Annotated in this window: 53 protein-coding genes and 3 tRNA genes (2 of these 56 running past the window's edge); 34 read left to right on the top strand and 22 right to left on the bottom strand. The window is 63.1% G+C overall.

What is annotated here, in order from left to right:
- Together PMI20_RS22860 and PMI20_RS22855 are read left to right on the top strand one after the other, a co-directional pair.
- A protein-coding gene (locus PMI20_RS22860; protein ID WP_007927231.1) for a shikimate 5-dehydrogenase crosses the window boundary here: on the top strand, window positions 1–508 show its 3' portion. Its footprint begins 311 nt before the window's first position; 508 of the gene's 819 nt are visible here — the last part of the coding sequence; the start codon falls outside the window, past its left edge; the stop codon is at window positions 506–508.
- 107 nt (window positions 509–615) lie between these two features.
- The gene (locus PMI20_RS22855) at window positions 616–1,134 is read left to right on the top strand and encodes a cupin domain-containing protein (protein WP_007927230.1); all 519 of its coding nucleotides are present in this window, start codon (window positions 616–618) and stop codon (window positions 1,132–1,134) included.
- A gap of 87 nt (window positions 1,135–1,221) precedes the next feature.
- Here the strand turns inward: PMI20_RS22855 and PMI20_RS22850 are convergent, their stop codons facing one another.
- Window positions 1,222–1,872 (bottom strand): YceH family protein, encoded by a 651-nt coding sequence (locus PMI20_RS22850; RefSeq protein WP_007927229.1) that lies wholly within the window; start codon window positions 1,870–1,872, stop codon window positions 1,222–1,224.
- A gap of 137 nt (window positions 1,873–2,009) precedes the next feature.
- On the opposite strand from PMI20_RS22850, the gene PMI20_RS22845 reads away from it, so the two are divergent.
- On the top strand, window positions 2,010–2,519 hold the full coding sequence (locus PMI20_RS22845; protein ID WP_007927228.1) for a DUF1993 domain-containing protein: 510 nt from the start codon (window positions 2,010–2,012) through the stop codon (window positions 2,517–2,519).
- 83 nt (window positions 2,520–2,602) lie between these two features.
- On the opposite strand, the gene sstT is transcribed toward PMI20_RS22845, so the two are convergent.
- On the bottom strand, window positions 2,603–3,835 hold the full coding sequence (gene sstT, locus PMI20_RS22840; RefSeq protein WP_007927227.1) for a serine/threonine transporter SstT: 1,233 nt from the start codon (window positions 3,833–3,835) through the stop codon (window positions 2,603–2,605).
- A 283-nt stretch (window positions 3,836–4,118) separates the two neighbouring features.
- Between sstT and PMI20_RS22835 the strand changes: the two genes are divergently transcribed.
- Entirely contained in the window at window positions 4,119–5,273 is a 1,155-nt protein-coding gene (locus tag PMI20_RS22835; protein ID WP_007927226.1) for an MFS transporter, read from the top strand.
- Window positions 5,274–5,279: 6 nt separating this feature from the next.
- On the opposite strand, the gene nhaR is transcribed toward PMI20_RS22835, so the two are convergent.
- Window positions 5,280–6,185 (bottom strand): transcriptional activator NhaR, encoded by a 906-nt coding sequence (gene nhaR / locus PMI20_RS22830; protein WP_007927225.1) that lies wholly within the window; start codon window positions 6,183–6,185, stop codon window positions 5,280–5,282.
- A gap of 135 nt (window positions 6,186–6,320) precedes the next feature.
- On the opposite strand from nhaR, the gene PMI20_RS22825 reads away from it, so the two are divergent.
- Both PMI20_RS22825 and PMI20_RS22820 read left to right on the top strand, forming a co-directional pair.
- Complete coding sequence (locus PMI20_RS22825; RefSeq protein WP_007927224.1) at window positions 6,321–6,569, top strand: hypothetical protein; 249 nt, start codon at window positions 6,321–6,323, stop codon at window positions 6,567–6,569.
- Window positions 6,570–6,599: 30 nt separating this feature from the next.
- Window positions 6,600–7,361, top strand: a complete 762-nt coding sequence (locus PMI20_RS22820) for a TerC family protein (RefSeq protein WP_007927218.1) — start codon at window positions 6,600–6,602, stop codon at window positions 7,359–7,361.
- Between the two features lie 80 nt (window positions 7,362–7,441).
- Here PMI20_RS22820 and PMI20_RS22815 read toward each other — a convergent pair whose 3' ends face one another.
- The gene (locus tag PMI20_RS22815; RefSeq protein ID WP_007927216.1) at window positions 7,442–7,609 is read right to left on the bottom strand and encodes a hypothetical protein; all 168 of its coding nucleotides are present in this window, start codon (window positions 7,607–7,609) and stop codon (window positions 7,442–7,444) included.
- Window positions 7,610–7,831: 222 nt separating this feature from the next.
- On the opposite strand from PMI20_RS22815, the gene PMI20_RS22810 reads away from it, so the two are divergent.
- A complete protein-coding gene (locus PMI20_RS22810; protein WP_007927215.1) occupies window positions 7,832–8,506 on the top strand; it encodes a PA2778 family cysteine peptidase in 675 nt (224 codons plus the stop codon).
- Window positions 8,507–8,597: 91 nt separating this feature from the next.
- Here PMI20_RS22810 and pbpG read toward each other — a convergent pair whose 3' ends face one another.
- Window positions 8,598–9,536, bottom strand: coding sequence for a D-alanyl-D-alanine endopeptidase (gene pbpG, locus PMI20_RS22805; RefSeq protein ID WP_007927214.1), 939 nt, complete (start codon window positions 9,534–9,536; stop codon window positions 8,598–8,600).
- Window positions 9,537–9,819: 283 nt separating this feature from the next.
- A complete protein-coding gene (gene folD / locus PMI20_RS22800) occupies window positions 9,820–10,674 on the bottom strand; it encodes a bifunctional methylenetetrahydrofolate dehydrogenase/methenyltetrahydrofolate cyclohydrolase FolD (RefSeq protein ID WP_007927213.1) in 855 nt (284 codons plus the stop codon).
- Window positions 10,675–10,954: 280 nt separating this feature from the next.
- Here folD and PMI20_RS22795 point away from each other — a divergent pair.
- The 9 genes from PMI20_RS22795 (at window position 10,955) to PMI20_RS22755 (ending at window position 20,235) form a co-directional block, all read left to right on the top strand.
- Window positions 10,955–11,031: transfer RNA gene (locus PMI20_RS22795), tRNA-Arg, on the top strand.
- A 40-nt stretch (window positions 11,032–11,071) separates the two neighbouring features.
- Window positions 11,072–11,147 (top strand) — tRNA-His (locus PMI20_RS22790).
- A 56-nt stretch (window positions 11,148–11,203) separates the two neighbouring features.
- A tRNA-Leu gene (locus PMI20_RS22785) sits at window positions 11,204–11,288 on the top strand.
- Window positions 11,289–11,711: 423 nt separating this feature from the next.
- Window positions 11,712–13,022, top strand: a complete 1,311-nt coding sequence (tig, locus tag PMI20_RS22780; protein WP_009049851.1) for a trigger factor — start codon at window positions 11,712–11,714, stop codon at window positions 13,020–13,022.
- Window positions 13,023–13,115: 93 nt separating this feature from the next.
- Window positions 13,116–13,757, top strand: a complete 642-nt coding sequence (gene clpP / locus PMI20_RS22775) for an ATP-dependent Clp endopeptidase proteolytic subunit ClpP (RefSeq protein ID WP_007927205.1) — start codon at window positions 13,116–13,118, stop codon at window positions 13,755–13,757.
- A gap of 106 nt (window positions 13,758–13,863) precedes the next feature.
- A complete protein-coding gene (gene clpX / locus PMI20_RS22770) occupies window positions 13,864–15,147 on the top strand; it encodes an ATP-dependent Clp protease ATP-binding subunit ClpX (protein ID WP_007927204.1) in 1,284 nt (427 codons plus the stop codon).
- Window positions 15,148–15,310: 163 nt separating this feature from the next.
- Window positions 15,311–17,707, top strand: coding sequence for an endopeptidase La (lon, locus tag PMI20_RS22765; protein WP_007927202.1), 2,397 nt, complete (start codon window positions 15,311–15,313; stop codon window positions 17,705–17,707).
- A gap of 93 nt (window positions 17,708–17,800) precedes the next feature.
- Complete coding sequence (locus tag PMI20_RS22760) at window positions 17,801–18,130, top strand: HU family DNA-binding protein (protein ID WP_020296819.1); 330 nt, start codon at window positions 17,801–17,803, stop codon at window positions 18,128–18,130.
- 233 nt (window positions 18,131–18,363) lie between these two features.
- Window positions 18,364–20,235 (top strand): SurA N-terminal domain-containing protein, encoded by a 1,872-nt coding sequence (locus PMI20_RS22755; RefSeq protein WP_007927200.1) that lies wholly within the window; start codon window positions 18,364–18,366, stop codon window positions 20,233–20,235.
- Window positions 20,236–20,290: 55 nt separating this feature from the next.
- On the opposite strand, the gene PMI20_RS22750 is transcribed toward PMI20_RS22755, so the two are convergent.
- A complete protein-coding gene (locus PMI20_RS22750; protein ID WP_007927199.1) occupies window positions 20,291–21,496 on the bottom strand; it encodes an MFS transporter in 1,206 nt (401 codons plus the stop codon).
- Between the two features lie 125 nt (window positions 21,497–21,621).
- On the opposite strand from PMI20_RS22750, the gene PMI20_RS22745 reads away from it, so the two are divergent.
- From PMI20_RS22745 to PMI20_RS22735, 3 genes are all read left to right on the top strand, one after another.
- Window positions 21,622–22,521: a LysR family transcriptional regulator gene (locus PMI20_RS22745; protein WP_007927198.1), complete on the top strand. Its 900-nt coding sequence runs from the start codon at window positions 21,622–21,624 to the stop codon at window positions 22,519–22,521.
- Window positions 22,522–22,613: 92 nt separating this feature from the next.
- Entirely contained in the window at window positions 22,614–23,471 is an 858-nt protein-coding gene (locus PMI20_RS22740; protein ID WP_007927197.1) for a DUF2242 domain-containing protein, read from the top strand.
- A gap of 129 nt (window positions 23,472–23,600) precedes the next feature.
- The gene (locus PMI20_RS22735; protein WP_157173162.1) at window positions 23,601–23,798 is read left to right on the top strand and encodes a hypothetical protein; all 198 of its coding nucleotides are present in this window, start codon (window positions 23,601–23,603) and stop codon (window positions 23,796–23,798) included.
- Window positions 23,799–23,815: 17 nt separating this feature from the next.
- Here PMI20_RS22735 and PMI20_RS22730 read toward each other — a convergent pair whose 3' ends face one another.
- Complete coding sequence (locus PMI20_RS22730) at window positions 23,816–24,853, bottom strand: AraC family transcriptional regulator (protein ID WP_007927193.1); 1,038 nt, start codon at window positions 24,851–24,853, stop codon at window positions 23,816–23,818.
- A 4-nt stretch (window positions 24,854–24,857) separates the two neighbouring features.
- A complete protein-coding gene (locus PMI20_RS22725) occupies window positions 24,858–25,988 on the bottom strand; it encodes a carbon-nitrogen hydrolase family protein (RefSeq protein WP_007927192.1) in 1,131 nt (376 codons plus the stop codon).
- Between the two features lie 211 nt (window positions 25,989–26,199).
- Here PMI20_RS22725 and PMI20_RS22720 point away from each other — a divergent pair, with 211 nt between their 5' ends.
- Both PMI20_RS22720 and PMI20_RS22715 read left to right on the top strand, forming a co-directional pair.
- Window positions 26,200–28,239 carry an NADPH-dependent 2,4-dienoyl-CoA reductase gene (locus PMI20_RS22720; RefSeq protein WP_007927190.1) on the top strand — a complete coding sequence of 680 codons (2,040 nt, stop codon included), beginning with the start codon at window positions 26,200–26,202 and terminating at the stop codon, window positions 28,237–28,239.
- A 207-nt stretch (window positions 28,240–28,446) separates the two neighbouring features.
- Entirely contained in the window at window positions 28,447–29,382 is a 936-nt protein-coding gene (locus tag PMI20_RS22715; RefSeq protein ID WP_007927187.1) for a 1-aminocyclopropane-1-carboxylate deaminase/D-cysteine desulfhydrase, read from the top strand.
- On the opposite strand, the gene PMI20_RS22710 is transcribed toward PMI20_RS22715, so the two are convergent.
- The 3 genes from PMI20_RS22710 to PMI20_RS22700 all read right to left on the bottom strand — a co-directional run bounded on the left by PMI20_RS22710 (window position 29,379) and on the right by PMI20_RS22700 (window position 32,149).
- Window positions 29,379–29,927: a cytochrome b gene (locus PMI20_RS22710; RefSeq protein ID WP_007927183.1), complete on the bottom strand. Its 549-nt coding sequence runs from the start codon at window positions 29,925–29,927 to the stop codon at window positions 29,379–29,381. The two genes, PMI20_RS22715 and PMI20_RS22710, sit on opposite strands and share 4 nt — an antisense overlap.
- 168 nt (window positions 29,928–30,095) lie before the next feature.
- Entirely contained in the window at window positions 30,096–30,923 is an 828-nt protein-coding gene (phnX, locus tag PMI20_RS22705; RefSeq protein WP_007927181.1) for a phosphonoacetaldehyde hydrolase, read from the bottom strand.
- A 116-nt stretch (window positions 30,924–31,039) separates the two neighbouring features.
- Complete coding sequence (locus PMI20_RS22700) at window positions 31,040–32,149, bottom strand: 2-aminoethylphosphonate--pyruvate transaminase (protein WP_007927179.1); 1,110 nt, start codon at window positions 32,147–32,149, stop codon at window positions 31,040–31,042.
- 128 nt (window positions 32,150–32,277) lie between these two features.
- Between PMI20_RS22700 and PMI20_RS22695 the strand changes: the two genes are divergently transcribed.
- Together PMI20_RS22695 and PMI20_RS22690 are read left to right on the top strand one after the other, a co-directional pair.
- Entirely contained in the window at window positions 32,278–33,141 is an 864-nt protein-coding gene (locus PMI20_RS22695) for a LysR substrate-binding domain-containing protein (RefSeq protein ID WP_007927177.1), read from the top strand.
- 206 nt (window positions 33,142–33,347) lie between these two features.
- The gene (locus tag PMI20_RS22690) at window positions 33,348–34,052 is read left to right on the top strand and encodes a YebC/PmpR family DNA-binding transcriptional regulator (RefSeq protein WP_007927175.1); all 705 of its coding nucleotides are present in this window, start codon (window positions 33,348–33,350) and stop codon (window positions 34,050–34,052) included.
- 85 nt (window positions 34,053–34,137) lie between these two features.
- Here PMI20_RS22690 and PMI20_RS22685 read toward each other — a convergent pair whose 3' ends face one another.
- Together PMI20_RS22685 and zapE are read right to left on the bottom strand one after the other, a co-directional pair.
- Entirely contained in the window at window positions 34,138–35,451 is a 1,314-nt protein-coding gene (locus PMI20_RS22685) for a leucine-rich repeat-containing protein kinase family protein (RefSeq protein WP_007927173.1), read from the bottom strand.
- Window positions 35,452–35,544: 93 nt separating this feature from the next.
- Window positions 35,545–36,690 carry a cell division protein ZapE gene (gene zapE / locus PMI20_RS22680; RefSeq protein WP_037034154.1) on the bottom strand — a complete coding sequence of 382 codons (1,146 nt, stop codon included), beginning with the start codon at window positions 36,688–36,690 and terminating at the stop codon, window positions 35,545–35,547.
- Between the two features lie 285 nt (window positions 36,691–36,975).
- On the opposite strand from zapE, the gene PMI20_RS22675 reads away from it, so the two are divergent.
- The 7 genes from PMI20_RS22675 (at window position 36,976) to PMI20_RS22645 (ending at window position 43,524) form a co-directional block, all read left to right on the top strand.
- Window positions 36,976–37,500: a Csu type fimbrial protein gene (locus PMI20_RS22675; RefSeq protein ID WP_007923574.1), complete on the top strand. Its 525-nt coding sequence runs from the start codon at window positions 36,976–36,978 to the stop codon at window positions 37,498–37,500.
- 99 nt (window positions 37,501–37,599) lie between these two features.
- On the top strand, window positions 37,600–38,139 hold the full coding sequence (locus tag PMI20_RS22670; RefSeq protein ID WP_007923587.1) for a Csu type fimbrial protein: 540 nt from the start codon (window positions 37,600–37,602) through the stop codon (window positions 38,137–38,139).
- Between the two features lie 20 nt (window positions 38,140–38,159).
- Entirely contained in the window at window positions 38,160–38,693 is a 534-nt protein-coding gene (locus tag PMI20_RS22665) for a Csu type fimbrial protein (protein ID WP_007923588.1), read from the top strand.
- A 4-nt stretch (window positions 38,694–38,697) separates the two neighbouring features.
- Window positions 38,698–39,198, top strand: coding sequence for a Csu type fimbrial protein (locus tag PMI20_RS22660; protein ID WP_007923589.1), 501 nt, complete (start codon window positions 38,698–38,700; stop codon window positions 39,196–39,198).
- A 27-nt stretch (window positions 39,199–39,225) separates the two neighbouring features.
- Window positions 39,226–40,017, top strand: coding sequence for a fimbrial biogenesis chaperone (locus PMI20_RS22655; protein WP_007923590.1), 792 nt, complete (start codon window positions 39,226–39,228; stop codon window positions 40,015–40,017).
- A gap of 127 nt (window positions 40,018–40,144) precedes the next feature.
- A complete protein-coding gene (locus PMI20_RS22650; RefSeq protein WP_007923591.1) occupies window positions 40,145–42,502 on the top strand; it encodes a fimbria/pilus outer membrane usher protein in 2,358 nt (785 codons plus the stop codon).
- Window positions 42,503–42,534: 32 nt separating this feature from the next.
- Complete coding sequence (locus PMI20_RS22645; RefSeq protein WP_007923592.1) at window positions 42,535–43,524, top strand: Csu type fimbrial protein; 990 nt, start codon at window positions 42,535–42,537, stop codon at window positions 43,522–43,524.
- Window positions 43,525–43,732: 208 nt separating this feature from the next.
- Here the strand turns inward: PMI20_RS22645 and PMI20_RS22640 are convergent, their stop codons facing one another.
- Window positions 43,733–44,485, bottom strand: coding sequence for an anti-sigma factor family protein (locus PMI20_RS22640; protein ID WP_007929689.1), 753 nt, complete (start codon window positions 44,483–44,485; stop codon window positions 43,733–43,735).
- Window positions 44,482–44,988, bottom strand: coding sequence for an RNA polymerase sigma factor (locus PMI20_RS22635; RefSeq protein ID WP_007929687.1), 507 nt, complete (start codon window positions 44,986–44,988; stop codon window positions 44,482–44,484). The genes PMI20_RS22640 and PMI20_RS22635 overlap by 4 nt, the downstream gene beginning before the upstream one ends.
- 177 nt (window positions 44,989–45,165) lie before the next feature.
- On the opposite strand from PMI20_RS22635, the gene PMI20_RS22630 reads away from it, so the two are divergent.
- Window positions 45,166–46,251 (top strand): catalase family peroxidase, encoded by a 1,086-nt coding sequence (locus tag PMI20_RS22630; RefSeq protein WP_007929681.1) that lies wholly within the window; start codon window positions 45,166–45,168, stop codon window positions 46,249–46,251.
- Window positions 46,248–46,787 carry a cytochrome b gene (locus PMI20_RS22625; RefSeq protein ID WP_007929673.1) on the top strand — a complete coding sequence of 180 codons (540 nt, stop codon included), beginning with the start codon at window positions 46,248–46,250 and terminating at the stop codon, window positions 46,785–46,787. Before PMI20_RS22630 ends, PMI20_RS22625 begins: the two co-directional genes overlap by 4 nt.
- Window positions 46,788–46,830: 43 nt before the next feature.
- Here the strand turns inward: PMI20_RS22625 and PMI20_RS22620 are convergent, their stop codons facing one another.
- Window positions 46,831–48,042 (bottom strand): MFS transporter, encoded by a 1,212-nt coding sequence (locus PMI20_RS22620; protein WP_007929672.1) that lies wholly within the window; start codon window positions 48,040–48,042, stop codon window positions 46,831–46,833.
- Window positions 48,043–48,139: 97 nt separating this feature from the next.
- Between PMI20_RS22620 and PMI20_RS22615 the strand changes: the two genes are divergently transcribed.
- On the top strand, window positions 48,140–48,586 hold the full coding sequence (locus tag PMI20_RS22615; protein ID WP_007929670.1) for a winged helix-turn-helix transcriptional regulator: 447 nt from the start codon (window positions 48,140–48,142) through the stop codon (window positions 48,584–48,586).
- A gap of 39 nt (window positions 48,587–48,625) precedes the next feature.
- Here the strand turns inward: PMI20_RS22615 and PMI20_RS22610 are convergent, their stop codons facing one another.
- Both PMI20_RS22610 and PMI20_RS22605 read right to left on the bottom strand, forming a co-directional pair.
- A complete protein-coding gene (locus PMI20_RS22610) occupies window positions 48,626–49,777 on the bottom strand; it encodes a M14 family metallopeptidase (protein ID WP_037035520.1) in 1,152 nt (383 codons plus the stop codon).
- A 507-nt stretch (window positions 49,778–50,284) separates the two neighbouring features.
- Window positions 50,285–50,626, bottom strand: coding sequence for a DUF6124 family protein (locus PMI20_RS22605; protein ID WP_007929666.1), 342 nt, complete (start codon window positions 50,624–50,626; stop codon window positions 50,285–50,287).
- A 131-nt stretch (window positions 50,627–50,757) separates the two neighbouring features.
- Between PMI20_RS22605 and PMI20_RS22600 the strand changes: the two genes are divergently transcribed.
- Window positions 50,758–51,423 (top strand): LexA family protein, encoded by a 666-nt coding sequence (locus tag PMI20_RS22600; RefSeq protein WP_007929663.1) that lies wholly within the window; start codon window positions 50,758–50,760, stop codon window positions 51,421–51,423.
- A 56-nt stretch (window positions 51,424–51,479) separates the two neighbouring features.
- On the opposite strand, the gene PMI20_RS22595 is transcribed toward PMI20_RS22600, so the two are convergent.
- The 3 genes in view from PMI20_RS22595 to PMI20_RS22585 are tightly spaced (at most 17 nt apart) and all read right to left on the bottom strand, a layout consistent with a single transcriptional unit that may run on beyond the window.
- On the bottom strand, window positions 51,480–53,426 hold the full coding sequence (locus tag PMI20_RS22595; RefSeq protein WP_007929661.1) for an acetyl/propionyl/methylcrotonyl-CoA carboxylase subunit alpha: 1,947 nt from the start codon (window positions 53,424–53,426) through the stop codon (window positions 51,480–51,482).
- Window positions 53,426–54,241: a gamma-carboxygeranoyl-CoA hydratase gene (locus PMI20_RS22590; RefSeq protein ID WP_007929659.1), complete on the bottom strand. Its 816-nt coding sequence runs from the start codon at window positions 54,239–54,241 to the stop codon at window positions 53,426–53,428. The genes PMI20_RS22595 and PMI20_RS22590 overlap by 1 nt, the downstream gene beginning before the upstream one ends.
- A 17-nt stretch (window positions 54,242–54,258) precedes the next feature.
- Window positions 54,259–54,389: the 3' end of a carboxyl transferase domain-containing protein gene (locus PMI20_RS22585; RefSeq protein WP_007929658.1), read on the bottom strand. 1,477 nt of this gene lie beyond the right edge of the window; the window shows 131 of its 1,608 coding nt (coding positions 1,478–1,608); its start codon lies beyond the right edge, outside the window — the gene reads right to left on this strand; the stop codon is at window positions 54,259–54,261.

Genomic DNA, 54,389 nt, shown 5'->3' with positions numbered 1-54,389 from the left:
CACCGACTACATTGCCGTCGCCCAGTTGCTCGAACACCATCGGATTCCCAAGGACACCCGCTTTGCCCTGCGCGGCAGCGGCGGCATGGCCAAGGCGGTGGCCAGTGCCTTGCGCGATGGTGGCTACCGCGATGGCCTGATAGTTGCCCGCAATGCCCAAGCCGGGCAGGCCCTCGCCGACTCCCTGGGGTATGCCTGGCAGGCGGAGCTGGGCGAATTGCGCCCGCAGATGCTGATCAACGTCACCCCGATCGGCATGAGCGGCGGTCCCGAGGCCGATCAGTTGGCATTCCCGGTCGAGGCGATCGAGGCCGCGCGCACGGTGTTCGACGTGGTGGCGGTGCCGGCGGAAACCCCGCTGATCCTGCGCGCCCGGATGGAGGGCAAGCAAGTGATCACCGGCCTGGAAGTGATCGCCATCCAGGCCCTGGAGCAGTTCGTGCTGTACACCGGTGTGCGCCCCAGTACCGAGCAATTCCAGCGGGCGGTGGCCTTCGCCAGGGCCTGATCGGTGGGTGGAGCGGGGCAGGTCGGTGGGACGCAAAGCCCTGCCTATACTGGTCGCCAGCAAGCTCAGACTTGCCCCTGTTCCCTGCCACCGTGATCGAGGTCTGTATGCCACCTGCCATTCTCAATCTGGATCAGGCGGACCTTCAGCCGCTGCCTGAAGCCCTGAGCCCCACCGGCGAGACCGCCGGCCGTTATGTCCAGCGCATCGCCCGCATCGGCCAGCAACTGGGCGCCCAGAAGCTCGGCTACCGGCTGATTGCCCTGGGCCCGGGGATGCGTGCCAGCCCCTTCCATAACCATCGCGTCAATGAAGAGATGTTCTACATAGTCGCCGGCGAGGGCGAGATCCGCCTCGGCGCCGAGCGTTTTGCCATCCGCGCCGGCGATGTGATCGCCTGCCCGCCGGGCGATATGGACAGCGCGCACCAGATCATCAACACCAGCCAGGGCGAGTTGCGCTACCTGGCGGTCAGCACCCAGGAAGCGCCGGACATCTGCGAATACCCGGACTCCGGCAAGTATGTGGTGATGAAGGACTTCAAGATCGACGATGAGGGCAACGCCTCGGGATTCGTCGCGGTGGCGCGGCATGCGGATGGGGTGGATTACTGGGACGGGGAGTAGCAGGAAGTCTTCTGAGGCGTTACCCCGACTGCGTCGGCGATCGCAGCCTGAGGCAGCGGCTATAAGGCGCTGCCGCAGGAGCGGGGATCAGCCTTCGAGTTTCGCCAGGCGTTCTTCGAGGGCGGCGATGCGCGCTTCCAGCTCTTCGATGCGCTCCACCGATACGCCGCTGGCCGAGCCGCGTTCCACCGGGTTCTGCCGGGCGGCGAGGATCGCTTCGATATCCGCCGGGTCGCCCAGGGCATGCATGTAGCGATCTTCGCGCTGGCCGGCCTGGCGCGGAATCAGCAGCGCCAGGCCACGGGCGATCAGGCGTTCCAGTTGGTGCACCACCTGTTCGCTGTCTTCGAAGTCGTGCATGCGGCCGCTGCGGGTCAGCAGTTCGTTGACGGTCTGCGGACCGCGTAAAAACAGCAGTCCGGCCAGGGCCACCTGTGCCGGTACCAGCTCCAGCGCCTTGTCCAGGCGATGCTCCCAACGATCGGCGCGGCTGCCCATCACCAAGCGGGCGAAGCCGCGGTTTTCCAGGGCGCGCAGGCTCTGGCCGACCTGGCCCTGGGTGAGGTTCATCACCGGTTCGCGGCTGGTTTTCTGGTTGCAGGCGATGACCAGGGCATTGAGGGTCAGCGGATAGGTTTCCGGGCTGGTGGCCTGCTTCTCGATCAGCGATCCGAGAATGCGTAGTTCGGTGCTGCTCAGTTGCAATTGCTCGCTCAAGGTTTCTTGCTCGATGCTCATCGCGCGTTCCCTATGCTGTCGAAGGCGACTAGCCTAATCCTTGCTGGATAAAAGACAAGCCGCCGGCGGCACCCAAGCAGGTCTATAATCGCGCCACCTTTGTTTGTGCTTTTTTCCGTCAGCCTGTCGAGATCACCATGACTATTTCCCTGTACGCCGCCTCCGTTCCTGTCTTCAAGCAAATGCTCAACGCCCTGAGCGATGTCCTGAACAAGGCCGAAGCCCACGCCACCGCCAAGAACATCGACCCGAATGCCTTCCTCCAGGCGCGCCTGTACCCGGACATGTTCCCGCTGATCCGCCAGGTGCAGATCGCCGTCGATTTCGCCAAGGGCGTTTCCGCTCGCCTGGCCGAAGTCGAGCTGCCGAAATACGACGACACCGAAACCACCTTTGCCGAGCTGCAGGCGCTGCTGGCCAAGGTCCTGGCCTTTATCGACGGCATCCAGCCAGCGCAGATCGATGGCAAGGAAGGCATCGAGATCGTCACACGTCCGGGCACCCCGAAAGAGAAGCGCTTCAGCGGCCAGTCGTACCTGCTGACCTACGGCCTGCCGCAGTTCTTCTTCCACGTCACCACCACCTACGCGATCCTGCGCCACAATGGCGTGGAAATCGGCAAGCGCGACTACATGGGCGCTTTCTGATGTAGTTGGGGGCCAAGCCCATAAAAAAGCCCGGCAAGGTGCGAGCCTTGCCGGGCTTTTTAGTGCGCGCTATTCGTGCAGGATCAGGCGGTCTGGCGGACCTTCTCTTCCTGGGCCATGCATGCGGCGGCGGTGAAGAGCACATCGGTGGAGGAGTTCAGCGCGGTTTCCGCCGAGTCCTGCAGCACGCCGATGATGAAGCCGACGGCGACCACCTGCATGGCGATTTCGCTGGGGATGCCGAACAGGCTGCAGGCCAGCGGAATCAACAGCAGCGAACCGCCGGCCACGCCGGAAGCGCCACAGGCACAGATGGCGGCGACCACGCTGAGCAGCACGGCGGTGGGCAGGTCGACGGCGATACCCAGGGTATGCACGGCCGCCAGGCTCAGCACGGTGATGGTGATGGCGGCACCGGCCATGTTGATGGTGGCGCCCAGCGGGATCGACACCGAATAGGTGTCTTCATGCAGGCCCAGGCGCTTGCTCAGCTCCAGGTTGACCGGAATGTTGGCCGCCGAACTGCGGGTGAAGAAGGCGGTGATGCCGCTTTCGCGCAGGCACATGAGCACCAGCGGGAACGGGTTGCGGCGGATTTTCCAGAACACGATCAGCGGGTTCATCACCAGCGCGACGAACAGCATGCAGCCGATCAGCACCGCCAGCAGGTGCATATAACCGAGCAGGGCGCCGAAGCCGGAGGTGGCCAGGGTCGAAGCCACCAGGCCGAAGATGCCCAGCGGGGCGAAGCGGATCACTACCCGCACGATCAGGGTCACGCCGTTGGACAGGTCGTCCAGCACGGTGCGGGTGGTGACGCCGGCATGGCGGATGGCCACGCCCATGCCGATGGCCCAGGCCAGGATGCCGATGAAGTTGGCGTTCATCAGCGCGCTGACCGGGTTGTCCACCACGCTCAGCAGCAGGCTTTGCAGGACTTCGCTGATGCCGCCGGGGGCGGAGATGGCGACATCATGGGTGCTCAGCACCAGGGAGGAGGGGAACAGGCTGCTGGCGATCACCGCCACCACCGCCGCGGCGAAAGTGCCCAGCAGGTAGAGCCAGAGGATCGGGCGGATATGGGTTTCCTGGCCGTGCTTGTGGTTGGCGATGGAGGCCATGACCAGCACGAATACCAGGATCGGCGCGACGGCTTTCAGCGCCGAGACAAAGACCTTGCCGATAAAGGCGGTGGATTTCGCCAGTTCGGGGGCCAGCAGCGCCAGGGCGATACCGGCGATCAGGCCAATGACGATCTGCGTGACCAGGCTGGTGCGTTTGAGTTTTTCCAGGAGCGACGGGGGCGAAGCAGTCATAGCGGTATCTCTGATTTTTTTAATATGCCGTGCGTCGACGTGGGACGCCGTGCTGATGAGTTGCTGAAGGTACGGGGTGTTGCGGCAGGGGGCGGACTTTATCACACGGGGTTCGCCCACGGATGTGACGATCTGCCACCTGAGCCTTCAGGGTAGCCTGCGGTTTTTTCGCCGCTGCCCCAGACATGGGCGGACACATTCTGTTAGGATTCGCCATCCTCTTCTCATCTCCAGTCAGCGGGCCACCAGGCCATCGCTGATGTCGTCGTTTCCGGAGTTTTCCATGCTGTTGCCCATTCTGCTGTTGTCAGCCGCCGGTTTTACCGTGCTGACGACGGAGTTCATCATTGTCGGCCTGCTGCCTTCGATTGCCCGGGACCTTGCGGTCAGCGTGCCCCAGGCCGGCCTGCTGGTGACCTTGTTCGCCTTCACCGTGGCGGCGTTCGGACCGTTCCTGACGGCCTACTTTGCCCGCTTCCAGCGCAAGCGCCTGTTCATTTCGGTGCTGGTGATGTTCGGCCTGGCCAATACCCTGGCGGCGCTGGCGCCGAATATCTGGGTAATGGCGGTGGCGCGGTTGATCCCGGCGCTGGGCTTGCCGGTGTTCTGGGCTTTGGCCAGCGAAACCGCGGTGGACATCGTCGGCCCCGACTACGCCGGGCGGGCCATCGCCAAGATCGGCTTCGGCATCGTCTGCGCCACGGTGTTCGGCATTCCGGTGGGTACGCTGATTTCCGATGCCTTCGGCTGGCGCGCCGCGTTCGGCATCCTGGCGCTGGTGGCCTTTGCCAAGGCGTTGCTGCTGTATGTCTACCTGCCGCAGACCCGCGTGCACAACGAGCAGGCCAGCCTGCGCTCGCAGTTCGGCATCCTGCGCAGCCCTTTGATGCAGGGGCATGTGCTGCTGTCGATCCTGGTGTTCAGCGGCATGTTCACCGCCTACACCTACCTGGCGGATATCCTCGAGCGCCTGGCCGGTTTCAACGGCACGCTGGTCGGTTGGTGCCTGATGGGCTTCGGCGCGGTGGGGCTGATCGGCAACTCGCTGGGCGGCCGTGCGGTGGACCGCCATCCGTTGCTGGCTTCCATGGGCTTCTGCGCCTTGATGATCGGCGGCATGGTGGCGCTGGTGCCGAGCATCCACTCGCCGCTGGGCCTGGCCGCGGCCATGGGCATCTGGGGCGTGACCCAGGCGGCGCTGTTTCTGGTCAGCCATGTCCGCCTGATCAAGGCTGCGCCCCAGGCACCGGCGTTTGCCGCTTCGCTGAACATCGCCGGAGCCAACCTGGGCATCGGCCTGGGCGCCATGGTCGGCGGCCGGGTGATCGACACCCTGGGGCTGGGCAGCCTGGGGTTCGCTGCCGCCGGTTTTATCCTGGTGTCGATCCTGCTGGCCCTGCTGTTGATGACCCTCAAGCCACAGGCCAGCTGCGCCTGACTCTCCTCAAGCGCCCATGGCGGTGAACAGCTCGCGGCGGGCGCCTTCGGTGATCGCCACGATGCCGGGGTGCTTGACCTTGCGTTCGACCGAAATGGCGTAGAACGACTCGCTGACCGCATCGGTCTGGCCGATCAGTTGCACGCCGTATTGGCGCCGCACTTCGTCGGCGATCACGCTGGGGCTGATAAAGATCCCGCTGCCTGATTGGCCGAATGCCTGCATCAAGGCACTGTCGTCGAACTCACCGATGATCCTGGGCTGTATCTGCTGCTCGGCCAGCCAGCGCAGCAGCCGGCTGCGCACCACAGTCTCCTGCCCGGGGATCAGCAGCGGAGCGCCATGCAGGCTATGGGGAAAGTTCGTTCCATAGCGCTCGGCCAGTTCTTCGGTGGCGAAAAAACTGATACCGCATTCGCCGAGTTTCTGGCTGTAGCCCTTGATGTCCAGGTGCGAAGGCATGGGGCTGTCGGAAATCACCAGGTCCAGGCGCTGGATGGCCAGGTCGGCCAGCAGGCGTTCGAGTTTGTCCTCGCGGCAGGTGATGCGGATCGGTTCGTTCAGTTCCATGGTCGGGGCGATCAGGCGGTAGACGATCGATTTGGGCACTACATCGGCCACGCCGACCCGAAACAGGATCTGCTGTTCGTTGGGCTGGGCCTGGAGCATGGCTTCCAGTTCGCCGCCGAGCTGGAACATCTGCTCGGCGTAGGGCAGGGTCTGGCGCCCGGCTTCGGTCAGCTCCAGTTGCCGGCCGACCCGGCGAAACAACTCGATGCCGTAGGTTTGTTCGAGCAGGGTGATCTGGCCGCTGATGGTTTGCGGGGTCAGGTTCAGTTGCTCGCAGGCCCGGACGATGCTGCCGGTCTTGGCGACGACCCAGAAGTAGTGCAGTTGGCGATAGTTGAGCATGGCTGGCTTTAATTCGTAAAAATCGAAGTATAGCTGTTAAAAATACGAATTTTCCTGAAGTGTCAGCCTCCATAGAATGCCTCGCTATTGACGGGTCATCATCTCGGCCCGGTCTGTTCTAACGAGGAAAGCGCAATGACCTATAAATCCATCGCCGCATCGTTGCTGGCGTTGTCGTTGATCACCCTTGTCGGTTGCGAGCAGGCGGAAAAAAGCGCGCAGCAGCTGTTGGGCAAGGCCGCGGAAAACGCCAAGCAGGCGATCGACGACACGCACAAGGCCGCCGAACAGGCGATCAGCGACGCGACCCAAGGCTTGATCAGCAAGCAGGAAAAGCCGGCTGACGAGGCCAAAGAAGCCACCTCGTCGTCCCAGGAAATCTGATTCCCCCATACCCCGACTCAGGACTGAGCCATGGAATACCTTTTACAACTCGCCGCCAGCCCCACCGCCTGGGTCGCCCTGGCAACCCTGGTGGTCATGGAAATCGTGCTCGGCATCGATAACCTGATCTTCATTTCGATCCTGACCAACAAGCTGCCCGAGCAGCACCGGGCCAAGGCCCGGCGGATCGGTATCGGCATGGCCCTGATCCTGCGTCTGGCACTGCTCAGCACCATCGCCTTCATCGTGCAACTGACCGAGCCGGTGATCGATGTCTTCGGCCAGGTCTTCTCCTGGAAGGACATGATCCTGATTGCCGGCGGCCTGTTCCTGCTGTGGAAGGCCACCACGGAAATCCATCACAGCATGGACCCGGAACCGCAGGACAGCAAAAGTGAGACCGCTGGCGTGTCCTTGGGGTTCGCCGCGGCGATCGGCCAGATCCTGATGCTGGACATGGTGTTCTCCATTGACAGCATCATCACCGCGGTCGGCATGACCGAGCACTTGCCGATCATGATCATTGCGGTGGTGGTGTCGGTACTGGTGATGTTGCTGGCGGCCGAGCCTCTGGCCAAGTTCATCAATGACAACCCGACGGTGGTCATGCTGGCCCTGGGCTTCCTGATCATGATCGGCATGACCCTGATCGCCGAAGGTTTCGGTGCCCATGTGCCAAAAGGTTATGTGTACGCGGCCATGGCCTTCTCGGCGGCCATCGAGGGGCTGAATATGCTGGCTCGTCGTGCCCGGCAGAAGCGGGTGGCGGCGGAGGCGGAAGTCGAAGCCTGATTCGCGGCAACAACCGACGGCGGCCTGTGTTCAAGGACACAGGCCGCCGTTTCTTTATTGGGCAGAAGAAAAAGTGCCAGTCAGTGCGCGGTGGCGTGATGCCGGGACGGTTTTGCGGTTTTCGCCGCGGGAGTCGGCAAACGCGGATGATGGTGCCGGCGAACGATCCGCAAGACACCCCAGAGCATGGCAGCGGCAACGGCCAGCCAGCCGCCGATCAGCATCAGGATTGTCGTTGTCAGGCTCATGTATGCCTCCTTGTTGCCCTGTCCAGGGCAAACACTCTTCGCAATGGACAGTCTAGTCGCGGATGTGTTTCAAGCCATTGACCAATAGTCGAGTGTCATCGACCGCTTTGCTCTATGGGGCGCAAATTACCGCAGCTTAACGCTATACCCCTGCATCGCGGCGCCCTATGATCAGCGTTTCGGCCGGGGCTCCTGGCTTGGCGTCTGCACAAGAGAGTCATGATGGAACGGATGTTTCTGCGATTTCGAACACTGTTGTTGGCGGGCGCTTGCGCCCTGACGCTGGCCGGTTGCGCCAGCAGCGTGCAGCCGGAGATTCAGCGCCTGCCTGAGCGGGTGGAACTCAACGGCGTGCCGTTTTTCCGCGGCGAAACCTATCAGAGCGGCCCTGGCACCTTGGCCAGCATGCTGTCCCAGCAAGGCATCGCGATCACCCCAGGTCTGCTGGACAAGCCGCTGCATCTGCCAGGCGCCGAGGCGAAGTTGCAGCAGAACATGCTGACCCTGGCGCGTGAGTACGGGATGGTGGTCTATCCGCTGGACGGCAATTTATCGGCGCTGCTGACTCAGGTTGCTGTCGGATACCCGGTGATGGTGCGTTACACCGAAGGTTCGGCGTTCTGGGCCGAACCTCGCTATGCCGTGCTAGCGGGCTATAACCGGCACAAACAGACGGTGCTGCTGCGAGCGGGAATGAATCGTCGTCTGTTGATGGACTTTGCCGAGTTCGAGTCGGCCTGGAGCAGTGCGGGGCGCTGGGCGGTGTTGATTCAGGGGCCGACCCAGGTGCCAGCCCAGGTCGATCGCCAGCGTTGGTTGAAGGCAGCCGATGAGTTGGCCCGGGCCGGGCAGGAGAACGCGGCGGCACGGGCGACCAAGGCGTTGAGCGCCAACTGAGGTTGCAGAAACGCTGACGGCGCCCTTGGGCGCCGTCCTTTGAACTGGCTGCGATCGACGGATCTGCAGCCTTTTTTGTATCTGCCGGGTTCTATTCGGCAGTCTGGGCGACGCCGCTCTGACGGCTTTTCAGGTTTTTGCCGGCCTTGTAGCTCAAGGCGGCATTCGGTACCGAGCCGCTTTTACCGGTTTCCAGCCACTGGCGGATGCGGCTGGCATCGGCGAAGTGCGTGTATTTGCCAAAGGCGTCGAGAATGACCAGGGCGACCGGGCGGTTGCTCATGCTGGTCACCAGTACCAGGCAGTGGCCTGCTTCATCGGTAAAGCCGGTCTTGGTCAGCTTGATGTCCCAGTTGGCCTTGTTGACCAGGTGATCGGTATTACGAAAACCCAGGGTGTAGTTGGGTTTGCGGAACGCCACGGTCTTTTCCTTGGTAGTGCTCAGCTCGCTTAGCAGCGGGTATTTGCGTGCCGCCAGCAACAGTTTGCTCAGGTCGCGGGCGGTGGACACGTTATGGACCGACAGGCCGGTCGGCTCGACATAGTGCGTGCTGGTCATACCCAGTGCCTTGGCCTTGGCATTCATGGCGGCAATAAAGGCTGCGTACCCGCCCGGGTAGTGGTGGGCGAGGCTAGCGGCGGCACGGTTTTCCGACGACATCAGGGCGATCAGCAGCATCTCTTTGCGCGGGAGTTCACTCTTGAGCTTGACCCGGGAAAACACGCCTTTCATTTCCGGGGTGTTGCTGATGTCCACGGAAATGTACTCATCCAGTGGTTGTTTGGCGTCGAGTACGATCAGACCGGTCATCAGCTTGGTCACCGAAGCGATGGGTACGACCACGTCGGGATTGCTGGAGTAGATGACCTTGTTGGTCTGCAGATCCAGCAGCATGGCGCTGCCGGAGGCGATGTGCAGTTGGGAGGGGTCGCGTGGCGCTTCGGTGGTTTCGCGAGCGACGGCGCTCTGCGTGATAAAGGTGCCTGTAAATGCAAAAAATAGGCTCAGGATAGAAAGACGGATTTTCACGCGGGCGGACTCATGAAGTGGATATGCCGTTCTGCAACGGGCTGCTTTCAGAAAAACGTTACATTTTATGAGTATGTGCCAGGAAAGAGCTACACGCCCGTAGGTAAAGGGCTTCAGGTAAATTAAATTTCATCCTGTATCAGTTTTGTATCAGTTCGGCTCCCTCCTTTCTGATGAGTTGATCGTCACTGCAAGCGGGGGCTACTCGCTTCAGGCTTTCGGCGAGCAGAAACAAAGAACCCCGCCAGTGGCGGGGTTCTTTTATCCGGGCTATTTCCCAGCGTCAGTCGTGTAGCGTTTCTGCCGCATACAAGGTGTTTTCCAGCAGGCAGGCGCGAGTCATCGGGCCAACACCGCCCGGTACCGGGGTGATCCAGCCGGCGCGGGGCAGGGCGGTCTCGTAGACCACATCGCCCACCAGCTTGCCGTCTTCCTGGCGGTTGATGCCGACGTCGATGACGATGGCGCCTTCCTTGATCCACTCACCCTTGACCAGGCCCGGCTTGCCGGCGGCCACGACCACCAGGTCGGCACGCCCGACGTGGCCGGCCAGATCCTTGGTGAAACGGTGGGTAACGGTAACGGTGCAGCCGGCGAGCAGCAGCTCCATCGCCATCGGGCGCCCGACGATGTTGGACGCACCGACCACTACCGCATCCATGCCGTACAGATCGGCACCGGTGCTTTCCAGCAGGGTCATGATGCCTTTCGGCGTGCATGGGCGTAGCAGAGGGATGCGTTGGGCCAGGCGACCGACGTTATAAGGATGGAAACCATCCACGTCTTTATCCGGGCGGATGCGCTCCAGCAGCTTGGAGGCATCGAGGTGTTCGGGCAGTGGCAGTTGCAGCAGGACGCCATCGATGTTCGGGTCATCGTTGAGGCGGTCGATCAGGCCGGCCAGTGCTTCTTGAGTGGTGTCAGAAGGTAAGTCATAGGCTTGTGAAAGAAAGCCGACCTCTTCGCAGTCTTTACGCTTGTGCGAGACATAAACCTGAGAGGCCGGGTCGCTGCCGACCAGGATCACCGCGAGGCCTGGAGTACGCAGACCTTGCTGGCGACGCTCGGCGACACGTTTGGCGATCTGCTGGCGCAGGCTAGCGGCGATCGCTTTGCCGTCGATTAGTTGTGCAGTCATGACGCGTGATTAACCATCGAGAGGGAGAGAAAAAGAGAACGCATTCTCGCATGCCAGGACGTGAGGGCAAAGGCGCTTGGTCTGCAAATTCCCCTAACTCCTTTAATTAAATGAATTTTTTTCAAAAAAGAGTTGACGACCTAACGGCTCGTCTATAACATTCGTCGCACTTGTCGGGCACAGCCTAGCACTGGTTAAGAAGGTCGGGCAGAGTTGATGTTTAACTCGTAACGACTGAAAGCACTTAGTTTGTAGTCATTAAAGAATACAGATTAATAAGGCGCCCGTAGCTCAGCTGGATAGAGCATCCGCCTTCTAAGCGGATGGTCGCAGGTTCGAGTCCTGCCGGGTGCGCCATTAGGCAGCTTTGGCACAGGTAACGCAACAACGCAATATGGTGGGCGTAGCTCAGTTGGTAGAGCACAGGATTGTGACTCCTGTTGTCGTGGGTTCGATCCCCATCGTCCACCCCATATTCCGAAAGGCGCCAGATTAATAGTCTGGCGCCTTTGCTTTAAAAGCTTGATACGCGGACGTGGTGGAATTGGTAGACACACTGGATTTAGGTTCCAGCGCCGCAAGGTGTAAGAGTTCGAGTCTCTTCGTCCGCACCAATTAAGTAGCTATTTATATAGCAGATAACGGCGCAGCACCTGAAAAGGGCTGCGCCGTTTTCGTTTCAGAAGTCTGTATTTCCAGCAGGTCGCAGGTGGTGGGCCGGGGAGGCGACGAAACACTCGTCCTTTTGTCGCTGGAATGCTGAAGGTTTACCGGTCGGGCTGTGGTTTGGTCCGGTCATCCGGGGTGTGACGCGCCGTTCCTTCTATATATAGAAGCACGGGTGCAGAGGCCCTGGTTTGATTCGCTGTATTTGCTCTCAGGGCGCGGCTCAACCGTTGGTCCCCGCCTTTAAATCGCCAGCTGTTTTTTTACCCGTTTTCAGTAGGGTGACTTCTTGAGTTTGACCCACTAGAATGCATGCCCTTGATTCTGGGGTCGGAAACGGCCGGCTAACGTCTGTGCAACGAGGAATATCCATGCAAGTTTCTGTTGAAAATACTTCTGCTCTTGAGCGCCGCATGAGCATCACCGTGCCGGCTGAGCGCATCGAGACACAGGTCAACAAGCGTCTGCAGCAGACTGCCCAAAAGGCCAAGATTCCAGGCTTCCGTCCTGGCAAAGTCCCAATGAGCGTGATCCGTCAGCGTTATGAAGCTGATGCGCGTCAAGAAGCTGTGGGCGACGTGATCCAGGCTTCCTTCTACGAAGCTGTTGTCGAGCAGAAGCTGAACCCGGCTGGCGCTCCTTCGGTTGAGCCAAAGGTTCTGGAGAAGGGCAAGGATCTGGAATACGTTGCAACCTTCGAGGTGTTCCCTGAGTTCACCGTTGCCGGTTTCGAGTCCATCGCCGTTGAGCGCCTGAGCGCTGACGTGGCTGATGCCGATCTGGACAACATGCTGGAAATCCTGCGCAAGCAGAACATTCGCTTCGAAGTGGCCGACCGCGCCGCCCAGAACGAAGATCAACTGAACATCGATTTCGTCGGCAAGGTCGACGGTGAAGTGTTTGCTGGCGGTTCCGCCAAGGGTACTCAGCTGGTGCTGGGTTCCGGCCGCATGATCCCAGGCTTCGAAGAAGGCCTGGTTGGCGCCAAAGCGGGTGAAGAGCGTGTTCTGAACCTGACTTTCCCAGAGAACTACCAGAACCTGGACCTGGCTAGCAAAGCCGCCGAGTTCACTGTCACCGTCAACACCGTTTCCGAGCCTAAGCTGCCAGAGCTGACCGAAGAGTTCTTCGCTCAATTTGGTATCAAAGAAGCCGGTCTGGAAGGTTTCCGCGCCGAAGTTCGCAAGAACATGGAGCGCGAACTGCGTCAGGCCATCAAGTCGAAGGTCAAGAACCAGGTAATGGACGGCCTGCTGGCTGCCAACCCGATCGAAGTGCCTAAGGCTCTGCTGGACAACGAAGTGAACCGTCTGCGCGTTCAGGCCGTTCAACAGTTCGGTGGCAACATCAAGCCTGATCAACTGCCGGCCGAGCTGTTCGAAGAGCAAGCCAAGCGTCGCGTTGTACTGGGTCTGATCGTGGCCGAAGTGGTCAAGCAATTCGACCTCAAGCCTGACGAAGCCCGCGTGCGTGAGCTGATTCAGGAAATGGCTTCTGCTTACCAAGAGCCAGAGCAGGTCGTGTCCTGGTACTACAAGAACGAGCAGCAACTGAACGAAGTCCGTTCGGTTGTGCTGGAAGAACAAGTTGTGGATACTGTTCTGCAGAAAGCTAGCGTGACCGACAAATCGGTCTCTTACGAAGAAGCGGTCAAGCCGGTAGAAGCACCACAAGCCGACTGATTTTTTACTCGTTCGAAAATACACACCATAAGCCAGCCTTCGTGCTGGCTTATGCGTATTCAAGACATGACTATTTGGGAGTGACTGCAGGACATGTCCCGCAATTCTTATTATCAGCAGAGCTCTGACATCCAGGCCGCAGGCGGCCTGGTCCCGATGGTTATCGAGCAGTCCGCCCGTGGCGAACGCGCCTATGACATCTACTCGCGCCTCCTCAAGGAGCGGGTGATCTTCCTGATTGGCCCGGTAGAAGACTACATGGCCAACCTGGTCGCGGCACAATTGCTCTTCCTTGAAGCGGAAAACCCGGACAAGGACATCCATCTCTACATCAACTCGCCAGGCGGTTCGGTGACAGCAGGCATGTCGATCTACGACACCATGCAATTCATCAAGCCGGACGTTTCCACCATCTGCATCGGCCAGGCCTGCAGCATGGGGGCCTTCCTGCTCGCCGGTGGCGCAGCGGGCAAGCGTCATTGCCTGCCTAACTCGCGGATGATGATTCACCAGCCATTGGGCGGTTTCCAGGGGCAGGCGTCGGATATCGACATCCATGCCAAGGAAATCCTGCACATCCGTTCGCGTCTGAACTCGCTGCTGGCTCATCACACCGGTCAGAGCCTCGAGACCATCGAGCGCGACACCGAGCGCGACAACTTCATGAGCGCAGAGCGTGCGGCTGAATACGGCCTGATTGACTCCGTGATCACCAAGCGTCAAATGCCTGCCTAAGCAACTCAAATGTAGGTGGTTGGTTTAACCGGCTACCTGTGGGCTTGAAAAAGCCCGCAATTGCCTTCATCTTGTGTTGCAAGCCTATCGGATTTGGATCGATCGAATGACTGACACCCGCAACGGCGAGGACAACGGCAAACTGCTTTATTGCTCCTTCTGTGGCAAAAGCCAGCATGAAGTACGCAAATTGATTGCCGGCCCCTCGGTCTTTATCTGCGACGAGTGCGTCGACCTGTGCAATGACATCATCCGTGAGGAGGTGCAGGAAGCACAGGCCGAAAGCAGCGCGCATAAATTGCCTTCGCCTAAAGAAATCAGCGGCATCCTTGATCAGTATGTGATTGGTCAGGAACGTGCGAAAAAGGTTCTGGCAGTAGCGGTATACAACCACTACAAGCGCCTCAACCAGCGTGACAAAAAGAATGACGAGGTCGAACTGGGCAAGAGCAACATCTTGCTGATCGGCCCTACAGGTTCGGGCAAGACTCTGCTGGCAGAGACCCTGGCACGCCTGTTGAATGTACCGTTCACCATTGCCGACGCCACCACCCTGACCGAAGCCGGTTATGTGGGTGAGGACGTCGAGAACATCATTCAGAAACTGCTGCAGAAGTGCGATTACGATGTAGAGAAAGCTCAAATGGGCATCGTCTATATCGATGAAATCGACAAGATTTCCCGCAAGTCTGACAATCCTTCGATTACCCGTGACGTTTCGGGTGAAGGCGTTCAGCAGGCCCTGTTGAAATTGATCGAAGGTACTGTGGCTTCCGTTCCGCCTCAAGGTGGTCGCAAGCATCCGCAGCAAGAGTTCCTGCAGGTCGATACGCGCAACATCCTGTTCATCTGCGGTGGTGCGTTCTCGGGTCTGGAAAAGGTTATTCAGAACCGTTCGACTCGCGGCGGCATCGGCTTCAATGCCGAAGTGCGCAGCAAGGAAGAGGGCAAGAAGGTCGGCGAATCCCTGCGTGAAGTCGAACCGGACGATCTGGTCAAGTTCGGCCTGATTCCGGAGTTCGTGGGTCGTCTGCCGGTTCTGGCAACCCTGGACGAGTTGGATGAAGCAGCGCTGATCCAGATCCTCACCGAGCCGAAGAACGCCTTGACCAAGCAGTATGCCAAGCTGTTCGAGATGGAAGGCGTCGATCTGGAGTTCCGTACCGATGCCCTCAAGTCGGTCGCCAAGCGTGCGCTTGAGCGCAAGACCGGTGCTCGCGGATTGCGTTCGATTCTCGAAGGCGTGTTGCTCGACACTATGTATGAGATCCCCTCGCAGTCCGAGGTGAGTAAAGTAGTGATCGATGAAAGCGTTATAGAGGGTAAGTCCAAGCCACTGTATATCTATGAAAACAGTGAGCCGACTGCCAAGGCAGCCCCGGACGCTTAAGCGCCGGACTGCTGGTTTGACAGAAGGGGCCTTCGGGCCCCTTTGCTTTTACTGCCTTTAAAGTACTGTCTTTGAGCTTGTTTTTTTTTGAGGCAGCCCCCATCTTGGTTTCAAGCTTACTTCCATCTGTTTACGGCCTTATGGCCGCCGTAGAGGCGAAATCATGAAGACAACCATCGAATTGCCTCTCCTGCCATTGCGTGATGTCGTGGTTTATCCGCACATGGTTATCCCGCTGTTCGTGGGGCGCGAGAAGTCTATCGAAGCCCTCGAGGCCGCGATGACGGGCGACAAGCAGATTCTTCTGTTGGCTCAGAAAAATCCTGCTGATGATGATCCCGGTGAAGATGCACTCTATCGCGTAGGTACCATTGCCACTGTTCTGCAATTGCTCAAGTTGCCCGACGGCACCGTCAAAGTACTGGTCGAGGGCGAGCAGCGGGGCGCTGTGGAGTGTTTCAGCGAAGTGGATGGCCACTGCCGTGCCGAAGTCTCCCTGATTGACGAGGTGGACGCTCCTGAGCGCGAGTCGGAAGTCTTTGTCCGCAGTCTGCTGTCCCAGTTCGAGCAGTACGTGCAGTTGGGCAAGAAAGTCCCCGCCGAAGTGCTGTCGTCCCTCAACAGCATCGATGAGCCGAGCCGCCTGGTAGACACCATGGCCGCCCACATGGCGCTGAAAATCGAGCAGAAGCAGGAAATTCTCGAAATCATCGACCTGTCGGCGCGTGTCGAACACGTGCTGGCGTTGCTGGATGCGGAAATCGATCTGTTGCAGGTCGAGAAGCGCATTCGCGGTCGTGTGAAGAAGCAAATGGAGCGCAGTCAGCGCGAGTACTACCTGAATGAGCAGATGAAGGCCATTCAGAAAGAGCTGGGCGACGGTGACGAAGGTCACAACGAAGTCGAAGAGCTGAAAAAACGCATCGACGCCGCCGGCTTGCCAAAGGATGCCCTGGCCAAGGCCCAGGCTGAGCTGAACAAGCTCAAGCAAATGTCGCCGATGTCGGCTGAAGCCACAGTGGTGCGTTCGTACATCGACTGGCTGGTTCAGGTGCCCTGGAAGGCCCAAAGCAAGGTTCGTCTGGACCTGGCGCGTGCCGAAGATATCCTCGATGCCGATCACTATGGCCTGGAAGAAGTCAAAGAGCGGATTCTCGAATACCTCGCCGTGCAAAAGCGCGTGAAGAAGATTCGTGGTCCGGTACTGTGCCTGGTCGGACCTCCAGGGGTCGGTAAAACCTCCCTGGCAGAGTCGATTGCTCACGCCACTAACCGTAAATTCGTACGCATGGCCCTTGGCGGCGTGCGCGATGAAGCGGAAATTCGCGGCCATCGTCGTACCTATATTGGTTCGATGCCGGGAAGATTGATTCAAAAGATGACAAAAGTGGGCGTTCGCAACCCGCTGTTCCTGCTCGATGAAATCGACAAGATGGGCAGCGACATGCGCGGCGATCCGGCTTCGGCATTGCTCGAAGTGCTCGATCCCGAGCAGAACCACAACTTCAACGACCACTATCTGGAAGTCGATTACGACCTCTCCGATGTGATGTTCCTTTGCACCTCCAACTCGATGAATATTCCGCCAGCGTTGCTGGACCGGATGGAGGTGATTCGTCTGCCGGGTTACACCGAGGACGAGAAGATCAACATCGCGGTCAAATACCTGTCGCCGAAGCAGATCCAGGCCAACGGCCTGAAGAAAGGCGAGCTGGAGTTCGACGAAGAAGCCATTCGCGACATCATCCGCTACTACACCCGCGAAGCCGGTGTACGTGGGCTGGAACGCCAGATTGCCAAGGTTTGCCGCAAGGCGGTGAAGGAGCATGCGCTGGAAAAACGCTTCTCGGTGAAGGTCACTTCCGACCTGCTGGAGCACTTCCTCGGCGTGCGCAAATTCCGCTACGGCCTGGCCGAGCAGCAGGATCAGATCGGTCAGGTAACGGGCCTGGCCTGGACCCAGGTCGGTGGCGAGCTACTGACCATCGAAGCCGCCGTGGTACCTGGCAAAGGTCAGTTGATCAAGACCGGTTCGCTGGGCGACGTGATGGTCGAATCGATCACCGCGGCACTGACGGTGGTGCGTAGCCGTGCGAAGAGCCTGGGAATCCCCCTGGACTTCCACGAGAAGCGCGACACCCATATCCATATGCCGGAAGGGGCGACCCCGAAAGACGGCCCTAGCGCTGGCGTAGGCATGTGCACGGCTCTGGTTTCTGCACTGACCGGTATTCCGGTGCGGGCTGATGTGGCCATGACCGGGGAAATCACCCTGCGTGGTCAGGTGTTGGCTATCGGTGGTTTGAAAGAGAAACTTCTTGCAGCACATCGTGGTGGAATCAAGACCGTCATCATTCCAGAAGAGAATGTGCGCGATTTGAAGGAAATTCCTGACAATATCAAGCAGGATCTGCAAATTAAGCCAGTTAAATGGATTGACGAAGTCCTCCAAATTGCGCTGCAATACGCGCCGGAGCCCTTGCCGGATGTGGCTCCAGAGATAGTTGCAAAGGATGAAAAACGCGAGTCTGACTCTAAGGAAAGAATTAGCACGCATTAGTACGCATTAGCCTGGGGGGCTTCCTTGACAGCTTTTTAGAGCCCTTGTTATAAAGCGGCTCTTAAGTGTCTGTAGGCCATTCAGCACTGGTTTTTGCTTTCACCAAAAAACTTAGAATCATACTCAAATAGATATATAAGGGGACTTAGAGTGAACAAGTCGGAACTGATTGATGCTATCGCTGCATCTGCTGATATCCCGAAAGCTGCTGCTGGCCGTGCGCTGGATGCAGTAATCGAATCCGTCACTGGCGCTCTTAAGGCTGGCGACTCCGTTGTACTGGTTGGTTTCGGTACTTTCTCTGTTACCGATCGTCCTGCTCGCATTGGTCGTAACCCACAGACCGGTAAGACGCTGGAAATCGCTGCAGCCAAAAAACCAGGTTTCAAAGCCGGTAAAGCACTGAAAGAAGCCGTTAACTAAGCCTCCTTCAAGCCTTTGCCTACCCGGGTCGGGGTCTTTCCCGACCTGGCAGCGGAGCGGTAGGGCAGCCGGTTAGAAATCCGGTTTGTCACATCGGGGATCGAAGGTTCGAACCCCAGTCCGCTCCGCCAGTTACGAGAAAGGCGCATCCTCGGATGCGCCTTTCTTCTATCCGGACTCTACCCACGCTCCACGGTTGCTTAATTTGAAGTACAACCGTTTCTGGGGGACGCATGCTGCAGAATATCAGGGACAATTCACAAGGCTGGATTGCCAAGACCATTATCGGGGTCATCGTCGCACTGATGGCGCTGACCGGTTTCGATGCCATTTTTCAAGCCACTTCCACCAGTCAGGACGCGGCCAAGGTCAATGGCGAAGAAATCACCCAGAATGAGCTGAGCCAGGCGGTTGATATGCAACGCCGTCAGCTCATGCAACAACTGGGCAAGGATTTCGACGCTTCCTTGCTCGACGAGAAGCTGCTGCGTGAAGCCGCTCTCAAAGGTCTGATCGACCGCAAGCTGCTGCTGCAAGGTGCGGAAAACTCCAAGTTCGCTTTCTCTGACGCCGCTCTGGATCAGGTGATCCTGCAAACGCCGGAATTCCTGGTGGACGGCAAGTTCAGCCCTGAGCGTTTCGACCAGGTGATCCGTCAGCTGGGTTATAGCCGGATGCAGTTCCGTCAGATGCTGGCTCAGGAAATGCTGATCGGCCAGGTACGCGCCGGTCTGGCTGGCAGCGGTTTCGTGACCGATGCCCAGGTGCTGGCATTCGCTCGTCTGGAAAAGCAGACCCGCGATTACGCTTCCCTGACCATCAAGGCCGACCCCGCGGCAGTCAAGCTGACCGACGATGAAGTCAAGGCTTACTACGACGAACACGCCAAGGAATTCATGTCGCCGGACCAGGTGGTTATCGACTATCTGGAGTTGAAGAAGGCTTCCTTCTTCGATCAGGTCAGCGTCAAGGACGAAGAGCTGCAGGCGCTGTATCAGAAAGAAACCGCCAACCTGTCCGAGCAGCGTCGTGCCGCGCACATCCTGATCGAAGTGAACGACAAGGTGAACGAAGCGCAGGCCAAGGCCAAGATCGAAGAGATCCAGGCGCGCCTGGCCAAGGGCGAAAGCTTCGAGGCGCTGGCCAAGGAGTTCTCCCAGGATCCGGGTTCGGCGAACAACGGTGGCGACCTCGGTTATGCCGGCCCTGGCGTCTATGACCCGGCCTTCGAGGAAGCGCTGTACGCCTTGAACAAGGACCAGGTATCGGCACCGGTACGCACCGGTTTCGGTTTCCACCTGATCAAGCTGCTGGGCGTCGAGGCACCTGAAGTGCCAAGTTTCGCCAGCCTGAAAGACAAGCTGACCCGCGAGCTGAAAACCCAGCAGGTCGAGCAACGTTTTGTCGAGGCAACCAAGCAGCTGGAAGACTCCTCGTTCGAAGCCTCGGATCTGGCCCAGCCGGCTCAAGAGCTGAAACTGACCGTACACACTTCCGCACCGTTCGGGCGTGAAGGGGGCGAGGGCATCGCTGCCAACCGCGCCGTGATTCAGGCTGCTTTCAGCCCTGAAGTGCTGGATGAGGGTGCCAACAGCACCGCTATCGAGCTGGACCCGGAAACCGTAGTGGTCCTGCGCGCCAAAGAGCACCGCAAGCCAGAGCAACTGCCGTTGGAAAGCGTCGCCAGCAGCATCCGCGCGCAATTGGCCAAGGAGCACGCCAGTGCTGCTGCCAAGGCCAAGGCCGATGCCTTGATCGCCAGCCTGCGTGAAGGCAAGACTGCGCTGAAGGCGCCTGTCGACGGTCAGAGCTGGAAGGTTTCCGAAGCGGTGACCCGTGGCCAGGAAGGCGTCGAGCCGATCGTGCTGCAGACCCTGTTCCGCATGGCCAAGCCAGCGGCCAAGGACAAGCCGACCTTCAGCAGCGTGACGCTGCCGAACGGCAGCCTGGTGGTCTTGCAACTGAGTGGTGTGAACGAAGCCGCTGCTCCAACCGATGAAGAGAAGGCTCAGTACCGTCGCTTCCTCGCGTCGCGTGCGGGTCAGCAAGACTTCGCCGCGTACCGCAAGCAGTTGGAAAACCAGGCTGACATCAAGCGCTTCTGATGTCCGACTGAAGTGACAAACAGGGACCCCGGCCAACGCGCCGGGGTTTTTGTTTTCAGCGTATGGCGGGAAACCCATGGCGTCGGGCGTTCACGGCCACCAGCAGGCAAGCCAGCAACAGGCCGATGATCACCCAGGGAAACGACAATACGCCCGGGCCTTCCAGCAGCACGCCACCCACCAGCCCGCCCCCGGCGATCGCCAGGTTCCAGGCGGTCACCAACATCGACTGCGCGGCATCGGCAGCGCTCCCGGCAGCCTTGGCCAGCGCGGTTTGCAGCAACGTGGCCAGGCCTCCGAACGACAATCCCCAGAGGGCTATCGAGGCATAGACCGCCATCGGCGTATCGGCCTGGAACGCCAGCAGCAGCGCCGAAAGAGCGAACAGGACGCAACTGACCAGTACCAGTTGACGCAACCAGCGATCGATCAGCAGGCCGACGGTCCAGATGCTCAGCAGTGCGCTCAGGCCGAACGTCAGCAGCACCCGGTCAATTTGCCCGCCGATGCCAGCCGGCTCCAGAAACGGTGCGATATAGGTGTACAGGATGTTGTGGCCCAGGACATAAGCGAAGGTCACGAACAGCACTGGCTTGACTCCGGGCAAAGCGAACACGCCCGTGAGCGGCAAGCGTTTGTCGGCGCGCTGGCCGGGAAAGTCCGGCACCTGCCAGCGCACCCAGCCGAGCAACAACAGCGTCAGCAGAGTCATCAGGGCAAAGCTCACCCGCCAGCCCACCAGCGTACCGAGCAGTGTGCCCGCGGGGATCCCCAGGGACAGTGCCAGTGGTGCGCCAAGCATGGCCACGGCGATGGCCCGCCCCTGCAGGTGCGGTGCGACCATGCGGCTTGCATAGCCGGCCAGCAGGGCCCAGAGCAGCCCGGCAAATACCCCGGCGAACAAGCGGGCGACCAGGGTCAGGCTGTAGTTGGTGGAGATCGCGGTGACACTGTTGACCAGGGCAAAGCCGCCGATTGCGATCATCAGCAAAGGGCGGCGGCGCCAGCCTTGGGTGAGGATCACCAACGGGATCGCCGCCAGCAGTGAGCCAATGGCGTACAGGGTGACCAGTTGGCCGACCAGCGCCGGGGACACCGCCAGGTCCTGGCTCATCTGCGGCAGCAGGCCCGCGGGCATGGCTTCGGTAAGAATGGTGATGAAGCCGGCGGTCGCCAGCGCCAGCAGGCCACCCAGTGGAAGTCGGTCGCGACGCCTGGACTCGATGTCCAGCAGGTCGGCGGTGCCAAGAGGTTTGGTCATGGTGTCAGGCTCGCTACAGGTTTCAGGAAGTAGGGAGGCTGAGGGTAGGGCGCTGTGGTAAAGAGAAAAATAGGCTAAGGTTCCGAACTTATCGGACATCTGTGTCCGTAATGGTGAGGTCGGCGATGGACTGGTTGAGCAATATCTCGGTCTTCCTGCATGTGGCGAAAACCCGCAGTTTCACCGAGGCGGGGCGGTTGTTGGGGGTATCCTCGTCGGCTGTCGGCAAGAGCATCGCGCGACTCGAGGAGCGCCTGGAGACCCGGCTGTTCCATCGCAGTACCCGCAGCATCACCCTGACCGCCGAAGGCGCGAGTTTTCTCGAGCGCTGTCGCAGAATTGTCGCCGAGGCCGAGGCGGCCGAATTCGATCTGTGCAAGTCTTCCAATGCCCCGCGGGGCAAGTTGCGAGTCAGCCTGCCGCAGGTTCACGGCCTGGTGATGCCAGTATTGGTGGAGTTCATGCAGCGTTATCCGCAGATCGAACTGGATATCGAACTGACGGACCGCATAGTGGATGTCGTGGAGGAGGGCTTCGATGCCGTGATACGGACCGGCAGCCCCGGCGACTCACGGCTGATGGCCCGGTCGCTGGGCCAGTTCCGCCTGGTGCTGGTGGGCACGCCTGGGTACTTTCGCGAGCGGGGCGTTCCGCAGGCCCCCGCGGACCTGGCTAATCACGGGTGCTTGCGGCATACCTTCCATAACACCGGCAAATTCGAGCATTGGCCGCTGCGACGAGCGGTCGATGCCCCGGAGCCGCTGTTGCCGACGCGTTTTGTCAGTACCTCTATCGAAGCGGTGGACCACGCCGTGCGCAGTGGGCTGGGGATCGCCTGCCTGCCCGATTTCATGGTGCGCGAGGCGGTTGCACGGGGCGAGTTGCAGCAGGTACTCGATGAGCATCTGGAGCACAGCGGCACCTTCTGGCTGCTCTGGCCTGCGAGCCGGCACACCGCCGCCAAGCTGCGGGTGTTCATCGATCATCTGTGCGCGCGACTTTTTCCGGCAAACCGTGGTCAGTAACCTTGTATTGATTTTTAAGACACTAATCCGCGCGCCCTGTGGCCTCGAACTGTTGCACAATACGCCCCGGACCGTTTTCCTCAGGATTTTCGATGCATAGATCATTTCACCTGCGTGCTGCCGGGTTGACGCTGCTGCTGGCGGCCGTCGCCGGTTGTTCGTCGCAGAAGACCGCCATTTACGAGCATGAAAACTTCGATGATTCCGGCACTTTTTCGCGCAATTACCCGGTGAATGAGACGGCGTCCTGCGAGGCCGCCCGTCGCGCCTTGCTCAGCCAGGGCTACATCATCACCAGCAGCGATCCGAAGCTGGTCAGTGGTCACAAGAGCTTCCAGCAGACCGGCGAAACCCACATGGAGATCAGCTTCAGTGTGGTGTGCGCCCAGGATGGCAACAGCGGCCACCGTTCCACGGTGTTCGCCAACGCCCTGCAAGACCGTTATGCCCTGAAGAAGGTCAACAACTCGGCAAGCCTGGGGGTGGGTGTGCTGGGTTCGGTGTCGATGCCGATCGGCTCGACCGACGACTCGATGGTCAAGGTCGCCAGCGAGACGGTTTCCTCGGCGAAGTTCTACGAGCGTTATTTCGCCCTGGTGGAGCTGTTCCTGCCGCAGGAAGCGAAAAAGGCCGCGCACATCATCGAGAAACCCAAGACCGATCTGGGCGTGCCCGAACCCAAGCCCGCCGAGCCTGCCGCAGCGCCGGCCCCGGCGCCAGTGACGGCACAACCGGCGCCTGTCGTACCGGCCGCCGAGCCGACTCCGGCCACTCCGTCCGTAGCGCCAGCCGAATCGAACCTCTCGCAACCGCTGGCACCACCGGCGGAAGCGGCGCCCATTGCGCCGGGCGCACCTGCCGAGCCGACGCCGCCCACCGAGATCGTTACCCCGCCTCCCGCCAGCACCTTGCCGGCCCCGACAGAGCCGATTCCGGCGCTGCCACAGTAAGCATCTGCAGATAGCTGCGAGATCGACCCAGGTGTCGATCCCGCGGTTGCCGAGCCTCTCTGAAAATTTCTTTGCCAGCTCGCGGGTAAATCCGTTGCCAGCTGCTACGTTCCATTTGAGGGACGCAGATTGCGCACGGTATTTTTTCTGTCACACCGGCACTTTATGCTGGTGGCCAAGGTCAGTAAGAAGACCACTCAGCGAGCAGATTACCTACACTCCACACACAAGGAGTCCGCCATGGACGATTACCAAGAAGAACTGCTGGAATTCCAGGCTTTCGAACTGGACCCGCTGGAACCCGCAGAAGACGCCACCGAGCTGTAACGCCGGTGGCGTTTTTTTTAGGCGGACTGCCGGTGGCTGCGACGAAATTCACCCGGTGTCTGGCCGCTCCAGCGCTTGAAGGCGCGTTGAAAGGCCTCGGCTGAGGCAAACCCCAACAGATAGGCAATTTCCCCGAAGGCCAGTTCGGTATCGCGAATGTAGGTCATGGCCAGGTCGCGACGGGTGTCGTTGAGAATGGCGCGAAACTGCGTGCCTTCCTCGGCCAGTTTGCGGCGCAAAGTCCAGGTTGGCAGCTTCAGGCGTGCCGCCACTTCTTCCAGGTCGGGTTCCCGGCCACCATTGAGCAAAGGCCCCAGCAACTGAGTGATGCGTTCACGCAGGCTGCGGGTACGGGTCAGTTGCTCCAGTTCCCGTTCACACAGTTGCAGCAGATGGCGCCAGGTACTGGGGCAGTGCTCGACATTGCGCTGGGCCAGGGTGGCCTGGCTCAGGCGTAGCTGATTGTGCTCGGCGCCGAACTGGATCGGGCAATCCCCCAGGCTGGTGTAGCGTTCGCGGTAATCAGTCTGGGCAAACTCGATCTCGATGCGTTCGGCCTTGACCGGTAAACCGAGGCTGCCCAGTTGCTGGAGCCAGCCGGCCAGGATCGAATCCACCACAAAGCGGTTGTAGGCGTTATAGGGGCTGATGGAGTAGAAGCGCAGCCAGGCGCCGTCGGCGTCTTCGTGGAAGCTCGACTGGCCGCGATAGTTCGAGCCATACAGGGCCTCGAAGCGGGTCAGGCAGCGTGCGGCTTCACGTACGGTCGGCGCCTGGGCGGCGGTGACGCCCGCCAGCCCGGCCTGGCTCAGGCGGCTGAGCTGGCCCATACGCAGCCCCAGCGCCGGATCGCCGGTCAGTTGAATCGCCGCGTGGCCCAGGCGCATGTAACGGGGAATCGACAGCCGCGCCCCGGCCTCGGCCAGGCGTGCGGTATCCAGTCCGTATTGTTCCAGCAGCGGCTGCGGGTCGAGGCCATGGCTGCGCACGGCGTCGGCCAGGCTATGGACGAAGCCCACCGACAGGTCTCCGAGGCGCATCGGCTGGGGCTTCATGGATTTACAACCAGATATTCAGCAAGCGCGCGCCACGGGCATCGCCATCGGCGAAGTGCTCGCCGTTGCTGTTGATGAAGCTTTGTCCGGCGCTGCCCTGATCCCAGAACTGGCCGCGCAGAAACACGCTGACACCGGCGCTGGCCAGGCTGCTGGGCGCGCGGCTGGTCAGGGTCAGGCGGCGCCAGGCTTCGCCTTCGCTGACTTCTTCCGGCTTGAGGCTGACCTCGCTCGGGGTCGAGAGATTCTTGTAGCCACGCCACGGCCGGTCCCAGGCGCCACGGCCCATGACGAAGGCCGGGACCGCCACCAGTTGCGCGCCCTGGGCGTTGAGCTTGCGGTAGTTGTCCGGGTACCAGCTGTCGCTGCCGATCAGCACCCCCAGGCGACCGGCCGGGGTGTCGACCACCTGGACAGCCTGGTCGGTGCTGGCCTGGATAAAACCGCGCTCGTCGAAGGTCGGGTACAGCTGGCGTTGCGGCTGGCCGATCGGCAGGCCGTCGCTGCCGAAGACCAGGGTGGTGTTGTACAGCGCGCCGCTGCCGATGCGCAGGTTACTGCCTTCGATCACCGGCTCGGGCAGGACAATGGAGCCGGCCACCAGGGTGATGCCAAACTCCTTGGCCAGGCCGCCGAACAGCCGCTGGTATTGATCGGCCATGCTCCTGGCCTTCATCCGCAGGTGCGCGTCGTCCAGGCGATTGTCACCCTTGGCGGTGATCAGCGCGCGCAGGAAGGGCAGAGGGTTGCTCACCGCCAGCCAGTTCATCGCTTCTTTCAGGCTGGCGGCCTGGTACAGCTCGTTTTTCTCGCCGCTGACCATCAGCCAGGTGCCAATGTGCTCCGGCAGCACCACCACGGTCTTTTCATTCAACAGCCCCTGGTCCCGGGCCTGCTGCAGGTAGGCCGCAAGCTTGCGGTGCAGGCGCTCGGGGCTCTGGTAGTCGGTGGGGAACAGCTCGGGCTGGATGCCCAGCAGATTGCCGTGATCGGCGGGGGTGCCCTGGTCCACCGCGAGCTGGATGCGCAGGTCGGACAGGTAGTGACCGATCGGCCGCTCGCGGGTCCACAGGGCGTAGCTGGTGATGGCGGCAATCAGGGCCAGGGTGAAGGTGAAATAAAGAAGTTTGCGCATGGGAAGACAGTCGGCAGCCGTGTGCGGGATTCGCTGACTAGGGTAGGGCCCATGTCCGCGATTGCCAAGGCCGGGCTGCGCATTTGGATCAATAAGTTGTCAGTTACGGTCATTGAGCGCCTTGGGGGCTGCTCTTAGTCTGTCGAACATGACCGACGGAGGCCGCAGAGCTTCCGCATTTTTTCCGTGATCGTTCGATGTGGAGTTACCGATGGCCGCCGCTCACTACCCGCATTTGCTGGCCCCGCTGGACCTGGGCTTTACCACCCTGCGCAACCGTACCCTGATGGGCTCGATGCACACCGGCCTGGAAGAAAAGCCCGGTGGCTTCGAGCGCATGGCCGCCTACTTCGCCGAGCGCGCCCGCGGCGGCGTTGGCCTGATGGTCACCGGCGGCATCGGCCCCAATGACGAAGGCGGCGTGTACTCCGGCGCGGCCAAGCTGACCACCGAGGAAGAAGCGCTCAAGCACCGCGTTGTCACCCGTGCGGTCCACGAGGCGGGCGGCAAGATCTGCATGCAGATCCTCCACGCCGGGCGTTATGCCTACAGCCCGAAACAGGTGGCACCGAGCGCGATCCAGGCGCCGATCAACCCGTTCAAGCCCAAGGAGCTGGACGAAGAAGGCATTGAGAAACAGATCCGCGACTTCGTCACCTGCTCCAGCCTGGCGCAGCAGGCCGAGTACGACGGCGTCGAGATCATGGGTTCCGAGGGCTACTTCATTAACCAGTTTCTCGCCGCGCACACCAACCACCGGACCGACCGCTGGGGCGGCAGCTACGAAAACCGCATGCGCCTGCCGGTGGAAATCGTCCGCCGCGTGCGCGAAGCGGTAGGCCCGAACTTCATCATCATCTTCCGCCTGTCGATGCTCGACCTGGTGGAAGGCGGCAGTACCTGGGAAGAAATCGTGCAACTGGCCCAGGCCATCGAGCAGGCCGGCGCGACCCTCATCAACACCGGGATCGGCTGGCACGAAGCGCGGATCCCGACCATCGCCACCAAGGTGCCGCGTGCCGCCTTCAGCAAGGTCACGGCCAAGCTGCGCGGTTCGGTATCGATCCCGCTGATCACCACCAACCGCATCAACACCCCGGAAGTGGCCGAGCAGATCCTTGCCGAAGGCGACGCCGACATGGTTTCCATGGCGCGGCCGTTCCTCGCCGACCCGGAGTTCGTCAACAAGGCGGCCGCGGGGCGTGGCGACGAAATCAATACCTGCATCGGCTGCAACCAGGCCTGCCTGGACCACACCTTCGGTGGCAAGCTCACCAGCTGCCTGGTCAACCCGCGGGCCTGCCACGAGACCGAGCTCAACTATTTGCCGGTGCAGCAGATCAAGAAGATCGCTGTGGTCGGCGCCGGCCCTGCCGGGCTGTCCGCCGCGACTGTGGCGGCCGAGCGCGGCCACCAGGTGACGCTGTTCGATTCGGCCAGCGAAATCGGCGGCCAGTTCAATGTCGCCAAGCGCGTGCCGGGCAAGGAAGAGTTCTTCGAAACCCTGCGCTACTTCAAGCGCAAGCTGCAGACCACCCACGTCGAGCTGTGCCTGAACCGCCGGGTCGATGTCGAGCAACTGGTGGCCGGCGGCTATGACGAAATCATCCTGGCCACTGGTATCGCCCCGCGCACGCCGGCGATCCCGGGCGTCGACAACGCCAAGGTCCTGAGCTACCTGGACGTGCTCTTGCAGCGCAAGCCGGTGGGCCAGAAAGTGGCGGTGATCGGGGCCGGCGGCATCGGCTTCGACGTCTCCGAATTCCTCGTGCATCAGGGCGTGGCCACCAGCCAGGACCGTGAAGCGTTCTGGAAGGAGTGGGGCATCGACACGCACCTGGAGGCCCGTGGTGGCGTCGTCGGCATCAAGCCTGAGCGTCATGCCCCGGCGCGCCAGGTGTTCCTGTTGCAGCGCAAGACTTCCAAGGTCGGCGACGGCCTGGGCAAGACCACCGGCTGGATCCACCGTACCGGCCTGAAGAACAAGCAGGTGCAGATGCTCAACAGCGTCGAATACCTGAAGATCGACGACGCCGGCCTGCACATCCGCATCGGTGAGAGTGGCGAACCGCAAGTCTTGCCGGTGGACAACATTGTTATCTGCGCCGGCCAGGACCCGCTGCGCGAACTGCACGAAGGCCTGGTGGCCGCCGGGCAGAACGTGCACCTGATCGGTGGCGCCGACGTGGCCGCCGAGCTGGACGCCAAGCGCGCGATCAACCAGGGCTCGCGCCTGGCCGCTGAACTCTGATCCAGCGGTAATCATGGCCACTGCGATTCCGGATCGCGGTGGCCTTGTTGCGTCCGCTGCGCGGCCGATCGCAGCCTGCGGCAGCGGCTACGAAGTAGGGGTGTAGCCGCTGGCGAAGCCTGCGATCGGGGCCGTAGGACCCGCTATCAGGGACTCCGCGGTTTTGCTGATAGACTCCCGCCTCACTCCTTCCAAACCTCCCCATCCATGGCGTTTCCTGCTTCCTTCGACTGGCTGCCCAGCGCACCCTTGCAACCCCTGGACCTCGACTGGCTGACCGAGGCCGGGGTCGAGGTGGCGGTCCTGCGCCTGGACCAGATCGACCCGCTGATCTCCGGCAACAAGTGGTTCAAGCTCGCCCCGCATCTGGCGGCGGCTCGCCAAGCCGGCGCCGAGGGCATCATCAGCCTGGGCGGCGCGCACTCCAATCACCTGCATGCGCTGGCGGCCGCCGGCAAGCGTTTTGGTTTCGCCACCGTGGGGCTGCTGCGCGGCCATCCGCAGGACACGCCCACCGTGCTCGACCTGCAAGGCTTTGGCATGCAACTGCACTGGCTCGGTTACGCCGGCTACCGGGCGCGGCATGAGCCAGGGTTCTGGCAACCCTGGCAGGCGCAGTACCCCGGGCTGTTCCCGGTGGCGGAGGGTGGCGGTGGCTTGCTCGGGGCGACCGGCTGCATGCCGCTGGTGAAGCAGCTGCGCAGCCAGCTGGATGCCCTGGGTTGGGACGACTATCACGGCTGGTGGCTGGCCGCCGGCACCGGCACCACCCTGGCCGGACTGGTGTTGGGGGAAGCCGGTGCCCACCCGGTGTATGGCGCCCTGGCGGTGCCGGACGATCATGGTGTCGCGCAACAGGTAGCGGCGATTGTGCGGGAGGCGGGGCTGCAGGCTGCGGGCTATGAACTGCTCGATAGCAGTCGTGGCGGTTTCGCCAAGGTCGACCCGCTGCTGCTGGCGTTTATCGAGGAGAGCGAACGGCACAGCGGCATCCCCCTGGAGCCGCTGTACACCGGCAAGGCCTTGCTGGCCCTCAAGCAACAGGTCGAGGCCGGGCGGTTTGCCGCCGGCAGCCGCCTGCTCTTCGTGCATACCGGTGGCTTGCAGGGCCGCCGGGGGTTCGCCGCGCCGGCGCAGCCTTAGCCGCGCTTGGGCAGCATGCGTTGCAGGGTGTTGTCGCGCATAAAGTAGTGGTGATAAAGCCCGGCCACCGCATGCAACCCGATCAGCCAGTAGCCGACGGTGCCCAGCAGCACGTGCCAGCCTTCGACCTGCTTGGCGAATTGTTTGTCTTCAGCCACCAGCAGCGGCAGGTCGATGCCGTAGAACATCACCTGATGGCCTTCGGCGCTGGTGATCAGCCAGCCGAGGATCGGCATGGCGATCATGAACAGGTACAGGGCCCAGTGCATCAGCTTGGCCAGGACCGTCTGCCAGCTCGGCGGGGTCGGCAGGATCTTCGGCGCCACCCCCAGGCTGCGGGCGAACAGGCGTAGCCAGACCAGCACGAACACGGTCAGGCCGAGCATGAAATGCGCTTCCTTGATCAGCGTCCGGCCACCGCTGCCCTTGGGGAAAATGCCGCGCAGTTCGATGCAGGCGTACACCGCGATCAACAACACCAGCATCAGCCAATGCAATGCAATCGACACCGTACTGTAACGGCTGTCGGAGTTCTTCCAGGGCATAGATCCTTCCTCGTTCATCAGGTCAGTTGTCTCCGTTCTTAACGACGGAGTGCTGTAACTGTAATCCTGTTTCCGAGGCTCTGCCCGGGGCAAATGCGCGGTTTGAGCGGGTAGCGGAAAAAAACGGCAGCCGCGGATCGGGGCTGCCGTTGGGGGGCAAGTGGCTGATCAGCTGCTTTGCGGCATCTCGCCGTTGGCCAGGCGCTGGTTGATGTCGGCGATCACCTGCGGCAGGTCGCTGATGGTGTCGATCATGTAGTGCGGGCGCGAGCCTTCGAACAACGCGTGGATGCGCTGGCGCTCGCTGGCCAGGGTGTCGCTGCCCAGGGCGCGATAACCTTCGTAGGTCAGCCCCAGGGCATTGCCGGAGCAGATCAGGGCCACGGTCCACATGCCGGCGCGACGGCCTTCGAGAATGCCCGGCACGGTGTCGTCGATCTTCACGCAGGCGGCGACATCGTCGATCCCCAGGGCGATCACGTTGGCCAGGGCCTGGGCCGGCCATGGGCGGCCGTTCGGCACTTCATCGGTGGCGACCACATGGTCGGCGACGTAGCCATGGGTCGCGGCCAGTTCCACCACCTTGTCCATGACCTGCTTCGGGTAGCCGGAGCAGGAGCCGATCTTTATGCCTTGCTGGCGCAGGTTGGCGATGGTCTCCAGGGCGCCGGGAATCAGCGCCGAATGTTCGGCGATCTTTTCGATCTGCAGCGGCATGAAGCGCTGGTAGATGGCGGTGACATCCTCATCGGTCGGGGTGCGGCCGAACACCTGGCGATAACGCTCGGCAACCTGCGGCAGGTCGCACAGGGTGCGGATATGGTCCCATTTGCCCATGCCCATCGGGCCGCGGGCTTCCTCGATGGAGACCTGCACATCGAACTCGGCGAAGGCTTCGACGAAGATCTGGGTCGGCGCGAAGGAGCCGAAGTCGACCACGGTGCCGGCCCAGTCGAGGATGGCGGCTTGCAGCTGGTTGGGGGTGTTGTAGTTCATGTGTCGAAGACCTGTGTGGGGGAGAGGCTTGCCCGCGATGATGAGGTTGACCTGATGAAAGAGCGCGGTGCCCGCATTCGCGGGCGAGCCTCGCTCCTACAGGTTGTGTGTCGGGGTCAGATATCCAGTACTTGCATTTCCCGCAGCACGTCGGCGATGGCCTGGACCGCGGTGCGCATCCCGGCTGGGTCGACATGGCCGATGCAGCCGACGCGGAAGGTTTCGACCTGGGTCAGCTTGCCGGGATAGAGGATGAAACCCTTGGCCTTGACCCGTTCGTAGAACTCCTTGAACTGGTAGCGCGGATCTTTCGGCGCGTGGAAGGTGACGATGATCGGTGCCTGGATCGCCGCCGGTAAAAAGCTGCGCAGGCCCAGTCGCGCCATGCCGTCGAGCAGCGCCTGGCAGTTGGCGGCATAGCGCTGGTGGCGCGCCGGCAGGCCGCCTTCTTCGTGGTATTGCAGCAGCGCTTCGTGCAGCGCCGCGACCACATGGGTCGGCGGTGTGAAGCGCCATTGCCCGGTCTTGACCATGTAGCCGTGCTGGTCGTGCAGGTCCATGGCCAGCGAGTGCGAGTTGCCGGCGGCCGCGGCCAGGGCTTCCTTGCGGGCGAAGACGAAGCCCATGCCGGGGACGCCTTCCAGGCATTTGCCGGACGCCGCGATCAGCGCGTCGAACGGCACGTGCCGGGCATCGATCGGCAGCGCGCCGAAGGAACTCATGGCGTCGATGATCAGGCGCTTGCCATGCCCGGCCACGACCTGGGCGATCTCCGGCAGCGGGTTGAGGATGCCGGTGCTGGTTTCGCAGTGGATCAGCGCCACATGGGTGATGGTGGCATCGGCGCGCAGCAGGCGATCGACGTCGGCGGCGCTGGTCGGCTGGTCCTCGGCGGTTTCGAAGGTGCTGAAGTCGCGCCCCAGCACTTCGCAGATCTTCGCCAGGCGCTTGCCGTAGGCACCGTTGATCAGCACCAGCACCTTGCCGCCCCGTGGCACCAGGGTGCCGATGGCGGCTTCCACGGCGAAGGTGCCGCTGCCTTGCAGGGGCACGCAGTGGTGGCTGGCGGCGCCGTTGACGATGGCCAGCAGCTGTTCGCAGAGGCTGGCGGTCAGTTGGTTGAAACGGTCATCCCAGGAACCCCAGTCCACCAGCATCGCCTGGCGGGTGCGGGCCGAGGTGGTCAGGGGGCCGGGGGTGAGCAGGATGGGCGCGGCAGTACTCAATTCGGGTGTCCTCGCAGAAGCGCTGTGGGATGCGCTTGGGATAAAAACTACGGGGCCTAAATTGCAGTTTGGCTCTTTATCAATCAAATTGTTTATCGTTATGCCAGCCATAAGTGAGGCCGATAGATATGAACCTGTTCCAACTGCGCGCATTCGATGCCGTGGCCCGTGAAGGCAGCTTCACCCGCGCTGCGGCGCGGCTGTTCATCAGCCAGCCGGCGGTCACCGGGCATATCAAGGCGCTGGAGGAGCACTACCAGATCACCCTGCTGCGCCGCACCGCGCGCCGGGTCGAACTGACGGAAGAGGGCACCAGGCTGGCGGCGATCACCCGCGCCATGTTCGGCCTGGCCGAAGAGGCCCAGGCCATGCTCGAAGCCAACCGGCAACTGCTCACCGGGCGCCTGGAAGTGGCGGCGGACGGCCCGCACCTGGTGATGCCGATGCTTGCCAGCCTGCGCGAGCGCTATCCGGGGATTACCGTCAACCTGCGCCTGGGCAATGCCCAGGAAACCCTGGCGGCGCTGCTTTCGGAGCACGCCGATGTGGCGGTGCTGACCGAGGTCGAACCGCGCAAGGGCCTGCATCTGCAGAGCCTTGGCGAGTCGCGGATCTGCGCGCTGGTGCCGCAGGGCCATTCATGGCTGACCGAGCCCGAGGGCGTGCGCCTGGAGCGACTGGACCAGGTGATCATGGTCCTGCGCGAACCCAGCTCGATCACCCGCCGCACCTTCGACCAGGCCTGCGCCCAGGCCGGGGTCAACCCCAAGGTGCTGCTGGAACTGGACAGCCGCGAGGCGGTGACCGAGGCGGTGGCGGCGCAGCTGGGGGTGGGTGTGGTGTCGTCGCTGGAACTCAGCCCCGACCCGCGGGTGCGGGCGGTGCCGATCATCGGCGAGGGGCTGTTGAACCGGCACATGCTCGGCTGTATGGAGCGGCGCCGGGACTTGCGCTTGATCCAGGCCTTTCTGGGGCTGGCCCCCACAGGCTGACACTGAACCTGTAGCCGCTGCCGCAGGCTGCGATCGGCCCGGAACGGGACGCGCTCTTGAGGCCCCGGGAAGTTTGTCGCAGCCTGCGACCGCGGCTACAGGTCGCGGATCTGACTTTTTGGTCGATTGGTGCCTTCAGGCCGTATAAACTTGCCCATCGCGTCGGCCACATCCAACTCGACGCCACAGATCAAAGAGAGTGAGTAATGGGCGCACAGTGGAAGGTTAAACACAAAGAAGCAGCAGCCAACGCCAAGGGCAAGATCTTCGGCAAGCTGGTCAAAGAGATCACCATTGCTGCCCGCAACGGCGCTGACGTCGCCACCAACGCACACCTGCGTCTGGTGGTGGAGCAGGCGAAAAAGGCCTCGATGCCCCGCGAGACCCTGGAGCGTGCGATCAAGAAAGGTTCGGGCCAGCTCGGCGAGACCGTGCAGTACCACCGCGTGACCTACGAAGGTTTCGCGCCGCACCAGGTGCCGCTGATCGTCGAATGCGTGACGGACAACATCAACCGTACCGTGGCGGAGATCCGCGTGGCCTTCCGCAAGGGCCAGCTGGGCGCTTCGGGTTCGGTGTCCTGGGACTTCAACCATGTCGGCATGATCGAAGCCGCGCCGGACAGCCCGGACGCCGATCCGGAGCTGGCGGCCATCGAAGCCGGGGCCCAGGATTTCGAGCCGGGGGACGAGGGCGCGACCCTGTTCCTGACCGAGCCTGCCGACCTCGACGCGGTGCAGAAAGCCCTGCCCGAGCAAGGCTTCACCGTGCTCTCGGCCAAGCTCGGCTACCAGCCGAAGAACCCGGTCAGCGGCCTGTCCGACGAGCAGATGGCAGAAGTCGAAGCCTTCCTCGAAGGCCTGGACAACCATGACGACGTGCAGGACATGTTCGTCGGCCTGGCGGGTTGAGCCCGGCCCGGTGAATCGCGCTACCTGAGCGATTCTTGCGCCAGCCGGCAAGCTCCAGCAGGAGCGAGTTGGCTGGCGATGCTCTTCAAATCCCCCGCAACACGTCCCCGACTTCGGCAAATCCCGGTCGCGCCAGCACCTGCGGCTGACAGCAGTCGTTGATCAGCGCCGCCAGGCGTTCATGCTGCTGCGGGCTCAGGCCCGACTCGATCCTTGCCAGCAACTCCTCCAGCAGAATGCCGAAGGCCCGTACTTCGATGCGTTGCAGGGCCCGGGTTTCCTCGGTGTCGGCCAGCGCATGGAAGGACGCCGCGCCAAAATCCCCCAGCAGGCACTCGCCCTGTGGGTTCCACAGAATGTTATGGCCGTACAGGTCGCCGTGGGTGATGCCCTGGTGGTGCAAGTGTGCGCCGACCGAGGCGATGCCACGGGCCATGCGCAAGGCCGCGTCGGCGCTGAAGCGGGTGCGCTCGTCGTAGATGTCCCGGGTGCAGGAGGCCAGGCTCGGCAAGGCCGCCAGGTTGCGGTAGCTCGGCTCGATCAACTGCATCACCAGGCCGTTCTGCCCTTCGGGATGATCGCTGATCCGGCCTTCGACCCGAATCAGGTTCGGGTGCCGGCCGGCGCTGATGCAGGCGTTCATTTCATGCAGCGGCGAGCCGTCGCTGGTCATGCTGCCCTTGTACAGCTTGACCGCCACCTCGCTTGGCGCTTGCCCGGGGGGCTGCCAGCGGGCCTGGTGAATCACTCCGGACGCGCCTTCGCCCAGGCGCTGCTGCACTTCCAGCTCGGCCCAGGGAATGCGTGCCACCGATTCCAGCGCCGCGGCGTCGGCCTCGGATTCCAGCGGGTTGCCGGCATAGGCCAGCCAGGTCAGGCGCGGCAGGCCAAGCAGGAAGGCCGGCAGTGCGCTGAGCCGGTTGGCGGCGATGCGGATCAGCTCCAACTGCTGGCATTGGACGAGGCTCTGGGGCAACCGGGTCAGGCGGTTGCCGGAGAGCATCAACTTTTGCAGGTGCGGGCGCTGGCCCAGCTCGTCCGGCAGTTCCTCGATGCGGTTGTCGGTGAGGATCAGCCAGCGCAACAGCGGCGGCAGGGCGGCGGCGGGCACCCGCTCGATGCGGTTGGCCTTGAAGCCGACCATGCTCAGTTGCGTGCACTGGCCGACACAGGCCGGCATCTCGGTGAAGAGGTTATCGGAGCAGAACAGCACCCGTAGGCGGGTCAGGCGGTGCAAGTCGTCCGGCAGGCGGCTCAGGGCATTGCCGCTGAGGTTGAGGACTTCCAGCGAGTCCGCCAGGTCGAAGATTTCCCGGGGGAATTCGCTCAGCCCGCAAGACAGGTCCAGACGCTTGAGCCCGGTCAATTGGCCGGCTCGCAGTTGGGCAAGGGTATCCATGAACAGGTTCGACACTCAGGCAGGAGGAGGGCGCATGGCCCTGGAAATGGCCGCCATGATAGCGGCGTGGAGCGGCGGGTGGCGACCGCCGGTTCAGCCCGGCGGCGTATCCGCGCTGATTTCCTGCAGCTGGCCCAGGCGGCTGCGGGTGCGCGCCAGGTCGATGGCGTTACCGCCCAGGCTTTCACGCAGGGAGCGTTCGCCGATCAGGGTCAGGTGCTTGTCCTGGTCGTACAGCACGTCGATCAGGTTGATAAAGCGTTGCTGCACGGCAATCGGGCATTCGCCCAGCTCGGGCAGCTCGTCGATGATCCAGTGGTCGAAACGTCGGCTCAGCTCCAGGTAGTCCATGACCGCGGTCGGCTGTTCGCACAGGTCACTGAAGGCAAAACCCACGCTGTGTTGTTCGCACAACCGTACCTGGAGTTGACGCGCGCCGACCATCAGCGCCGAGGTCGGGCCGTTGCGCCGCGGCAGGCCCAGGCTCAGGCGTTGCTGCTCGCTGCCGGGCCATAGGTAACGGCCCTGGGTGAACACCTGCTGCGAATGGCTGCGGGGCTGGTTGCGGTAGTCGTGGGGGCCGCCGACCTCCATCACCTGCATGCGGCTGGCGATCAGGTCGATCACCGGTTTGAAGCGCGCATGGTAGAGCGGGTTGGGCAGCAAGCCCTGGGGCGCGTAGTTGGAGGTCACCAGCAGCAGGATGCCGCGCTGGAACAGGGCCTTGAACAGCCGCGTGATCAGCATCGCATCGCCGATGTCGTGGACATGGAACTCGTCGAAGCACAATACGCGGCAGTCGTTGAGCAGTTCGTCGAGGGTGGCCTGCAGGGCGTCGGGCTGCTCGCGGTGGCGGAACATGCCCTGATGCAATTGGGCGAAGAAATCGTGGAAATGCAGGCGCTGTTTTTCCGCCAGCGGGATGGCGCGGAAGAAACCGTCCAGCAGCCAGCTCTTGCCCCGTCCCACCGCGCCATACAGGTACAGGCTGCGGCTGGCGTTTGGCTTGGCGTCTGGCTGGAGCAGGGCGTTGGCCTGCTGGGCCATGTAGTCGATCACCCGCTGCTGGCTGTGGCTCAGGGTGTAGCCCTGGTCGTGGGCCTTGTGCCGGAAATACTCGTGAATCACTCGGCCGTGGCTGGTGCTGGCGGCGGGCCGGGCGAAGGCCTTGCCGAAGAACGCGCGCAGCCTGGGCCAGCGCGATGGGCGTAGCGAGCGGTTTGGCGGTAAAGCGGCCAATGGTGTCACCCCGATGGTTCCAGGCCCGCTCCCCCCCTGGAACCGGCGCGGTAATTTAACCAATCCCCGGCCCGGCATCCAGCGCTGTCTGAAGGCGCTGATTTATTCTACGAAAAGTTCTGGTCGGTACAGTTTTTTGCCCGTGTCACTGTGTTCGACCCTGGTGCATCGGGCACCCAAGGGGTTGTTTCATTGGCGGGCGGCTTGCCCCCGGCGCTGGCGATTTCCCCGGCGCTGACTAACCTGAGCTGTACCTATCGTTCCTCAAAAGGATTGAGGCGTTGAATGGCAAGCCGGTTTTTTGCAGTCATGAGCATGCTGCTCGCCGCAACAGCATCGGCCGTGGAACTCCAGGTGGAGGTCCGGGTCGACGTGCAGCGTGGCTGCCAGCTGGTGGGACAGCAGCGCGACGCCGGCGTCGAGCAACTGGGCGTGCTGGATTTCGGCAGCAGCCCGCGTCTCGACAACCCCGCCGGCCCCCTCAGTGCGGCGTTGCTCGACACTCGCCTGCCCAGGCTCGAGTGCAACCCGGACACCCCTTATCAAGTGCGCGTCGATGGCGGGCAACACGGGGGCGTCGGCGAAGTGCGCTACCTGGCCGGCAGTGCCGCACACAGCAAGCCCATTCCCTATCGCCTGTACCAGGACGCGGCCCGGCGCATTCCGCTGCCGGTGAATGTGCCGGTGAGCGGCCGGGTGCCGGACTCGGGTTCGGTGGACCTGCCGTTGTACGGGCGGATCGAGCCGCTGGCCGAGATCCCGCGGGTCAGCCGTTATTCCGATCTGCTGAAAGTGACGGTCACCTGGTAGTGGCGGCGCGGGAGCTGCCCGGTGGATCCGGGCAGCGCAGGGAGACCGCGCACCAAGGGCGGTCAAGGTGAGAGAACCCATGGCTCCAGGAGGGCGGCGATGACGATCAGAAGCTGGGCGCTGGCCGCCCTGGGTTCGTTGCTCCTGCCGGCTGGCGATGCGCAAGCGGCGATCAGCGGGCAGATACACGCGCGGCTGACCATCATCGCCGGCTGTGAAGTGACCAATGGTGCGACCCGCACGCCCGAGAATCCAGTCGACGACTTCGGCCTGCTGGATTTCGGCCAGCATGGCCCGACCTGGAGTGCGCCCCTGAGAGCCAATGTCAGCGGTAGCGGCAGCGGGCGCCTGGAGGTGGCCTGCAACCCTTCGGTGACCGGTTTCACCGTGACCATCGACGGCGGCCGCAATGGCGACGGCAACACCCGGCGCTTGAGCAATGGTCGCCAGACCATTGCCTATCGGCTGTTCCTCGATGCCTCCGGCAGCGACAGTTACAGCATCGGTCAGCAACGCAATTTCGCCGTTACCAGTGGGGCCCAGGTACCGATCCCGGTGTTTGGCTCGGTGGTCGCGAATAGCCATGCGCTGCCGGCGGGGGTCTACACCGACACCCTGACGGTGACGCTGGATTGGTAAACCCAAAGAGGACGAATGTCATGCACATGCTTGTATCCCGGATCGCCTTGTCGCTGCTTGGACTGGCTATGTTTTCCGTGGCCCAGGCCGCGACGGTCACCGGCCAGATCACGTCCAGCCTGATTCTCACCAGCAGTTGCCAGGTCAATGGCGCGGGCGGCAGCAGCGGCCTGAACTTCGGCGCCCTGAACTTCGGCACCACAGACAGCCTGTTCACCCAGGCCATGGCCCAGGTGCTCGGTGGTGGCGGCGGGGCCTTGTCGATCCTCTGTTCCAGCGGCACCAGCCCGGTGGTGACGGTCCGCGCGGGCGCCCATGACGGCCAGTCTGCCGGCGGCACCCGGGCCCTGGCCGATGGCAGCGGCAACTTCGTGCCTTACGACTTGTACACCGACTCCGGGCACACGCAGCTCCTGGCCATCGACGATGCCATCAACCTGGCTACCAGCACCGGTGTGGCGCAGACCGTCAATATCTACGGCAAGGCGCTCGGCAAGGCTGGCCTGCCGGCGGGCACCTACACCGATACCGTCGCCGTCGAACTGACCTTCTGACGCCATGGCCCGTCACGCGTGCGCGGTGCTGGTGCTGCTCGGTGCCAGCAGCCTGCCGTTGCCCCTGGCGGCGGTGACCAGCCAGAGCTTCCAGGTCAGCGCCACGGTGGTCGCCGGGTGCCTGGTGGTGGGTGGCGTGAGCAATTACGGCAACCTGAACTTCGGCAGCCAGTCGGCGTTGTCCACCAGCACGCTGCAGGTCGCGCTGGCGAACAGCGTGCAACTGCAATGCACGCCGGGGGTGACTCTGAACATGAGCGTCGACGGCGGCCAGTACAACAGCAGCGGACGGCACATGCAGCTCGACGGCGGCAGTGCGCGGGTGGCTTATCAGCTGTTTCGCGACGCGGCATTCAGCCAGAGCCTGGGCATCGGCCAGAGCGTGGCGGTGGCCTATAGCGACGCGAACAACATCAGCCTGCCGATCTACGGCCAGGTGCAATTACCGGGTAATCAGCCTGGGGGGACGTACAGCGATGTGCTGCAGGTGCAGCTGTCGTGGTGATGGGGCAAGACCATAAGGAGTAGCGGTATGTATTCGACTTCCCGGCGGTTGCAGGTCGTTGGTTGTGCCGTGCTGGCCATGGCGTTGCTGGGGGCGGTTCAGGCCAGGGCCGCCAGCTCGGTGCTGATCTGGCCGATCGACCCGGTGCTGGAGGCCGACCAGCAGGCCAGCGCGCTGTGGCTGGAAAACCGCGGCACGGAAACCGCGAACCTGCAGATCCGGGTCTTTGCCTGGAGCCAGAGCGGCTTCGAGGACCAGTACCAGAACCAGCGGGAGGTGATCGGCAGCCCGCCGGTGGCGAAGATCGCGCCCGGGCAGAGGCAACTGGTCCGCCTGACCCGGACCCGCGAAGTCCCGCCCGGCCAGGAGCTGGCCTACCGGATCATCATCGATGAAATCCCCTTGGCGCAGCCGCCGATTGCCGAAGGCGAGGGCAAGACGGCGGCGGCCATCCGTTTCCAGATGCGTTATTCGGTGCCGCTGTTCGCCTACGGTGCCGGGCTCTGGAGCAAGGAAGACAGCACTCGCCAGCGTGATCCGAAAAGCGCCGGCGTGCCCCAGCTGAGCTGGCGCAAGGTGGCGGTGGATGGCCGCAATTACGTCGAGGTACGCAACCAGGGCGCGGTGCATGCGCGCCTGACCGACGTGGCGCTCAAGCAGGCGGGGCAGACCCGGCCGCTGGTGGAAGGGCTGCTGGGCTACGTGCTGCCGGGGGCGATCATGCGTTGGCCGGTGCCCGCCGCGCCAACCGCGGACGCGGCGTTGCAGGTGCGGGTCAATGGCGCGCCGCAGGTGCAGAACGTTGCGCCGGCCCGCTGAGGCCATCTACCGCTGCGGGCAGACAAGGTTGCGGGGCTGTCCGGCGATCGGCGATTCAGGCTGACCGGTAGCGGCAGTCACTGCAAGCCATGGAAGAAAGGTGTCCATCGATGGGCGTAACGCTTCAATGAACCTCGGCGCGGCTCGTCGTTTCTGGCGCCCGGGGTGGGCGGTGAGCGGGCTGTGTTGCTGGGTGTTCGCCTCCGGCAGCCTGGGTGGCGAACTGCCGCCGCCGCCCAGCGGCATGGAAGCGATCAGCGATGCCCAGCTGTTTCTGGAACTGGTGGTCAATCAGATGAATACCGGGCGAGTGATCGCCGTCGAGCAACGTGCCGGACGCCTGTTCGTGCCGGCTCAGGCTCTGCGGGAAAGCGGGATGAAATTGCCCGACGGGCTCGACGCCCAGGTCGCCCTCGACAGCCTGCAAGGGCTGCACAGCGACTACGACAGCCAGGGCCAGCGGCTGTTGCTGGAGGTGCCGCCGGACTGGCTGCCGGAGCAATTGATCGGCAGCCGCCAGGCCTATCCACGAACCCCGGCGCTGAGCAGTTTCGGCGCCTTGCTCAATTACGATCTGTACCTCAACGACACCGACGATGCCGGCACCTACCTGGCGGCCTGGAACGAGGTGCGGCTGTTCGACGGCTGGGGCACCCTGTCCAACACCGGCCAGTACCGGCGGACCTTTTCCGGCCTGGGCGAGGGCACGCTGAACAACGGCTACCGGCGCTATGACACCACCTGGCGTTACTCCGACGACGAGCGTTTGCTGACCTACGAGGCCGGCGACCTGGTCAGTGGCGCCTTGCCCTGGAGCAACTCGGTGCGCCTGGGCGGTGTGCAACTGTCGCGCGATTTTGCCGTGCGCCCGGACCTGGTGACCTACCCCTTGCCGCAGTTCGCTGGGGAGGCGGCGGTGCCGTCCTCGGTGGACCTGTTTATCAACGGCTACAAGTCCAGCAGCGCCGACCTGCAGCCGGGGCCCTACACCCTGACCAATATCCCGTTCATCAACGGTGCCGGCGAAGCCGTGGTGGTGACCACCGATGCTCTGGGGCGACAGGTGTCCACCACCGTGCCGTTCTATGTCACCAGCAGCCTGCTGCAAAAAGGCCTGAGCGATTTCTCGGTGGCCGCCGGGACCCTGCGCCGCGACTACACGCTGCGGGATTTCAGCTACGGCCCCGGCGTCACTTCCGGCAGCCTGCGCTACGGCCTGAGCGACAACCTGACCCTGGAAGGCCACGCCGAGGCGGCGCAGTCCCTGACCCTTGGCGGCTTCGGCGGCAACCTGCGCCTGGGCAACTTCGGCGTGCTCAACAGCGCCATCAGCCAGAGCCGCTTCGACGGCCAGGGTGGGCAGCAGGTCAGTCTCGGTTATCAGTACAGCAGCCAGCGCTACAGCCTGTCCTACCAGCGCATGCAGCGCCGCGACGGCTACGCCGACCTGACGGTGGTGGACAGCCCCTACGCCAGCCTCAGCCAGCGCAGTGAGCAACTGACCCTGAGCCTCAACCTCGAGCGCTACGGCAGCCTCGGTGTTGGCTATTTCGATGTGCGCGCCACGGACGATTCGCGCACCCGCCTGCTCAACCTGACCTGGAGCAAGCCGCTGTGGCGCAGCAGCAGTTTCTACCTGTCGGCCAACCGCGAGATCGGCGACAGCAACTGGGCGGTCCAGGCCCAGCTGGTGATTCCGTTCGACCTTCACGGCAGCCTGAGCCTGAGCAGCGAGCGCAGCAAGGACGGGCAGGACCGACAGCGGGTCAACTACAGCCGGGCGGTGCCCAGCGAAGGTGGCGTCGGCTTCAATCTCGGTTATGCCCAAGGCGATGCGCCGGCCTACCGCCAGGCCGACCTGACTTGGCGTTTGCAGTCGGTGCAGTTGCAGGCCGGGGTCTATGGTTCCAGCGAGGCCGAAACGCGCTGGGCCGATGCCAGTGGTTCGCTGGTGTGGATGGACCATCAGGTGTTCGCCGCCAACCGCATCGACGACGCTTTCGTGGTGGTCAGCACCGACGGCTACCGGGATATTCCGGTGCGCTATGAAAACCAGCTGGTAGGACGCACCGATAAGAACGGTCATCTGTTGGTGCCCTGGAGCAGCGCCTATTACCGCGGCAAATACGAGATCGACCCGCTGAACCTGCCGGCCAACGTGCAGAGCCCGCTGGTCGAACAGCGGGTCGCGGTGCGTCGCGGCAGTGGCTACCTGGTGGCGTTCCCCTTGACCCGCATCGTCGCCGCCAGCGTGGTCCTGGTGGACGCCCGGCACCAGGAGCTGCCCCTGGGCAGCCTGGTGACCCACGAGCAGAGCGGCGCCCAGGCGGTGGTGGGCTGGGATGGCCTGGTGTACCTGGAAAACCTGGCGCCGAACAACAGCCTGCGGGTCAGCCTGGCCGACGGCAGCAGTTGCCAGGTGAGCTTTACCCTGGAGCCGGAGCAGGAACAGGTGCCGTTGATCGGGCCTTTGGTGTGTCAGTGAGGATTCATGAACGGAATCGGGAGGCGGTGAACATGGACAGGTTGTGTCGCTATTGGGGCCAGGGGCTGTTGCTGATGGCGCTGCTGTCGCCGGGGGCGGCCCAGGCCCTGTGTTCGGTGGTCAGTACCTCGCCGGCGAGTTTCGGCACCCTCAGCTCGATCCTGGTGCGCACCACCTCGCAGTCCGCTTCCAGCACCAACGCCGGCCTGGCCTGTACCGGCTCGTTGGCGACCCTGATGGCCAGCAACGACCATTTCTACGCCACCATCACCTCCTCGCAGAGCGGGCTGCTGGGCCCCACCGGCGATGTCATCGGCTATACGATCTACGGCGACAACAGCACCAACTACCCCATCAACCGCGGCGTGCAGTTCGACTTCGCGCGCAACTCCATCGTCGATGCCCTGGGGCTGCTGGGCAGCCCGACCGTGGCCAAGGCCATTCCGGTCTACCTGGGTAGCATCACCGGCAGCAACGTCGCCGCCGGCATTTATACCGAGACCCTGAGCATTGCCTGGAGCTGGAACTACTGCGCGGGGATCGGTGTGCTGGGCGCATGCCTGGGGCGCGATATCGGCAGCGGCGTCGCCAGCCTGACGGTCAACCTGACGGTGGCCAACGACTGCGTGATCACCGCGCCCAATATCAGTTTCGGCAGTGCGCCGGTGATCAGCGCCTTCGCCACCGTCAGTGGGCAGACCATCAACCTCGCCTGTACCAAGGGCAGTGCCTACACCGTGGGCCTGGACGATGGCCAGCATGCCGTCAGCGTCGGCGGGCGGCGGCGGATGATCTCGGGGAGCAATTACCTGGCCTACGACATCTTCAAGAGTGCCGGCACCACCCGCTGGGGCAGCGTGGGCGCGGCGCGGCGGGCCAGTTCCGATGCCGAGGTGAACCCGGGCAACGGCCTGGGCACTGGCAGCCAGGTGTTCAACTACAACGCCCGGATCTACACCGACCAGGCCACGCCGCCGGCGGGGACCTATATCGACAATGTGGTGCTGGATGTGGGGTTTTAAGGGAGGAGGGACCCTATTGCGCTAGTCGCAAGTGTTTGTGGCGTGGCGCAGATCCTGCGGCTGCTTCGCTGCCGATCGCAGCCTACGGCAGCGGCTACAGGAGGGGTAACGGCGTTCGGGAGAGGTGTAGCCGCTGCCGAAGGCTGCGATAGGTCCGAAGGACCTTTGGCGGTTTCAAGGCTGGCCCACGGGGTGCGGGCACTGTGGCTCAAAATTTCTGGGTGTCCTGCAGCCGCTGCGCCACCGCCGAACCACTGGGGCTGACCATGGCGTAGTTGTAGCCGCTGTCGGACCAGTAGTCGGCCTGCAGTTCGCCATCGCTGCGGCTGCCCCGGGGCAGCAGGTAGTTTTTCGGTCCCGGCGGACGGATATAGAAACTGATCCTGTGCCCGCCCTGGTCCTCGTACAGCACCATAGCCGCCGGCCCTTGATCGGTGCTCAGCAGCCGCCCGCTGACCGCCTGGAACCCGGATTCGCGCAGGTCCGGCAGGCGCTCGGCCTGGGTGAAGTAACGGTCGAGCCAGGCCTGCATGGCGCCATTGCCCTGGACCTTGAGGTCGGCCGGGAGGACGCCTTGCTGGGCAAACAGGCGGTAGGCCTGCAGGGCGTCGGTCATCGGCAGCGGGGCGCTGGCCAGGGTCATTTCCCGCGCCTGCCAGCCACTCAGGCCGCCGATGCCGAGGGCGATCAACAGCAGCGCGGCATTGGCCAGGTGGCGGCGCGACTGGCGCTTGAGGCGTTGGCGAATCAGCGCCGGGTCGAGGCCGGGGTTGTCCGGTTGTTGCAGGGCGCCGCCGAGGGCCGCGCGCAACTGCTGGGCGTCCTGCTGCCAGGCCTGGACCTGGGCGGCGAGCTGCGGGTGGCTGCTCAGGTAGATTTCCAGCAGGCGCCGGTCGCTCTCGTTGAGCCGATGATCGACGTAGGCGTGCAGGTCGCGTTCGCTGGGGGGCAGGCTGATCATTTGAGTATCCGCAAAGAAGGGCTGCTGATTTCGCCGTCGCTGAGCTGGCGCAGGGCCTGGCGCGCCCGGGACAGGCGAGACATCACAGTGCCGGTGGGCACCTCGAGGATGGTGGCGACTTCCTTGTAGCTCAGGCCTTCCACCGAGACCCAGAGCAGTAGCGCGCGCTGTTCGGCGGGCAGGCGGTCGAAGGCTTCCAGGGTCGATTGCGCGACCACGCTGCGTTCCACCGAAGGCTGGGCGTCGTCACGCCCGGTGAAGAATTCCAGCATGCGTGCATAACGCCGTGAGCGGCGGTGCGCGTCGAGAAACTGCCGGTAGAGGATGGCGAACAGCCAGGCCCGCAGATCGCCCTCGGGGCGTTTTTCGCTCCAGCTCGACAGCGCCCGTTCCAGGCTCGCCTGCACCAGGTCGTCGGCGCTGCTGGGCTGACGGCTCAGGGACAGGGCGAAGCGCCGTAGCCGGGGGATGATTTCACGCAGCTGTTCGTCGATATCGTTCATGGGTTCCTGCGGGTCGTTGGCCAGTCGCTACGCTTGCAACAGCACACTTGCGCCAGACGCCCGGCAACGCAGGTTATTCCCGTGCCGGAAAAATAAATAGCGGGCCAGGGAATAACCGCCGCCGGGGCTCGTCTGACCTGTCCTTTCCACCTGTGGCCTGCGGCCCTGGAGATATTCATGGTAGATCGCCCATCACCCCCTGATCGTCCGCCCTTGAGCGCGGCCAGCCTGAGCCTGCGTCTGGCCGGGATCGCCCTGGTGGTCGCGGCCCTGGCCGGCGCCATGGCTTATGTAAACGGCACTTTCGATCCGCAGCGCCTGACCCCCAAGGCCCTGGTGGATGTGCTGGAGAAAAACAACGGCGTGCATCCGGGCTTTCGTCGCAACCACGCCAAGGGCGTGTGCGTGGCCGGTTATTTCGAGAGCAGCGGCGAGGCCCGCAGTTATTCCAGCGCCCAGGTGTTCAACGAAGCGCGGACCCCGGTGGTCGGGCGTTTCGCCTTGCCGGCCGGCAACCCCTATGCGCTTGACGGCAGCGTGCCGATCCGCAGCCTGGCCTTGCGTTTCACCCAGGCCAACGGCCAGCAGTGGCGTACCGGGATGAACAGCATGCCGGTGTTCCCGGTGGGCACCCCCGAAGCGTTTTACCAGTTGCAGCAGGCCAGCTCGCCCGACCCGGCGACCGGCAAGCCGAACCCGGCCAGCGTGCCGGCGTTTTTCGCCGCCCACCCCGAAGCCATGCCGTTCCTGCAATGGATCAAGGGCGCCAAGCCCTCGGCCAGCTATGCCACCGAGACCTACAACGGCATCAACGCGTTTTACCTGGTGAGCGCCAGCGGGCAACGCCAGGCCGTGCGCTGGGGCGTGGTGCCGCTGACCCAGGACGCACCCGGCGCGATAGCGCCAGAGGGTAACGACTTCCTGGAAAAAGACCTGGTGCAGCGCCTGGCCGCGGGACCGTTGCGCTGGCGCTTGAACATCACCCTGGCCAACCCGGGCGACCCGACCGACGACGCCAGCAAGGCCTGGCCCAGCGAGCGCAAGGTGCTGAACGCCGGAACCCTGGTGCTGGAGCGCAGCCAACCGCAGAACGATGGCGAATGCCGCGACATCAACTACGACCCGCTGGTGCTGCCGAGCGGCATCGCCGCCTCCGACGACCCGCTGCTGGCGGCCCGTTCGGCGGCCTATGCCAGTTCTTATCTGCGCCGCACCAGTGAAGTCGGCCAATTGCCCCGCGCTGCCCAGGAGTCCCGCCCATGAGCGCCCAACCGAACCACTTCGCGCCACTGGCGCGCCTGCTGCACTGGCTGATGGCGCTGATGATCATTGCCATGCTGTTTATCGGCGCCGGCATGGTGGCCTCGGTCTCCGAGCGTCACCAATGGCTGATCCACCTGCACAAGCCGCTGGGCATTGCCATTCTGTTGCTGGTGATCGTGCGTCTGGTCGTGCGCTTTTCCACCCGGCAACCGCCGTTGCCGGCGGACCTGCCGGGCTGGCAGGCGGTGGCGGCCAAGGCCTCCCATGTGCTGCTGTACGCGCTGATGCTGGTCCTGCCGCTGCTGGGCTGGGCGATGATTTCGGCGGCGGGCGACCCGGTGATGCTTGGCAGTTCGCTGCGGTTGCCGGCGATCCTGCCGGCCAATGCCCAGCTGTTCGCCTTGCTGCGCAAGGCTCACGGCGTTCTCGCCTACCTGCTGTTTTTGACGGTGCTGCTGCATCTGGCGGCGGCGCTGTTCCATGGCTGGGTGCGCCGCGACGGGGTGTTGGAGAGCATGCTGCGCGGCAAGGAGTGAGGGTGGGGGCGGTGCGGTCGAGAAGGACCGCACGGGCCCCGTCTCAACCGGCACACACCAGGGCTTTGCGCGGGTTCAGGCTCCACAGCCAGTACAGCAGCGCCACGCCATTGATCGCGGCGCCCAGCAGGCACACCCCGGTCCAGCCCGCCCAGGCGTACATGGCGGTGGCGCCGATCGAGCCGCTGGCGCTGCCGATCGAATAGAACAGCATGTAGCCCGCGGCCAGGCGGCTCTGGGCCTCGGGGCGGGTGCTGTAGATCAGGCTCTGGCTGGTGACATGCACCGCCTGCAAGCCCAGGTCGAAAACGATCACCCCCAGCAACAGGGCCCAGAGCGACGACTGGGTGTAGGCGATCGGCAACCAGGAGGCCAACATCAGGCTCAGCGCCAGGCCGCTGGTCCACTGTCCCAGGCCACGGTCGGCCAGGCGTCCGGCGCGCGAGGCGCCCAGGGCCCCGGCCGCCCCGGCGAGGCCGAACAGGCCGATCTCGGTATGGGACAACGACAGCGGCGGGGCGCTCAGGGGCAGCACCAGCGGGGTCCACAACACGGTGCCAGCGCCGAAGATCAGCATCGCCAGCACCGCCCGATCGCGCAGGATCTTTTCTTCGCGAAACAGGCCGAACAGCGAGCGGATCAGCTGGCCGTAGCTGTGCAGCGCCGCCGGTTGCTCGACCTTGGGCAGTACCCGCCACAACAGCAGCGCCATGATCAGGGTCAGCCCGGCCGACAGCAGGTACACCGAACGCCAGCCGGCCAGGTCGGCCATGGTGCCCGATACCGTGCGCGCCAGCAGGATCCCGAGCACGATGCCGCTGGTCACGCTGCCCACCACCCGGCCACGTTCGCCCGGCGCGGCCAGGTTGGCGGCATAGGCCACCAGCACCTGGGTCACCACCGCGAGCAGCCCGGTCAGGGCCATGCCCAGCAACAGCCAGGTGCTGTCCGCAGCCAGCGCCACCATCAATAGCGCAGCGACCGACAAGCTCGTCTGGCCGACGATCAGCCGCCGCCGGTTCAGCAGGTCGCCCAGCGGCACCAGGAACAGCAGGCCGAGGCCGTAGCCGACCTGGGTCAGGGTAATGACCAGGCCGATGGTCGCCGGCGGCATGCCCAGGCTGTGGGCCATGGCATCGAGCAGGGGTTGGGCGTAATAGACATTGCCCACCGCCAGCCCGCAGGCAATGGCAAAGAGCAACACCACCGACGCCGGAATGGTGGCGGATGGCAGAGGGGCGATGGCGGCGGTCATGCTCAGCTCCATGAGTTATGGTTGCGTTATGAAACCAGTTGTACGGTAGAGAGGCTGGTTTTATATTGCAACCACTTTCCTGTCGCGAGTCTGCATCATGGTCAAACGCACAAGCCTGGAGGGCGCCGAATGCCCGGTGGCCCGTTCGCTGGACGCTATCGGCGACTGGTGGTCGCTGCTGATCATTCGCGATGCCTTCGATGGCATCCGTCGCTTCAGCGAGTTCCAGCGCAACCTGGGGATGGCCAAGAACATCCTCGCCGCCCGCCTGCGCACTCTGGTGGCCCATGGCATCTTCGAGGTGCTACCGGCGTCGGATGGCAGTGCCTATCAGGAGTACGTGCTGACGCAGAAGGGCAACGGCCTGTTCAACCTGATCATCGGTTTGCGACAGTGGGGCGAGGTGTATTTCTATGAGCCGGGGGAGGCGCATTCGCTGATGGTCGACCGCGAGCAGGGGCAGCCGCTGCGACCGCTGGAATTGCGCTCGGCGGACGGGCGCCTGCTCGGGCCCGAGGATTGCCGGCGGGTGCCGGTGCAATAGACGCTGGCCGCGGTTCGAGCCGCGGCCAGTGCAGCAGGATCAGCGCAGGATGCCGACCATGTCGGCCACGGTGCTGAGGACGTCCTTGCCCAGCTGCATCGAGCGTTTGCCCGACCAGCCGGTGAGCGGGTTGGGGTTGTCGTCGTGGTCCTTGAACGGCATTTCCAGGGTCAGCGACAGGCAGTCGAACTTCTCGCCGACGCTGTTGCAGGCCAGGGTCATGTTGGCTTCGCCGGGTTTGTCCCTGGTGTAGCCGTGGGTGGTCTGGAAGTCCCGGGTCTTGTGTTTCAGGTGGCTGCGGAAATGCTCCTCGAGCTTGGCCAGGCGCGGCGTGTAGCCCGGGTTGCCTTCGCAGCCGGCGGTGAACACGTGAGGGATTTCTTCGTCGCCGTGCACGTCGAGGAACAGGTCGACGCCGTACTGCTCCATCTGCTGCTGGACGAACAGCACTTCCGGGCTGAGCTCCTGGCTGGCGCTCTGCCAGGCGCGGTTCAGGTCCTGGCCCATGGCGTTGGTGCGCAAATGGCCGTGGAAAGCGCCGTCGGGGTTCATGTTCGGCACCAGGTACAGGTCGGCGCTGGCCAGCAGCCTGTTCAGCTCGGCATCGTCACGGTGCTGCAGGCGCTCGATCACGCCCTCCATGAACCATTCGGCCATGTGCTCGCCAGGGTGCTGCTGGGCGATGATCCAGACCTTGCGCCGGCCTTCGCCGCCGTTGCCTTTGCGCAGCAGCTGGATGTCACGGCCCTCGACACTTTTGCCGGTGGCCAGCAGTTCGGCGCCGGCCTTGGTCAGTGCCTGATCGATCAGCCAGTCGTGCCGACCGCGGCTGTAGGGTTCGAAGTAGGCGAACCAGGCGTGGGTCTGGGTGGCTTCCAGGCAGAAGCGCAGGGTGTCGCCTTCAAAAATCGTTGGCACGCGGAACCAGTTGACGTGATCGTAGGAGGCCACCGCCTGGTAGCCGCTCCAGGCCTTGTTGTACGAGGATTTGCTGGCATTGCTCAGGCGGAACCAGTGTTCCTGGCCGACATGCAGGCCGCTGGCCTTGAAGTGGAACCACTGGAAATGCGCGCTGCGGGTGTCGGGCTTGATGGCCAGCAGGACTTGCGAGGGGTTGCTGGCATCCAGTACTTCGATATTGCCGCTGTCGAAATTGGCAGAGATTTGAAACGAGCTTTGGGCCACGGTCATGATTCCTGAGCAGGATTTTTATGGCCGTTACTTTAGCAAGGCGGGGGAGTTACAGGGGGCAATTTCGGCGGGAGAGGGGGGCGTCGTCCTTGACGCGAAAGCAGCTTAGAAGCTATGCGATTGATTCTCAAGCGCTGTTTTTGCATTTGCGAGCCGTTGCGGCGGGCGTCGGCTTGCAATGAGGCATTCTTTTGCTATCATCGCCGCCAATTTAGCGGTACCCAGTCTTCATTAGCCTGAAGCCAAGCCAGAAAAACTGGCAGAAAAAAAAGACCCGGCAAAAAGCCGGGTCAAAAACCGTGATTAGCCTGATGAGGAGATAATCCAGGAGTCCGACCTAAGGTCTCTTGGGTTATCGACTGATCTCGCGACCAGCTGCTTGCAATAATAATCATTATCATTTGCAAGTCAAATGTTTTTCCCCGCCTTTTAGAAAATAATTTCCTGCCCCTGTTGCCAGCCCTGTTCATCGGCCGGATCGCCCGTGGGCGAATTCTGCCGTGGCGCTCATTCCGGGCGATGGCTATCCAGCGAGCGATCCACCAGCGCCTTGGCCATGTCGATCATGTGCACCACGGAAAACGCCAGGTCGCGGCGGGTACCCCGCAGGTGGTCGGCGGCCTCGTAGGCACTGGCCGCGGCGCAACGCAGCAGGTCGGAAGCGTGGATCATCGCTTCCTCGCTGCTGATGCTGTGTTTGACCTCGAAGAACTTCTCGTCGATCGACGATTCTGCAATAGCCGGTTTCAAGTAGTAGTCCATGGCCCGGCGAGCGGCCTCGCTGTCCTTGAGGGCGTTGAAGCCGACATCGGTTTCCAGTTCCGGTGCATCTTTGCTGGTTGTGCTCATGAGCGGTTCCATCCTTTGACGTGGAATAAGAGGGTCTGAGGAATGGTAATACTTAATGTATTTGTGATTATGTTTCAAATACTACAACTTGTGTGTTGAGGGCCGAAATACACAACGTATTGTTCCGCTCCATGGACAAATGGATCGAGTTGGTTAAATCCAACATGAAGGACCGCAAGGTCACACAAGAAAAGCTCGCGGAACGCCTGGGCATGTCCCAGGGCGGCATCGGCCACTGGCTGAGCAAACGGCGCCAGCCGAAGATCGAAGACATGAACCGGGTGCTGGAAGAAATCGGCCTGGGTTTTCTCGAAGTCGCGCTGGTGATCCGCGAAAAACCACAGGTGGATGACGAGGGCCAATTGCTGCTGGAAGGGCCGTCGTTGGTGCAGAAGTACAACCCGTACTTCCGCTATCCGGTCAGCGACTGGCGGGGCGTTGGCGAGGTGCGCGAGGCCGGTGGCGTGGGCTACGCCAGCGAGCGTTACGAGCTCTCTGACTACCAGGCCGAAGGCTCGGCTTTCTGGCTGGTCGTGGTGGGCGACGCGATGATTGCCCCCAGTGGCCTGAGCATCGCCCAGGACATGTTGATCCTGGTGGATCCGGCGGTGGAGGCGGTTCCCGGCAAGCTGGTGATCGTGCAGTGCCCGGGCAGCACCGAAGCGATTTTCCGCAAGCTGGTGGAGGAGGGTGGGCAACGTTATCTGGTGCCGCTGAATCCGACTTACCCGAAGGCGCTTTACAGCGATGACTGTCGGATTATTGGTGTCGTGGTGCAGGCTACCGCTAAATTCTGACGTAAAAATACGATCGTTCCCGCAAGGCTGCGGGAACGATCTTCTGCCTCAGGAGCTTATTCCAGCTCCACCAGGGCACTTCCCTCACTGACCATCTCGCCTTCCTGGCAATACAGCGCCTTGACCACCCCGGCTTGCGGTGCGCGGATGCTGTGTTCCATCTTCATCGCTTCCAGGACCACCAGTTGCGCGCCGGCTTCGACACTCTGCCCGGCCTGCACCAGGACCCGCACGATGCTGCCGTTCATGGGCGCGGTCAGGCCGCCATGATGGCTGTGGCTGGCCTCCACCGCGGCAATCGGGTCATAGGCCGTGACCCGGTGCATCTCGCCCTGCCACTGCAGGTACAGGCTGTCGCCCTGGCGAATCGCCCGGTGCTGCTGGCGCAGCCCCTTGTGTTCGATCGACAGCTGCTCGCCATGCAAGGCCATGGCCGCGTTGTGGGGGGCCAGCTTGATCGCCCGGTCCTGGCCCTCGCAGTCGAGGTGCAGCACTGTTTCCCGCGGCAGGCCGATGCGCAGGCCGCTGGCCTTGGCCCAGGGCGAGTGACGGTCGTCGGTGCGCGTCTGGTCCGGCTGGCTCTGGGCGAACGCCTGGGCGGCGGCTTGCCAGAACTCGTCGCTCAAGGCGCTGGCCGGTGGCAGCAACTGGTCCTGATAGCGCGGGATAAAGCCGGTATCCAGCTCGGCGGCGGCGAAGGCCGGATGGGCGATGATGCGCCGCAGGAACGCCAGGTTGGTCTTCAGCCCGCCAATGGCGAACTCGTCGAGCATGCCCAGCAGGCGCAAACGCGCCTGCTCGCGGTTTTCGCCCCAGGCGATCAGCTTGCCGAGCATCGGGTCGTAGAACGGCGACACGCTGTCGCCTTGCTCGACACCGCTGTCCACCCGACGTCCAGGACCCGCCGCCGATTCGCGGTACAGCGCCAGGCGCCCGGTGGCCGGGAGGAAGTCATTGCCCGGGTCCTCGGCGTACAGCCGCACTTCGATCGCGTGCCCGATCAGCGGCACCTGGTCCTGGGTGATCGGCAGCGCTTCGCCCTGGGCCACACGGATTTGCCAGGCCACCAGGTCCAGCCCGGTGATGGCTTCGGTGACCGGGTGCTCCACTTGCAGGCGGGTGTTCATTTCCATGAAGAAGAATTCGCCGCGCGAATCCAGCAGGAACTCCACGGTGCCGGCGCCGACGTAACCGATGGCCTGCGCCGCGCGCACCGCGGCTTCGCCCATGGCCTTGCGCTGCTCGACACTCAGGCCGGGGGCCGGGGCTTCTTCGACGACTTTCTGGTGGCGCCGCTGGATCGAGCAGTCGCGCTCGTTGAGGTACAGGCAGTTGCCGTGCTGGTCGGCGAACACCTGGATCTCCACGTGACGCGGCTTGAGCACGTACTTTTCCACCAGCATCCGCGAATCGCCGAAGGACGACTGCGCCTCACGCTGGGCCGAGGCCAGGGCTTCGGCCAGCTGGCTGACGTCCTCCACCACTTTCATGCCCTTGCCGCCACCGCCGGCGGTGGCCTTGAGCAGCACCGGGTAGCCGATGCGTTCGGCGGCGACGCGGAAGGTTTCCAGGTCCTGGGCTTCGCCGTGGTAACCGGGGACCAGGGGCACGCCAGCGGTTTCCATCAGTGCCTTGGCCGCCGATTTGCTGCCCATGGCGTCGATGGCCGACGCCGGCGGGCCGAGGAAGATCAGGCCAGCGGCTTCGATGGCGCGGGCGAAGCCGGCGTTCTCCGACAGAAAACCGTAGCCCGGGTGAATCGCCTGGGCGCCGCTGGCCTTGGCGGCGGCGATCAGTTTGTCGATCTGCAGGTAGCTGTCGGCGGCCTTGCTGCCGCCCAGGTCGATGCGCAGGTCGGCTTCGCGGCTGTGGCGGGCGTCACGGTCGGTGGCGCTGTGCACGGCCACGGTGGTCAGGCCCAGGGCCTTGGCGGTGCGCATCACGCGGCAGGCGATCTCGCCGCGGTTGGCCACCAGCAGAGTGGTCAGGACAGGGGCGCTCATTAACGCGACTCCTTGGTGATCTGGTCGGGCTGCCAGCTGGGCGAGCGCTTTTGCAGAAAGGCGCGCAGGCCTTCCTGGCCTTCGGGGCTGACGCGGATGCGGGCAATGGCGTTTTCGCAGTAGCGGCGCAGGGCCGGGGTCAGGGCGCCGTTGCCGACTTCGCGCAGCAGGTCCTTGCTGGCGCGCATGGCGCACGGGCTGTTGAGCAGCAGGTTGTCGATCCACGACGCCACTTGCTGTTCCAGCTCGGTCGCCGGGTAGCTTTCCGCCAGCAGGCCGATTTCCCGGGCCCGCTGACCGCTGAAGCGCTCGGCGGTCAGGGCATAGCGGCGCGCCGCGCGTTCGCCGATGGCTTGCACCACGAACGGGCTGATCACCGCCGGGGCCAGGCCGATGCGTACTTCCGACAGGCAGAACTGCGCGTCGTCGGCACCGATGGCCATGTCGCAGCAACTGATCAGGCCCAGGGCCCCGCCAAAGGCCGCGCCTTGTACCACGGCCAGGGTCGGGATCTTCAGCTTGGCCAGGTTGTACATCAGCTCGGCCAGCTCGCGGGCGTCGTCGAGGTTGGTGTGGTAGTCGAGTTCGGCCGACTGCTGCATCCAGGCCAGGTCGGCGCCGGCGCTGAAGTGCTTGCCGCGGCCGCGCACCAGCAAAAAGCGCAGGGCCGGATCGCTTTGCACCTGATCCAGGGCGAGGATCAGCTCGCGGATCATTTCGGCGTTGAAGGCGTTGTTCTTTTCCTCACGGCTGAGCCACAGGGTGGCAAAACCACGCGGGTCCTTCAGCAGTTCCAGGGTGTTGAAGTCGTTCATGTCGGTTTCGCTCCGGGTCACATGCGGAACACGCCGAAGCGGCTCTGTTCGATAGGGGCGTTGAGGGACGCGGACAAGGCCAGCGCCAGGACGTCGCGAGTCTGCGCCGGGTCGATGACGCCGTCGTCCCACAGCCGGGCGCTGGAGT

Origin of the sequence: Pseudomonas sp. GM17, from assembly GCF_000282175.2 — a bacterium.
GTDB lineage: Bacteria > Pseudomonadota > Gammaproteobacteria > Pseudomonadales > Pseudomonadaceae > Aquipseudomonas > Aquipseudomonas chlororaphis.
This window is presented reverse-complemented; position numbering and strand designations above follow the sequence as displayed.

Bases quoted from the DNA above. Each gene is read 5' to 3' on its own strand.
- sstT (WP_007927227.1), bottom strand. From the start codon at position 3,835: ATGACTGCTTCGCCCCCGTCGCTCCTGGAAAAACTCAAACGCACCAGC.
- PMI20_RS22695 (WP_007927177.1), top strand. From the start codon at position 32,278: ATGAACCTGTTCCAACTGCGCGCATTCGATGCCGTGGCCCGTGAAGGC.
- PMI20_RS22610 (WP_037035520.1), bottom strand. From the start codon at position 49,777: ATGACCGTGGCCCAAAGCTCGTTTCAAATCTCTGCCAATTTCGACAGC.
- clpX (WP_007927204.1), top strand. From the start codon at position 13,864: ATGACTGACACCCGCAACGGCGAGGACAACGGCAAACTGCTTTATTGC.
- PMI20_RS22815 (WP_007927216.1), bottom strand. From the start codon at position 7,609: ATGAGCCTGACAACGACAATCCTGATGCTGATCGGCGGCTGGCTGGCC.
- PMI20_RS22595 (WP_007929661.1), bottom strand. From the start codon at position 53,426: ATGAGCGCCCCTGTCCTGACCACTCTGCTGGTGGCCAACCGCGGCGAG.
- PMI20_RS22740 (WP_007927197.1), top strand. From the start codon at position 22,614: ATGCATAGATCATTTCACCTGCGTGCTGCCGGGTTGACGCTGCTGCTG.
- PMI20_RS22650 (WP_007923591.1), top strand. From the start codon at position 40,145: ATGAACCTCGGCGCGGCTCGTCGTTTCTGGCGCCCGGGGTGGGCGGTG.
- PMI20_RS22750 (WP_007927199.1), bottom strand. From the start codon at position 21,496: ATGACCAAACCTCTTGGCACCGCCGACCTGCTGGACATCGAGTCCAGG.
- PMI20_RS22625 (WP_007929673.1), top strand. From the start codon at position 46,248: ATGAGCGCCCAACCGAACCACTTCGCGCCACTGGCGCGCCTGCTGCAC.
- PMI20_RS22635 (WP_007929687.1), bottom strand. From the start codon at position 44,988: ATGAACGATATCGACGAACAGCTGCGTGAAATCATCCCCCGGCTACGG.
- nhaR (WP_007927225.1), bottom strand. From the start codon at position 6,185: ATGCTCAACTATCGCCAACTGCACTACTTCTGGGTCGTCGCCAAGACC.
- PMI20_RS22640 (WP_007929689.1), bottom strand. From the start codon at position 44,485: ATGATCAGCCTGCCCCCCAGCGAACGCGACCTGCACGCCTACGTCGAT.
- PMI20_RS22755 (WP_007927200.1), top strand. From the start codon at position 18,364: ATGCTGCAGAATATCAGGGACAATTCACAAGGCTGGATTGCCAAGACC.
- PMI20_RS22845 (WP_007927228.1), top strand. From the start codon at position 2,010: ATGACTATTTCCCTGTACGCCGCCTCCGTTCCTGTCTTCAAGCAAATG.
- PMI20_RS22855 (WP_007927230.1), top strand. From the start codon at position 616: ATGCCACCTGCCATTCTCAATCTGGATCAGGCGGACCTTCAGCCGCTG.
- tig (WP_009049851.1), top strand. From the start codon at position 11,712: ATGCAAGTTTCTGTTGAAAATACTTCTGCTCTTGAGCGCCGCATGAGC.
- PMI20_RS22655 (WP_007923590.1), top strand. From the start codon at position 39,226: ATGTATTCGACTTCCCGGCGGTTGCAGGTCGTTGGTTGTGCCGTGCTG.
- PMI20_RS22590 (WP_007929659.1), bottom strand. From the start codon at position 54,241: ATGAACGACTTCAACACCCTGGAACTGCTGAAGGACCCGCGTGGTTTT.
- PMI20_RS22710 (WP_007927183.1), bottom strand. From the start codon at position 29,927: ATGCCCTGGAAGAACTCCGACAGCCGTTACAGTACGGTGTCGATTGCA.
- phnX (WP_007927181.1), bottom strand. From the start codon at position 30,923: ATGAACTACAACACCCCCAACCAGCTGCAAGCCGCCATCCTCGACTGG.
- PMI20_RS22725 (WP_007927192.1), bottom strand. From the start codon at position 25,988: ATGCGCAAACTTCTTTATTTCACCTTCACCCTGGCCCTGATTGCCGCC.
- clpP (WP_007927205.1), top strand. From the start codon at position 13,116: ATGTCCCGCAATTCTTATTATCAGCAGAGCTCTGACATCCAGGCCGCA.
- PMI20_RS22745 (WP_007927198.1), top strand. From the start codon at position 21,622: ATGGACTGGTTGAGCAATATCTCGGTCTTCCTGCATGTGGCGAAAACC.
- PMI20_RS22720 (WP_007927190.1), top strand. From the start codon at position 26,200: ATGGCCGCCGCTCACTACCCGCATTTGCTGGCCCCGCTGGACCTGGGC.
- PMI20_RS22615 (WP_007929670.1), top strand. From the start codon at position 48,140: ATGGTCAAACGCACAAGCCTGGAGGGCGCCGAATGCCCGGTGGCCCGT.
- PMI20_RS22835 (WP_007927226.1), top strand. From the start codon at position 4,119: ATGCTGTTGCCCATTCTGCTGTTGTCAGCCGCCGGTTTTACCGTGCTG.
- PMI20_RS22825 (WP_007927224.1), top strand. From the start codon at position 6,321: ATGACCTATAAATCCATCGCCGCATCGTTGCTGGCGTTGTCGTTGATC.
- PMI20_RS22600 (WP_007929663.1), top strand. From the start codon at position 50,758: ATGGACAAATGGATCGAGTTGGTTAAATCCAACATGAAGGACCGCAAG.
- PMI20_RS22850 (WP_007927229.1), bottom strand. From the start codon at position 1,872: ATGAGCATCGAGCAAGAAACCTTGAGCGAGCAATTGCAACTGAGCAGC.
- PMI20_RS22715 (WP_007927187.1), top strand. From the start codon at position 28,447: ATGGCGTTTCCTGCTTCCTTCGACTGGCTGCCCAGCGCACCCTTGCAA.
- folD (WP_007927213.1), bottom strand. From the start codon at position 10,674: ATGACTGCACAACTAATCGACGGCAAAGCGATCGCCGCTAGCCTGCGC.
- PMI20_RS22810 (WP_007927215.1), top strand. From the start codon at position 7,832: ATGGAACGGATGTTTCTGCGATTTCGAACACTGTTGTTGGCGGGCGCT.
- PMI20_RS22690 (WP_007927175.1), top strand. From the start codon at position 33,348: ATGGGCGCACAGTGGAAGGTTAAACACAAAGAAGCAGCAGCCAACGCC.
- PMI20_RS22685 (WP_007927173.1), bottom strand. From the start codon at position 35,451: ATGGATACCCTTGCCCAACTGCGAGCCGGCCAATTGACCGGGCTCAAG.
- PMI20_RS22675 (WP_007923574.1), top strand. From the start codon at position 36,976: ATGGCAAGCCGGTTTTTTGCAGTCATGAGCATGCTGCTCGCCGCAACA.
- PMI20_RS22730 (WP_007927193.1), bottom strand. From the start codon at position 24,853: ATGAAGCCCCAGCCGATGCGCCTCGGAGACCTGTCGGTGGGCTTCGTC.
- PMI20_RS22630 (WP_007929681.1), top strand. From the start codon at position 45,166: ATGGTAGATCGCCCATCACCCCCTGATCGTCCGCCCTTGAGCGCGGCC.
- PMI20_RS22660 (WP_007923589.1), top strand. From the start codon at position 38,698: ATGGCCCGTCACGCGTGCGCGGTGCTGGTGCTGCTCGGTGCCAGCAGC.
- PMI20_RS22645 (WP_007923592.1), top strand. From the start codon at position 42,535: ATGGACAGGTTGTGTCGCTATTGGGGCCAGGGGCTGTTGCTGATGGCG.
- PMI20_RS22665 (WP_007923588.1), top strand. From the start codon at position 38,160: ATGCACATGCTTGTATCCCGGATCGCCTTGTCGCTGCTTGGACTGGCT.
- PMI20_RS22605 (WP_007929666.1), bottom strand. From the start codon at position 50,626: ATGAGCACAACCAGCAAAGATGCACCGGAACTGGAAACCGATGTCGGC.
- PMI20_RS22820 (WP_007927218.1), top strand. From the start codon at position 6,600: ATGGAATACCTTTTACAACTCGCCGCCAGCCCCACCGCCTGGGTCGCC.
- PMI20_RS22670 (WP_007923587.1), top strand. From the start codon at position 37,600: ATGACGATCAGAAGCTGGGCGCTGGCCGCCCTGGGTTCGTTGCTCCTG.
- PMI20_RS22620 (WP_007929672.1), bottom strand. From the start codon at position 48,042: ATGACCGCCGCCATCGCCCCTCTGCCATCCGCCACCATTCCGGCGTCG.
- lon (WP_007927202.1), top strand. From the start codon at position 15,311: ATGAAGACAACCATCGAATTGCCTCTCCTGCCATTGCGTGATGTCGTG.